This window comes from Xanthomonas sp. XNM01, from assembly GCF_014851915.1.
GTDB lineage: Bacteria > Pseudomonadota > Gammaproteobacteria > Xanthomonadales > Xanthomonadaceae > Pseudoxanthomonas.
The window spans coordinates 505187-562121 of record NZ_JACVAP010000002.1; the positions used below are offsets into that span (position 1 = coordinate 505187).

52 protein-coding genes (2 of these 52 cut by a window edge) are annotated in these 56935 nt (G+C 70.6%); 31 read left to right on the forward strand and 21 right to left on the reverse strand.

Annotated elements, in window-relative coordinates; translation table 11 throughout:
- The 15 genes from IB242_RS09935 to IB242_RS10005 all read left to right on the forward strand — a co-directional run.
- Positions 1 to 254, forward strand: the end of a protein-coding gene (locus IB242_RS09935; RefSeq protein WP_343237120.1) for an HD-GYP domain-containing protein. The gene continues 985 nt to the left of window position 1, outside the view; 254 of the gene's 1239 nt are visible here — the last part of the coding sequence; the start codon falls outside the window, past its left edge; its stop codon occupies positions 252 to 254.
- A gap of 217 nt (positions 255 to 471) precedes the next feature.
- Positions 472 to 2646, forward strand: a complete 2175-nt coding sequence (locus IB242_RS09940; protein WP_192278663.1) for a TonB-dependent siderophore receptor — start codon at positions 472 to 474, stop codon at positions 2644 to 2646.
- 38 nt (positions 2647 to 2684) lie between these two features.
- Entirely contained in the window at positions 2685 to 3014 is a 330-nt protein-coding gene (locus IB242_RS09945) for an iron uptake protein (RefSeq protein ID WP_192278665.1), read from the forward strand.
- Position 3015: 1 nt separating this feature from the next.
- Positions 3016 to 4716, forward strand: coding sequence for a PepSY-associated TM helix domain-containing protein (locus IB242_RS09950; RefSeq protein ID WP_192278667.1), 1701 nt, complete (start codon positions 3016 to 3018; stop codon positions 4714 to 4716).
- Positions 4709 to 5053 (forward strand): DUF3325 family protein, encoded by a 345-nt coding sequence (locus tag IB242_RS09955; protein WP_192278668.1) that lies wholly within the window; start codon positions 4709 to 4711, stop codon positions 5051 to 5053. The genes IB242_RS09950 and IB242_RS09955 overlap by 8 nt, the downstream gene beginning before the upstream one ends.
- A 201-nt stretch (positions 5054 to 5254) precedes the next feature.
- Entirely contained in the window at positions 5255 to 5740 is a 486-nt protein-coding gene (locus IB242_RS09960; protein ID WP_192278670.1) for a hypothetical protein, read from the forward strand.
- Positions 5741 to 5915: 175 nt separating this feature from the next.
- A complete protein-coding gene (locus IB242_RS09965) occupies positions 5916 to 6089 on the forward strand; it encodes a hypothetical protein (RefSeq protein WP_192278672.1) in 174 nt (57 codons plus the stop codon).
- Between the two features lie 277 nt (positions 6090 to 6366).
- On the forward strand, positions 6367 to 7947 hold the full coding sequence (locus tag IB242_RS09970; protein ID WP_343237121.1) for a hypothetical protein: 1581 nt from the start codon (positions 6367 to 6369) through the stop codon (positions 7945 to 7947).
- A gap of 1 nt (position 7948) precedes the next feature.
- Positions 7949 to 8974 (forward strand): hypothetical protein, encoded by a 1026-nt coding sequence (locus IB242_RS09975; protein WP_192278676.1) that lies wholly within the window; start codon positions 7949 to 7951, stop codon positions 8972 to 8974.
- Positions 8971 to 10773, forward strand: a complete 1803-nt coding sequence (locus IB242_RS09980) for a hypothetical protein (protein WP_225540377.1) — start codon at positions 8971 to 8973, stop codon at positions 10771 to 10773. Before IB242_RS09975 ends, IB242_RS09980 begins: the two co-directional genes overlap by 4 nt.
- Entirely contained in the window at positions 10770 to 11741 is a 972-nt protein-coding gene (locus IB242_RS09985) for a radical SAM protein (protein WP_192278678.1), read from the forward strand. Before IB242_RS09980 ends, IB242_RS09985 begins: the two co-directional genes overlap by 4 nt.
- Positions 11738 to 12319: a hypothetical protein gene (locus IB242_RS09990; protein ID WP_225540379.1), complete on the forward strand. Its 582-nt coding sequence runs from the start codon at positions 11738 to 11740 to the stop codon at positions 12317 to 12319. The genes IB242_RS09985 and IB242_RS09990 overlap by 4 nt, the downstream gene beginning before the upstream one ends.
- Entirely contained in the window at positions 12316 to 13704 is a 1389-nt protein-coding gene (locus tag IB242_RS20840) for an AMP-binding protein (RefSeq protein ID WP_343237122.1), read from the forward strand. Before IB242_RS09990 ends, IB242_RS20840 begins: the two co-directional genes overlap by 4 nt.
- Complete coding sequence (gene pnuC, locus IB242_RS10000) at positions 13701 to 14270, forward strand: nicotinamide riboside transporter PnuC (RefSeq protein WP_192278684.1); 570 nt, start codon at positions 13701 to 13703, stop codon at positions 14268 to 14270. The genes IB242_RS20840 and pnuC overlap by 4 nt, the downstream gene beginning before the upstream one ends.
- Entirely contained in the window at positions 14267 to 15364 is a 1098-nt protein-coding gene (locus IB242_RS10005; protein WP_192278685.1) for an AAA family ATPase, read from the forward strand. Before pnuC ends, IB242_RS10005 begins: the two co-directional genes overlap by 4 nt.
- A 192-nt stretch (positions 15365 to 15556) precedes the next feature.
- Here IB242_RS10005 and IB242_RS10010 read toward each other — a convergent pair whose 3' ends face one another.
- The gene (locus tag IB242_RS10010; protein WP_192278687.1) at positions 15557 to 15817 is read right to left on the reverse strand and encodes a hypothetical protein; all 261 of its coding nucleotides are present in this window, start codon (positions 15815 to 15817) and stop codon (positions 15557 to 15559) included.
- A 120-nt stretch (positions 15818 to 15937) separates the two neighbouring features.
- Between IB242_RS10010 and IB242_RS10015 the strand changes: the two genes are divergently transcribed.
- The 4 genes from IB242_RS10015 to IB242_RS10030 all read left to right on the forward strand — a co-directional run bounded on the left by IB242_RS10015 (position 15938) and on the right by IB242_RS10030 (position 19421).
- Positions 15938 to 16609: a class I SAM-dependent methyltransferase gene (locus IB242_RS10015; protein ID WP_192278689.1), complete on the forward strand. Its 672-nt coding sequence runs from the start codon at positions 15938 to 15940 to the stop codon at positions 16607 to 16609.
- Between the two features lie 56 nt (positions 16610 to 16665).
- On the forward strand, positions 16666 to 17220 hold the full coding sequence (locus tag IB242_RS10020) for a hypothetical protein (RefSeq protein ID WP_192278690.1): 555 nt from the start codon (positions 16666 to 16668) through the stop codon (positions 17218 to 17220).
- A gap of 137 nt (positions 17221 to 17357) precedes the next feature.
- Positions 17358 to 17711 (forward strand): VOC family protein, encoded by a 354-nt coding sequence (locus IB242_RS10025; protein ID WP_192278692.1) that lies wholly within the window; start codon positions 17358 to 17360, stop codon positions 17709 to 17711.
- 153 nt (positions 17712 to 17864) lie between these two features.
- A complete protein-coding gene (locus tag IB242_RS10030) occupies positions 17865 to 19421 on the forward strand; it encodes a phospholipase D family protein (protein WP_192278694.1) in 1557 nt (518 codons plus the stop codon).
- 24 nt (positions 19422 to 19445) lie between these two features.
- Here IB242_RS10030 and IB242_RS10035 read toward each other — a convergent pair whose 3' ends face one another.
- From IB242_RS10035 to IB242_RS10085, 11 genes are all read right to left on the reverse strand, one after another.
- Complete coding sequence (locus tag IB242_RS10035) at positions 19446 to 20513, reverse strand: chemotaxis response regulator protein-glutamate methylesterase (protein WP_192278696.1); 1068 nt, start codon at positions 20511 to 20513, stop codon at positions 19446 to 19448.
- A 37-nt stretch (positions 20514 to 20550) separates the two neighbouring features.
- Positions 20551 to 21360, reverse strand: a complete 810-nt coding sequence (locus IB242_RS10040) for a CheR family methyltransferase (protein ID WP_192278698.1) — start codon at positions 21358 to 21360, stop codon at positions 20551 to 20553.
- A 21-nt stretch (positions 21361 to 21381) separates the two neighbouring features.
- Positions 21382 to 21906, reverse strand: coding sequence for a chemotaxis protein CheW (locus tag IB242_RS10045; protein WP_192278700.1), 525 nt, complete (start codon positions 21904 to 21906; stop codon positions 21382 to 21384).
- A gap of 13 nt (positions 21907 to 21919) precedes the next feature.
- The gene (locus tag IB242_RS10050) at positions 21920 to 23584 is read right to left on the reverse strand and encodes a methyl-accepting chemotaxis protein (protein WP_192278702.1); all 1665 of its coding nucleotides are present in this window, start codon (positions 23582 to 23584) and stop codon (positions 21920 to 21922) included.
- Positions 23585 to 23621: 37 nt separating this feature from the next.
- The gene (locus tag IB242_RS10055) at positions 23622 to 25598 is read right to left on the reverse strand and encodes a chemotaxis protein CheA (RefSeq protein ID WP_192278704.1); all 1977 of its coding nucleotides are present in this window, start codon (positions 25596 to 25598) and stop codon (positions 23622 to 23624) included.
- On the reverse strand, positions 25595 to 25942 hold the full coding sequence (locus IB242_RS10060) for an STAS domain-containing protein (RefSeq protein WP_192278706.1): 348 nt from the start codon (positions 25940 to 25942) through the stop codon (positions 25595 to 25597). The genes IB242_RS10055 and IB242_RS10060 overlap by 4 nt, the downstream gene beginning before the upstream one ends.
- A 767-nt stretch (positions 25943 to 26709) precedes the next feature.
- A complete protein-coding gene (locus tag IB242_RS10065) occupies positions 26710 to 27315 on the reverse strand; it encodes an HD domain-containing phosphohydrolase (RefSeq protein ID WP_192278708.1) in 606 nt (201 codons plus the stop codon).
- 67 nt (positions 27316 to 27382) lie between these two features.
- Positions 27383 to 30880, reverse strand: a complete 3498-nt coding sequence (mfd, locus tag IB242_RS10070) for a transcription-repair coupling factor (RefSeq protein WP_192278710.1) — start codon at positions 30878 to 30880, stop codon at positions 27383 to 27385.
- Between the two features lie 74 nt (positions 30881 to 30954).
- Positions 30955 to 31500, reverse strand: a complete 546-nt coding sequence (locus IB242_RS10075; protein ID WP_192278711.1) for a GNAT family N-acetyltransferase — start codon at positions 31498 to 31500, stop codon at positions 30955 to 30957.
- A gap of 63 nt (positions 31501 to 31563) precedes the next feature.
- Complete coding sequence (rlmJ, locus tag IB242_RS10080) at positions 31564 to 32430, reverse strand: 23S rRNA (adenine(2030)-N(6))-methyltransferase RlmJ (RefSeq protein WP_192278713.1); 867 nt, start codon at positions 32428 to 32430, stop codon at positions 31564 to 31566.
- 48 nt (positions 32431 to 32478) lie between these two features.
- Positions 32479 to 33135 carry a response regulator gene (locus tag IB242_RS10085; RefSeq protein WP_225540381.1) on the reverse strand — a complete coding sequence of 219 codons (657 nt, stop codon included), beginning with the start codon at positions 33133 to 33135 and terminating at the stop codon, positions 32479 to 32481.
- A gap of 119 nt (positions 33136 to 33254) precedes the next feature.
- Here IB242_RS10085 and rlmD point away from each other — a divergent pair, with 119 nt between their 5' ends.
- Positions 33255 to 34601 carry a 23S rRNA (uracil(1939)-C(5))-methyltransferase RlmD gene (gene rlmD / locus IB242_RS10090; protein WP_192278718.1) on the forward strand — a complete coding sequence of 449 codons (1347 nt, stop codon included), beginning with the start codon at positions 33255 to 33257 and terminating at the stop codon, positions 34599 to 34601.
- Between the two features lie 480 nt (positions 34602 to 35081).
- Here rlmD and epmB read toward each other — a convergent pair whose 3' ends face one another.
- Positions 35082 to 36137: an EF-P beta-lysylation protein EpmB gene (epmB, locus tag IB242_RS10095; protein ID WP_192278719.1), complete on the reverse strand. Its 1056-nt coding sequence runs from the start codon at positions 36135 to 36137 to the stop codon at positions 35082 to 35084.
- 105 nt (positions 36138 to 36242) lie between these two features.
- On the opposite strand from epmB, the gene efp reads away from it, so the two are divergent.
- The 7 genes from efp (at position 36243) to folE2 (ending at position 42271) form a co-directional block, all read left to right on the forward strand.
- Positions 36243 to 36809: an elongation factor P gene (efp, locus tag IB242_RS10100; protein WP_192278721.1), complete on the forward strand. Its 567-nt coding sequence runs from the start codon at positions 36243 to 36245 to the stop codon at positions 36807 to 36809.
- A gap of 4 nt (positions 36810 to 36813) precedes the next feature.
- Entirely contained in the window at positions 36814 to 37653 is an 840-nt protein-coding gene (locus IB242_RS10105; protein WP_192278723.1) for a hypothetical protein, read from the forward strand.
- 3 nt (positions 37654 to 37656) lie between these two features.
- On the forward strand, positions 37657 to 38994 hold the full coding sequence (locus IB242_RS10110) for a TRZ/ATZ family hydrolase (RefSeq protein WP_192278725.1): 1338 nt from the start codon (positions 37657 to 37659) through the stop codon (positions 38992 to 38994).
- 25 nt (positions 38995 to 39019) lie between these two features.
- Positions 39020 to 39760, forward strand: coding sequence for a bifunctional 2-polyprenyl-6-hydroxyphenol methylase/3-demethylubiquinol 3-O-methyltransferase UbiG (ubiG, locus tag IB242_RS10115; protein ID WP_192278727.1), 741 nt, complete (start codon positions 39020 to 39022; stop codon positions 39758 to 39760).
- A 1-nt stretch (position 39761) separates the two neighbouring features.
- Positions 39762 to 40445 (forward strand): phosphoglycolate phosphatase, encoded by a 684-nt coding sequence (locus tag IB242_RS10120; RefSeq protein ID WP_343237123.1) that lies wholly within the window; start codon positions 39762 to 39764, stop codon positions 40443 to 40445.
- A gap of 60 nt (positions 40446 to 40505) precedes the next feature.
- On the forward strand, positions 40506 to 41225 hold the full coding sequence (locus tag IB242_RS10125; protein ID WP_192278729.1) for a phytoene/squalene synthase family protein: 720 nt from the start codon (positions 40506 to 40508) through the stop codon (positions 41223 to 41225).
- Between the two features lie 107 nt (positions 41226 to 41332).
- A complete protein-coding gene (gene folE2, locus IB242_RS10130; protein WP_192278731.1) occupies positions 41333 to 42271 on the forward strand; it encodes a GTP cyclohydrolase FolE2 in 939 nt (312 codons plus the stop codon).
- A 322-nt stretch (positions 42272 to 42593) separates the two neighbouring features.
- Here folE2 and IB242_RS10135 read toward each other — a convergent pair whose 3' ends face one another.
- The 5 genes from IB242_RS10135 to yidD all read right to left on the reverse strand — a co-directional run bounded on the left by IB242_RS10135 (position 42594) and on the right by yidD (position 49555).
- A complete protein-coding gene (locus IB242_RS10135) occupies positions 42594 to 45935 on the reverse strand; it encodes an autotransporter domain-containing protein (protein ID WP_192278733.1) in 3342 nt (1113 codons plus the stop codon).
- Positions 45936 to 46119: 184 nt separating this feature from the next.
- Positions 46120 to 46794: a hypothetical protein gene (locus IB242_RS10140; protein WP_192278735.1), complete on the reverse strand. Its 675-nt coding sequence runs from the start codon at positions 46792 to 46794 to the stop codon at positions 46120 to 46122.
- Positions 46795 to 47103: 309 nt separating this feature from the next.
- Positions 47104 to 47940: a M23 family metallopeptidase gene (locus IB242_RS10145; protein ID WP_192278737.1), complete on the reverse strand. Its 837-nt coding sequence runs from the start codon at positions 47938 to 47940 to the stop codon at positions 47104 to 47106.
- Positions 47940 to 49289 (reverse strand): dihydroorotase, encoded by a 1350-nt coding sequence (locus IB242_RS10150; RefSeq protein ID WP_192278739.1) that lies wholly within the window; start codon positions 49287 to 49289, stop codon positions 47940 to 47942. The genes IB242_RS10145 and IB242_RS10150 overlap by 1 nt, the downstream gene beginning before the upstream one ends.
- Positions 49289 to 49555, reverse strand: coding sequence for a membrane protein insertion efficiency factor YidD (yidD, locus tag IB242_RS10155; RefSeq protein ID WP_192279268.1), 267 nt, complete (start codon positions 49553 to 49555; stop codon positions 49289 to 49291). Before yidD ends, IB242_RS10150 begins: the two co-directional genes overlap by 1 nt.
- 173 nt (positions 49556 to 49728) lie before the next feature.
- Here yidD and dksA point away from each other — a divergent pair, with 173 nt between their 5' ends.
- Positions 49729 to 50901: an RNA polymerase-binding protein DksA gene (gene dksA / locus IB242_RS10160; protein ID WP_343237136.1), complete on the forward strand. Its 1173-nt coding sequence runs from the start codon at positions 49729 to 49731 to the stop codon at positions 50899 to 50901.
- A gap of 609 nt (positions 50902 to 51510) precedes the next feature.
- On the opposite strand, the gene IB242_RS10165 is transcribed toward dksA, so the two are convergent.
- From IB242_RS10165 to cysS, 3 genes are all read right to left on the reverse strand, one after another.
- The gene (locus IB242_RS10165; RefSeq protein WP_225540494.1) at positions 51511 to 52737 is read right to left on the reverse strand and encodes an MFS transporter; all 1227 of its coding nucleotides are present in this window, start codon (positions 52735 to 52737) and stop codon (positions 51511 to 51513) included.
- 17 nt (positions 52738 to 52754) lie between these two features.
- Positions 52755 to 53198: a SufE family protein gene (locus tag IB242_RS10170; protein ID WP_192278762.1), complete on the reverse strand. Its 444-nt coding sequence runs from the start codon at positions 53196 to 53198 to the stop codon at positions 52755 to 52757.
- 121 nt (positions 53199 to 53319) lie between these two features.
- Positions 53320 to 54687, reverse strand: coding sequence for a cysteine--tRNA ligase (cysS, locus tag IB242_RS10175; protein ID WP_192278764.1), 1368 nt, complete (start codon positions 54685 to 54687; stop codon positions 53320 to 53322).
- 171 nt (positions 54688 to 54858) lie between these two features.
- On the opposite strand from cysS, the gene IB242_RS10180 reads away from it, so the two are divergent.
- The 3 genes from IB242_RS10180 to IB242_RS10190 all read left to right on the forward strand — a co-directional run.
- Positions 54859 to 55377 (forward strand): hypothetical protein, encoded by a 519-nt coding sequence (locus tag IB242_RS10180; RefSeq protein WP_192278766.1) that lies wholly within the window; start codon positions 54859 to 54861, stop codon positions 55375 to 55377.
- Between the two features lie 323 nt (positions 55378 to 55700).
- Positions 55701 to 56711, forward strand: coding sequence for an N-acetylornithine carbamoyltransferase (locus IB242_RS10185; RefSeq protein WP_192278768.1), 1011 nt, complete (start codon positions 55701 to 55703; stop codon positions 56709 to 56711).
- 28 nt (positions 56712 to 56739) lie between these two features.
- On the forward strand, positions 56740 to 56935 hold the 5' portion of the coding sequence (locus tag IB242_RS10190; protein WP_192278770.1) for an argininosuccinate synthase. The gene runs 998 nt beyond the window's last position; the window shows 196 of its 1194 coding nt (coding positions 1-196); its start codon is at positions 56740 to 56742; its stop codon lies beyond the right edge, outside the window.

Below are 56935 nucleotides of genomic sequence, written 5' to 3' on the forward strand. Positions count from 1 at the left end.
CACTGGTACGGGTGCTCGGCATCTTTCCGGTGGGCTCGCTGGTCAGGCTGGAGTCCGGGCATCTGGCGGTTGTCACCGCGCCCGGCGCGCATCCGCTCGCCCCGCCTCACGTGCGCGTCTTCTATTCGACCAGGTCGCGACAGCAGGTGCTGCGGCGGGATCTGGACCTGGCCACGGGCGCGGACCGCATCGTCGGCATCGAATCCCCGCAGCGCTGGGGATTCCGCGATCTCGAGAAGCTCTGGCTGCCGTAGAGCGGTCGCCAGAGGGGCGCACGATCCGTCATCGCACCGGTGGCCCCGACGTCTTGAAAAACGGCCGCGGGAGACGGCCGGCCGGCGCCCGATGTCGACCTCGGACACATTCCTGAACGCGATGCCGCTGTGCCGCCGATGCGGACTGTGGTAAAAAATGAGAGGCATTCGCATTCGCGACTGATCATCTCAATCCCATCCCGAGGCTCACCGTTCCATGTCCGCGCCCGCCGCCCGCCCGCTGTCCGTCCCGTCGCATTCACGGGTCATCCTGCGTCACCTGCCGGGCGTGCTCGCCTCGGCGATCGGCCTGGCGCTTGCCGCGCCGGCCCTGGCGGCCACCCAGTCCGCGGACGGCAACGCGTCGACCACCGATCTGGACGCCATCCTGGTGGTGGCCCAGCGCGCCGAGCGCGTCAGCAACGGCGCGACCAACCTCGACCTGGCGATCAAGGACACGCCGCAGTCGATCAGCGTGGTCGGCAGCGAGCAGATGCGCCAGTTCGGCGCCGACAGCCTCAACGACGCGCTGCGCCTGGCGACCGGCATCCAGGTCGAGGAGTGGGAGACCAACCGCACCAACTTCACCGCGCGTGGCTTCGACATCGCCAATACCCAGATCGATGGCGTGGGCCTGCCCAACGGCTGGGGTATCGTCACCGGCGCGCAGGACACGTTCGGTTACGAGAAGCTGGAGGTGATCCGTGGCGCCAACGGCCTGCTGACCGGTGTGGGCAACGCCGCCGGCACCATCAACTACGTGCGCAAGCGTCCTACCAACGATGCCCAGGGCATGTTCGGGCTGAGTCACGGGTCATGGAACACCACGCGTGCGGAGGTCGACTATTCCACGCCGTTCACCGCTGATGGCACCTGGGCCGGGCGCATCGTCGCTGCCCATGAAGAGGGGGATTCCTATCTTCGCGGAAAGGATGACCGCCGCGACTTCCTCTATGGCGTCGTCGACGGTCAGATCGGTGAGAGCGGCACCCTGACCGTCGGCTACTCGTGGCAGGACGCCAGGACCAACGGCAACATGTGGGGTGCGCTCGGTTTCATGTACAGCGATGGCACCCAGGCCGAGTGGAGCCGTAGTGCGTCCACGACGCAGGACTGGACGTACTGGGATACCACCAGCAGGGCCGGTTTCCTGGAGTACACCCATCAACTTGGTGCGGACTGGTCGATGAAGGTCGCGTACAACCACCGCGACGTCCGTAACGATGACAAGCTGTTCTATGCAACCGATCTCCTCGGCAACGGGTTGGAGCCCGGGACCAATCTCGGGCTCCACGGGTATCCGTGGGGCGGGCACGACAAGCTCACCGCCGACCTCTGGTCGGCCACGGTCAATGGTCACTTCCAGATGCTCGGACGGGACCAGGAAGTGATGCTGGGGGTGAGCTGGTCCGAAAGCGAAAACACCAGCTCGCAGTTCGCGGAGGCGATGTGTGGAGATGGTGTCTGCGGCTATCTACCGATGCCGGGATTCCCGTGGGCCGGCGACGTGGTGCCCGAGCCGGTTTGGGGCGCAAGCTCGGTCTACGGCACGCTCGACGAGCGGCTGAGACGGGCCTACGGCGCGACCCGCCTGGCATTCACGAACCGTCTCAAGGCCGTGGTCGGCTTCAATTACGCGGAGTACCACCGGGAAGGAGTCAACTACGGTGTTTCGTTCAACCAGACCGAGAGCCAGACCAGTCCCTATGCCGGCGTGACCTTCGATTTCACCGACGGCGTGCTCGGCTACGTGAGCTACTCCGACATCTACCAGCCGCAAAGCCAGGCGGATGCAGAGGGCCGCTATCTCGACCCGACCAAGGGGTCGAACTACGAGGTCGGCGTCAAGGCCGAATGGCTCGATCGCCGCCTGCTGACGACGGTGGCGGTGTTCCGGGCCGAGCAGGACGGACTGGCGACGGGCGCCGGCTACAACGCGCAGGGGCAGTACTACTACGAGGGCGTCGACGTGGAGTCGAAGGGGATCGAGTTCGAGGCGACCGGCAAGGTCAACGAAAATCTCGATCTCGTGGTGGGCTACACCGCGTTGAAGCTGACAGGCCAGGATGGCGACGATACCTACCGCTGGGTTCCCCGGCGCACGGCCAATGTGCTGGTCAGCGCCCGTCTGCCTCAGTACAGAGCGATCTCCTACGGCGTCGGCGCGCGCTGGCAGAGCGACATTTCAAACGTGGAAAGCAACGGGTTCACCGTGCGTCAGGACAGCTACGCGGTCGTCAACGGCTTCATCGCATGGGATTTCGTGCCCAATGCCACGCTGCGCTTGAACGCCAACAACATCGGCGATGAGAAGTACATCAACACGCTGCGCTACAGCGGCTACTACGGTGCGCCTGCCAACTACACGCTCAGTCTGAACTGGCGCTTCTGAGTTGCCCTGACTCTTTGCCTACCGACACAGCCGCCGCCATGTCCAGAGCATCCGCCGTTTCCGTTCCCGTCCGCGCTCCCTGCCTTGCACCACGCCTGCGGCTCGCCGCGCGCGTGGGGGCCGCCATCGTCGGCGGCTACGCCTTCAGCTGGGGCTTCATCGCCGCCGGTGCGGCACTGCTGTTCAAGGCCGGCATGGATTTCCACGATGCCGAGTTCCTGTCCAGCGCGCTGGGGCTGATCGCGTTCCTGCTGGTGTTCCTGTGGACCTTCGCCGCCCGTCGCGTGTGGCTGGCCTGGGTGCTGCTGGCGGGCGGCGGCGCGTTGCTGGCGGCGGTCGCCTCGCTGGTCCAGGCGAGCATCGTCTGACATGGCCGGCCATTCCCACAACGTCGCGGGCCAGAGCTTCCGCCAGGCGATGGCCTGGCTGCACACCTGGTTCGGCCTGGTCCTTGGCTTCGTGCTGATGGCCGCGTTCTTCTTCGGTGCGCTGTCGGTGTTCGATCGCGAGTTCGACCGCTGGGCGATCCCGTCCACGCGCTTCGAGCCGCAGCCGATGCCGTCCTACGAGCGGATCCTGCGGCCGGCCTTCGAGCGGATGCAGCCGACCCGGCAGGCGGTCGATGCGATGCGCCCGCGCGTCGAGGGCGAGATGCCCGCGCGTTTCGACACCGTCGGCAGCTGGAGCGCCTACACCACGCACCGCGACCCGGTGCTGGCGTTGTTCGCCGGCTATCAGGTGCCCAATGCGAAGGACCCGGACGAACTGATCTGGGCCGACGCTACGATCGATCCGCGCGATGGCACGCCGCTGCCGGACGACAGCCTCAAGGTCGGCAGCGGCTTCTTCTACCCGATGCACTACAGCCTGACCCTGGACTGGAAGAACCTGGGCATCTGGATCGTCGGCCTGTCGGCGCTGGTGATGCTGGCTGCGCTGGTCAGCGGCGTGGTGATGCACCGCAAGCTCTTCCGCGAGATCTTCACCTTCCGCCCTGGCAAGGGCGGGCTGCGCAGCGTGCTCGATCTGCACAACCTGACCGGCGTGGTCGCGCTGCCGTTCCACTTCTTCTTCGCGTTCACCGGCCTGCTGATCTTCTCGGCGGCCTACTTCTTCCCGGTGGGCCATACCCAGCTGCACGACCTGCACGATCTGCACACCGAGGTGGAGGCGCGCGAGCTGGGACTGCCGCACAAGCGCGCGGGCGTGCCGGCCGGCCTGGCCGATGTCGACGCGATGGTGGCCGATGCGCAGCGGCGCTGGGAGGCGCGCGGCATGGCCGGCGATGTCGGCTTTCTGGTGTTGCAGCATGTCGGCGATGCCAACGGCTACGTCAGCGTCTATCGCGCCGGCACCGACCGCATCGCGCTGGTCGGGCAGGGCATCCACTACAAGGCCTCCAGTGGCGAGCTGATCCGCGAGGATCCGGTCGCCACGCCGGTCGGCAAGGTGGCCGAATTCCTGACCGGCCTGCACCTGCAGCACTTCCGTCACTGGCTGCTGCGCTGGCTGTACGTGCTCGGCGGCCTGCTCGGCGCGGTCTGCATCGCCACCGGGTTCGTGTTCTTCGTCGAGAAGCGCAAGCGCCAGCATGCGAAGCAGGGCAGCCAGGGCGCCCGCATCGTCGATGCGCTGGCGGTGACCACGGTGACCGGCATGGTCCTGGCGGCGCTGGGCATCCTGGTCGCCAACCGGCTGCTGCCGCTCGACCTGCCTGCGCGCGGCGACTGGGAGCGCTACGCGTTCTGGGCCGTGTGGGCGCTGGCGCTGGTGCATGCGGGCCTGCGCAGCGCGCCGGTCGCGCGCGGCCTGTCCAATCCGGCCTGGCGCGAGCAGTGCTGGGCGATCGTGGCGCTGGCGCTGGCCGCGGTCGCGCTGAACTGGATCACCACCGGCGACCATCTGCTGCGCACCATCGGTGCGGGTTACTGGCCCGTGGCCGGCGTCGACCTGGCGCTGCTGGCGACTGCGACGGTCGCGGGGGCGACGGCGACCGCGCTGCGGCGCCGTGCCACGGCGGCCCGGAACGCGCCGGTCGCGACGCGGCGCGGGGAGACCGCGCATGCATGACGGTGCGTACGCGGGATGGCTGCTGGCGGCCGCGCTGCTGACGAGCGTGGCCGGCATGGGCTGGCTGGCGCTGGCGATGCAGGTGCACGGCCGCCAGGTGTGGGGGCAGCCGGCGTCGGTGGGGGATGCACGCCTGCTGCGGCTGCTGGGCGCCAGTGCGCTGGCCACCGCGCTGCTGCTGTGCCTGCTGGTCGATCACGCGACCATGGCGGTGCTGGTCTGGGTGATGAGCCTGGCCGCTGCGGCCGTGCTGGTGGCCTTCACCTTGGCCTGGCGTGCGCACTGGCTCGGCGCGCTGGCGCCTTGGGTACGCGCACGGGCTGGCCGGGCCGGATAAGCCGGTGCTGCGGCGCGGCCGGCTGCCGGCGTGACGCGTGCCGCGAATCCGGCGTCGCCGTCGACAGTCGACGCCGTCGCAGGGAAGGGCGGGGGTAGACTCGGCCCCGCCGGCCTTCCCCGGCACCCGAGCCGCCGTGGTCCAGCGATGTGCCCGCGGCCCTGCAACGCCGGAGCGATCCGGCCTTCGAAGGATCGAACCATGCATGGGAATCCGGCAATCCGCGTGACGCGTGTCCTGGCCCTGGCGGCCGCCCTGGTCGTGCTGTTCCCGCTGGCCGCGGCCGAGCCTCCGCTGGAAGAAGAGCGCGTGCACCCCGGCGAGGTCACGTTCGAGCAGGGCGCGCCCTGGTACCAGGACGGTCCCAACCGCGTGCCGTTGCAGATGCGCGTCGAAGCCGGACAGACCGTCTATTACCGGCTGGTGCGCTACGACCCCGAGCATGGCTACCTGCGCGACGACACGGGCTTCGCCGGCGTCGATGCCGGCAGCCGCGGCGCCCGCCCGTCGGCGAGCGGTCCGGGCATCTACTACGGCAACGGGCTGTATGGTCCGGATCCGTTCCGCAGCCCCTACAACCGCGACGCGCGCCAGCGTTACGTCGGTCCCGGGTACATCGGCGCCTGCGACTGGCGCGGATGCAGGGAAATGCATCTCTATCCGTCGTACTACGGCGGGTGGCGCTGACCGGCCGCGCATGCCGGTGGATCCGAACACGCCTCTGCTTCGCTGATCGGCAGCCGGCCGTCGGACGGGCGCCTTCCCGCGCCCGCGGCGGTCGCATGGTGTAGATTCGCGGTGCCGGTCCCGACGCGATGCGTCGGCCACGTACCGGCATCCCATCACGAAAGGAGATCGTGCCATGGCTGTGCAGACCGACAACGACGTCATCACCCTCACCATCCGCCGTTCCAGCCTGCGGGTCCTGTGCCTGCTGGGCGCGCTGCTGTTCGTCTGGAGCGAGCGCGCCGCGTTCGCCGACATGGCCGACGGCTTCTACACCGGCTACGAGCAGGCCAACGCGGCGCATCGCTGACCGGGTCCGTGCGGCGTGCGGCGGCCTGCCGCACGCCGGCGGACGACAGTGGGGGACCGGCCGGCGCTCATCGACGTGACGGGCGCGGCCACGCTCCGGCGTCCGGTGCATCGGCCATGACCTGCACACGCCGGGGAGCCGGAGCAGGAGCGACGGGTCCATCGGCATGGCCGCCCGCCCGGCGCGGCGGAAGCGGGCCCGCGCGAACGGCGCGTCGACGGATCACGCCACGCCCGGCGTTCTACAATCGCCGCAGGTCCCGACCCGCAAGGTCCCTGTGACGCCATTCACCCTGTTCCAGCGCGTCTCCCGCGCGCCGACCAACCCGAAAGCGGAGCCCGCCCCACGCACCTTCGATGTGGCCGACCTCTACGAGGGGCCGGTGCAGGCCGGTGACGCCTCCGACGCCGCGGCGCTGCCGCTGGACGAGAAGCTGCGCCAGGCCTACTTCTGGATCGTCAACAACGCGATCATCAGTCCGCATTACGACATCGAGTACCACGACGGCCCGTCGGCCTCGTTCGCGGTCGGCGACACGCGCCGGCAGCTGACCCTGCCATCGGCGCAGAGTTACTCCAGCTACGTGCTGCTGCCGCTGCTGACCTTCGCCACGCGGCGCAAATGCCTGTTCATCGGTGGTCCCGGCCGCGGCAAGACCGCCAGCGCGATCCTGATGGGCGTGCTGGCCGGCTACCCGGTCCGCGACGTGCGCCGGGCGATGCAGCACGGCCATCCGCAGATGACCATCGCCGACCTGCTCGGCAATCCGCTGCCGGCCGATCTGGTCAACGCGCAGGACATGGACAGCATCCGCATCGCCTGGCGCAAGTGGCTGGGTATGCGGGTCAAGATCATCGACGAATACAACCGCATCCCGACCCGCACCCAGAGCGCGCTGCTGACAGTGATGGGCGACAACTACGCCGAGGTGCTCAACCAGGTCTACGAATGCCCGGACGCGGCCTGGTACCTGACCGCCAACGACGACCGGGGCGGCGGCACCTATCAGGTGATCGAGGCGCTGCGCGACCGCATCGACGTGGTCGTGCAGGCGCTGGCCTTCAATCCGCGCTTCCTCGAGGAGATGCTGCTGCGGATCGAGCAGGACGTGCGCCCGGAGGAACTGGTACCGCGCGAGATCATCTTCAGCCAGGACGAGGCCGACGCGCTGCAGCGGCAGATCCGCGCGGTCGAGGTGCCGCAGGACGTGCGCCGCCGGATCGAGTTCTTCTGCAGCCAGTTCGAGCTGATGGAGACCGCAGGCGCGCAGTTCGAATACCTGACCAAGGACACCGCGCGCCTGGCCGGCACCGACTGGGCGCTGCTGACCGCCGCCGACACCGGCCGCGACCGGATCAAGGACCTGGGCTGCCAGACCCGCAACGGCCTGTCGGTGCGCAACCTGATGACGCTGCTGGTGTTTGCCAAGGCGATGGCCTACTTCCGTGGCAACGCCGCTGTGTCGCTGGACGATGTGCGCCAGGTGCTGCCGTTCGTGCTCAACGACAAGCTGCAGCCCGATCTGGACGCGCCGTTCTTCGCGCTGCCCGAGAACGCCGCCTACCGCAGCGACCGCCTGAGCTGGCTGCGCTGGCTGCTGGATGCCTCCAATGCCGAGTACGACCGGCTGGACCTGGACCGCAACGATCCGGTCGGCGTGCTGTCGGCCGAGTTCGCGCGCGGGCTGGAAGGCGTGAGCGAACGCGAGACGCGGGCGCGGCTGGTCCGGATCGAGCGGCTGATCGAGGAGCGGGCGAAGAGCCGCAAGCTGTACGGCCATCTGTACGACGACCTGCTCAAGCTCAAGTACCTGCACCAGCGCTACACCAATTACCTGCACTGGCAGCAGGCGCGCTGAGATGGTGTCGGCGGTACTCGCGGAACTGCTGGCGGCACGCCGGCCGGTGCTGAACCAGCACGTGGCCCAGGCGCGTCGACGCTGGCCGTCGCTGGATACGGCCGCGTTCTCGGCCTTCGTCGCGCAGACGCTGGATCCGTTGTGCGTGGCCGTCGCGCGGGTCGATCCTGCCGCCGTGCAGCCGGTCGGCGAGCTGGCGTTCGAACTCGGCCTGGACCTGGTCGGGCAGGGGCTGGCCGGCCCGGCGGCGCGCCTGCCGTGGGTCGACCAGGCCTGGCAGCGGCTGGCGCCGGCCGCGGCAGCGCTGCTGGTGCAGGCGCCGCGCGAGACGCTGGGGGCGATCAGCAATGCCGTCCTGCGTCTTGCCGACGTGTCCGGCGCGCGTGTCGATGCGTGGATCGACGCGATGGCGGCGCTGGCGCCAGGCTGCCGCTCGGTCGCGCAGTTCCGTGCGGTCGGCGCGTTGTGCGCGTGGCGTGCCGGCATGGCCCAGCTGCGCCGCCCTGCGCTGGAGCAGGGTGATCGGCTGCCGGCTGCACTGGCCGTGGCCGCACTGGGCGGCGAAGGCGACGACTGGGGCATGCTGCGCGGCCGGTTCGAGGCCGACCGCTGGTGGCATCCCGGCATGACCGGTGCCGATCGCCGTGGCTGGACCGTCGGCGGTTTCACCGGTCTGGGCGGGCCGTTCGCGGTGCCGCCGCGGCTGCGTGCCGTCGCCGACGGGTTCGTGGCCGAAAGCGCCGGCCGCTGTTTCCTGCTGATGGCCGACGCCTTCGGCGCGGTGGTGCTGCCGGCCAGCGCCGAGGAGTTCGCTGCCGGCAGCGAGACGCCGGCGGAGGTGCCGGCCGGGGCAGCCGCGCTGCGCAGGGCGGACGGATCCGATGACGCTGGGCCCGCTGCTGCCGCTGCTGCCGCTGCGGTCGACTTCGCACCGCGCGGAAGCGTGCGCGCGGTGGCCGGAGGCGCCGGCGTCGCACTGTGCTCACCGCTCTCGCACCACGTGCGGCTGCTGCCGGGAATGCCGTGAGCGAAGAGGCCGTTTCCACGCTGATGGACGCATGGCGTGCGGCGTGGCCGCAGGCGCTGGCCGCGTGGAGCCGGTTCACCCGGCTGCAGGATCCGCGGTTGTGCGCGACCCGGGTCGAAGCGGCCGGAGAGGGCCTGAGCGGCAGCTTCGCGATGATCCGCCTGGTCGACCAGCGGGTGGTGATCGACCTGGCCGAGGTGACGCGCTTCGGGCTGCACGACCACGCGGTGGAGATCCTCGCCCACGAGATCGGCCACCACGTGCTGGCGCCGGCCACTGCCAGCGATCATGCCAGTCTGCTGGCGCGGATCCGGCGTGCGCTGCCGACGCTGGAAGCGCATGCGCCGATGGTCGCCAATCTCTATACCGACCTGTTGATCAACGACCGCCTGCAGCGCCAGTGCGGGCTGCGCATGGCGGAGATCTACCAGCGGCTCGCCGCCCATGCCGGGCCGTCCACGCCGGGCGCATCGCCGGTGTGGACCCTGTACATGGGCATCTACGAACAGCTCTGGCAGCAGGCAGCCGGAACGCTGGGCGGCCCTGTCGACGACGCGGAACTGCGCGGCGACGCCTGGCTCGGCGCGCGGGTGATCCGGGTCTATGCCGGCGAGTGGATGGACGGGGCGGGACGCTTCGCCGCATTGCTGCTGCCGCGCCTGCTGGAACAGGCCGGCGACGCGCGCGTGGACGCGCTGATGGACACCCGCCAGGCCGGGCAGGGCAGCCAGCCGGCCGGCCTGGACCGGCTGGAAGAAGACGAGCTGGCGCCGGTGCCGCATCCGTCGATGGATCCCCGCATCACCGGCGAGGCCGCCGACGTCGACCAGGCGGTGGTGCAAGGCGACGATGCGCCCGCGCGCGACGGCCAGCCGGGTGCGCAGGCGCGCGAGCCGTTCGAGTATGGCGAGATCCTGCGCGCCGCAGGGCTGGATCTGGACGACCATCAACTGGCGGTGCGCTACTACCGCGAGCGGGCGCTGCCGCATCTGGTGCGGTATCCGGTGCGCCCGCAGCCGCAGGCGCTGGAGCCCCAGATCGAAGGACTCGAGCCATGGGAACCCGGCGATCCGCTGGACGCGGTGGACTGGCTGCAGAGCGTGCTGCAGTCGCCGCGGGTGGTGCCCGGGCTGACGACCGTGCAGCGCGTGTACGGGCTGGCGCCGGGCCGCGAACCGGACGACGAGCCCATCGACCTGGACCTGTACGTGGACAGCTCGGGCTCGATGCCCGACCCGCAGCAGCGCACCTCGTGGCTGGCCTTGGCCGGTGCGGTCATCGCGCTGTCGGCGCTGCGCGTGGGCGCGCGCGTGCAGGCCACGCTGTGGAGCGGCAAGCACCAGTACCTGCACACCGACGGCTTCGTGCGCTCCGAAGACGAGGTGCTGAAGGTGCTGACCGGCTACTTCGGCGGCGCCACCGCCTTCCCGATCCACCGCCTGCGCGAGACCTACGCGCAGCGTCCGCCGCAGGCGCGTGCGGTGCACATCCTGCACCTGTCCGACGATGGCATCACCACGATGTTCGACGACGACGAGCGCGGGACCAGCGGCTGGGACGTGGCCGCCGGCGCGCTCGCTGCCGCACGCGGCGGCGGCACGATGGCGTTGAACCTCTACAGCCCGCTGCCGGACACGCTCGCCGACCGGTCGGCTGCCGGCTGGACAGCGGATCTGCTGCGCGCGCGCGATGCGGGCTGGGACATGCACGTGGTGCGTGACATGCCGGAGCTGCTCGGGTTCGCCCAGGCGTTCAGCCGTCGCCATTACCAGCAGGCGGGCACGGGAACGGGCCGATGATCGTGCTGTGGCGGATCACCACCGTCTGCAACCTTGCATGCGGTTCCTGCGCCTACGACCGGCGCGTCGTGCAGCCGCGCCGGCAGGTGGACGCCGACGAGGTGGAGCGCGTCGCCACGCTGCTGGGCCGCTACCAGGTGACCAGCGGCGAGCCGGTGATGCTGAGCTGGCTGGGCGGCGAACCCCTGCTGTGGCCTGGCGTGCTCGCCCTGTCGCGGCGGTTGCGGCAGCAGCATGGCCTGCGCCTGAGCGTGACCACCAACGGGACCACGCTGCGGCGTGCCGGCATGGTCGAGGCGCTGGCCGAAGCCTTCGACGAGATCACCGTCAGCATCGATGCGCCCGATGCCGTGCATGAACGACTGCGCGGCTGGCCGGGCGGCATGTCGCAGCTGGCAGACGGTATCCGCAGGCTGGCGCGGCTGCGCGATGCCGGCGCCGCACTGACGCTGCGGGCGAACGTGGTGCTGATGCAGGACACCCTGCCGTCGTTCGAGGCACTGTGTGCCTGCCTGGCCGACTGGGGCGTGGAGCAGATCACCTTCAACCAGCTGGGCGGACGCGACCGCCCGGAATTCCATCGGCAGCAGGCGCTGGCGCCTGCCGATGTCGACCGGCTGCGTGCGGCCATGCCGGCCCTGGTGGCAGCGTTGAAGGCGCGTGGCGTGCGCCTGCATGCCGAGGACGGCTACCTGGCCCGGCTGGAGGCCAGTGCACGCGGTCAGGCACTGGCGGTGCACGACTGCGAGTCGCGTCGTCCGACGCTGTTCATCGACGAGCATGCGCGGATCGCGCCCTGCAGCTTCACCGTCGACGACTTCGGGCTGCCGACCCGTGCGCTGCGCAGCGTGGCCGATGTGGCCGCGCTGCGGTCGCGACTCTCGGCGCGCCGACGTGCCGCACCCTCAGCGGTCTGCGGCGATTGCCCGTCCACCCAGGTGTTTTCCAAGTTCGGGGCATGCGCATGAACACCGGTCCCTCGCTCGATGCGTTGCTGCGGCGGCTGCTGGACACGCCGCCCGACTTCCTCGACCCGCCACGGCAGAACGGCGGCGGCCAGGTCCACGTCGCCGCCGTGGTCAACGATGTGCTGGCCGGCCACGGCGCGCAGCCCACGCCTGCGCTGCTGTCGACGCTGGGCGGCGAGCTGCGCGGCGTGTCCACGCAGCAGCTGACGCTGTCGGCGGTCACTGCCTGGCTGCTGGCGGACGAGGCGTGGCGGCACTGGCCGCTGCCCGGCGATGCGCTGTTGGCATTGTTCGCCGATGCGGTGCCCGCGCTGGCTGCCGAGGCGCCGGCCAGCCGCTATGTGCTGGAGCCGGAGCGGCGCGAGGAACTGGTGCGCACCACCGTCGCCAGGCTCGGCCTGCAGCCCGATGGCGAAACCGCCGCGCAGGCCGCCGATCGGCTGGCAAGCGTCAGTGGCGTCGAGCGCCGCCGTCTGCTGCAGGCCAGCCGCGCGGCCGAGGCACGGGCGCGGGCGATCCGCGAGGCGCTGGCGCGCAAGGCCGCCGAGGAGTCGGCCGACAAATGGACGCGCGAGTGAACACAGGTCCCGACGCGGAGCCCGACGATGCCGAGCGGTACCCGACGCTGGGCGAGGCCGGCCGGGCGATGCTGCAGCGCATGCGCGAACATCCATGCGCGCCGCTGTTCCGCAATGCCAGCGGCAATCGGCTGCTGGCGGCGGAAGTGGAAGAACTGCGGGCGTACGAGCGCGCCATCGCGGCGGCCCGGTTCGCCTGGTCGCCAGGCTGCCCGCCACCGTGGCTGGATGCGTTCGTCGCGCGCACCGTTGCGCAGGTGCCGCATTACCGCGCACAGGCCGGCGGTGCATCTGCCGACGTCGGGTTCGCTGACATCAGGTTCGCCGACATCGTGCCGGTCGACCGTGGCGACCTCGCCGCCGACATCGCCCGCTTCGTGCCCGACGACGTCGCGCTGGAGCGGATGATCAATTTCAGAACCACCGGCACCACCGGCCACCCGCTGGTGCTGCCGTCGCATCCGCGCGTCGCGGCCCGCTACCTGGCGTTCCACAAGCGCGCGCTGGCGCGGCTGGGCATCGTCCTGCGGCACGGCGCCGGGCAGATGGGGGTGATGCTGCTGGGCATGCAGCAGCGCTGTTTCACCTATGTGTCGGTGACCCCGACGATGGGCGAATCGGGCCTGGCCAAGATCAACCTGCATCCGGCCGACTGGCGCCACCCCGACGACCGCGCGCGCTACATCGACGCGATGGCGCCCGAGGTGATCGCCGGCGACCCGATCTCGTTCGCGACGCTGCTGGAGCTGCCGCTGGCGCATCGGCCGCGCGCGCTGCTGTCGGTGTCGATGGCGCTGTCGCCGGCGCTGCGCGAACGCCTGCAGCAGCGCTTCGGCTGCCCGGTGCTGGACATCTACTCGATGAACGAAGCGGGTCCGCTGGCGGTGTACGACGAGACGCTTGGCGGCCATCTGCTGCTGCAGCCGGGGATGTACGTGGAGATCCTGGATGCTGCCGGGCAGCCGTCGCCGGCGGGGCAGGACGGTGAGATCGTGCTGACCGGCGGCTTCAATTTCTGCCTGCCGCTGCTGCGCTACCGCAGCGGCGACCGCGGCCGGCTGGCGATGACGGACGAAGGGCCGATGATCGTCGGCCTGCAGGGCAGGCGGCCCGTGCGCTACCTGACCGCCACCGGTCAGTGGATCAACAACATCGACCTGAGCCATGCGCTGGCCCGGCTGCCGCTGTCGCGTTACAGCGTGCACCAGCACGCCGATGCCGGTGTCGTGCTGCGCCTTGCGGCCAGCGAAGCCGGCCATGCCGCCGAGGCCGCCGCGTTGCTGCAGGCGGCGCTGCTGGGGCGCCCGGTCGCCGTGGCCGTGCTGGACGCCGAGGACAAGGTGCTGCAGTACACGACCGAACTGGAAGAAGGGCTGGCCGCATGACGGCACTGGAAGTCGCCGCCAACGCGATGGTGAGCCTGTCGATCCTGCTGGCCGCGCGCAACAGCGTGCACACCTGGTGGACCGGCATCATCGGCTGCGCGCTGTTCGCGCGGCTGTTCTGGACGACCCAGCTGTACGCCGACGTCACCCTGCAGCTGTTCTTCATCGCCGCCAGTGCGGTCGGCTGGTGGCACTGGCGCGGCGGCCGCGCCGAGGGCGTGCTGCCGATCCGCCGCACGCCGCTGCGCAGCCTGGGGTGGATGCTGCTGGCCGCGGTGCTCGCAGCGGTCGGCTACGGAGCACTGCTGCATCGTTTCACCGATGCGTATGCGCCCTTCGCCGACTCTGCGGTGCTGTGCCTGTCGGTGCTGGCCCAGCTGCTGCTGATGCGGCGGCGGCTGGAGACCTGGCCGGTGTGGCTGCTGGTCAACAGCATCGCGGTGCCGCTGTACGCCTCGCGCGGGCTGAACCTCACCGCGGTGCTGTACGTGGCCTACTGGATCAACGCGCTGGTCGCGTGGCGGCACTGGCGCCGGTTGATGCGCGACCAGGCCAGAGCGGCATGAGCCGGTTCCGCACCGGCCTGGTGGTGGGCAAGTTCTGCCCATTGCATCGCGGGCACCAGTTCATCCTCGACCAGGCACAGGCCCGCTGTGGGCGGCTGATCGTGATCAGCTACACCCAGCCGGACTTCGTGGGCATGGACGCGGCGCGGCGCGAACGCTGGCTGGCCGCGCTGTATCCGCATGCGCAGCGGCTGGTACTGGACGATGCGCGGCTGGCCGCGCACTGCCGGCGGCTCGGCCTGGCGGTGCGGACCCTGCCGCACAACGACGCCGACGACGACACGCAGCGGCGTTTCGTCGCCTGGCTGCTGCGCGAGGTGCTCGACGCCCGCGTGGATGCGGTGTTCACCAGCGAGGCCTACGGCCCGGGGTTTGCCGAGGTGTTGTCGGAGGAGCAGCAGGCATGCGGCGGTCCAACGGTGGTGCATGTGGAGATCGACCGCGCGCGCCTGCAGGTGCCGGTCTCCGGCTCGCTGCTGCGCGAGGACCTGCATGCCCGGCGCGCACAGCTGGCGCCGCAGGTGTACCGCGACTTCGTCGCCCGCGTTGCCATCCTCGGCGGCGAGTCCACCGGAAAGTCGACGCTAGCCATGCAGCTGGCCGCGCAGCTGCGGACCCGCCACGCTGCCGAGTACGGGCGCGAGCTGTGGGAGGCGCAGGGCGGCGAACTGGCCGAGGCCGACCTGCTGCGCATCGCCCAAACCCAGATCGCCCGCGAGGAATCGCTGGCCGGCAGCGCCAACCGTGTGCTGGTCTGCGACACCTCGCCGCTGACCACGTTGCTGTACGCGCAGGCGATGTTCGGTCGCGCCGATCCGGCGCTGGAAGCGCTGGCCGCCCGCCGCTACGACCTGGTGCTGCTGTGCGCACCGGACGTGCCGTTCGTGCAGGACGGCACCCGGCGCGACGACGCCTTCCGGCAGTGGCAGCATGCCTGGTACCTGCGCGGGCTGGAGGCGCGTGGCATCGTGCCGGTCCACCTGCAGGGCGACTGGGACGCCCGGCGCGTGACGGCGCTGGCGGCGATCGCGGCGTTGCCGTCCACGTGCATCGATGCCGCTGGCCCGGCACCCGCGACGGTGCCGGCTGTCTGAGCAGTGTCGTCGTCCGCCGTGGACCGGCCGGCTGTGGCGGGGGCGCGCCGCGGGCGTTCCTCCCGCAGGCCGGAGCCCATCCCTGCGGGGTGTCCAGTCGGCTCTTCGACCTGTCGCCCATCCGGTGGGGACGCAGCGGATGCCGCGCGGACATGACCGCGGCTGGCCGCCCGACATGGACGCGTTGCGATGTCAGCCGGGCGGATAGCCGGCCAGCGGTTCCCCGTCGATGGCGACGATGCGGTCCAGCCGGATCCGTTCGCCGGAGTCGAGCAACATCCACTCGATGCCGTCCCGCGCGACCAGGTCGATGATGCGTGCGTGGCAGTGGCGTGGCGTCCCGTCATCGCCGATCAGTTCCAGTGCGGCGACACGACCGCGCGTGGCGGCCGCCTCGAGCAGGTCGTGGAACTCGCAGTTGATCGGGCGGTAGGGCGCAGATGCGTCGGGCATGGGATCGCTCCGGAATGCTGCGATCGTGCCGCAGCATCGCACCGGCATCCAGTGCCGGTGGTCTTGAAGACGCACCGCGGCGCCCACTAGCATCGGGCGTCCCGCGCAGGAGTGCCGCCGATGTCGTTCACCGATCCGCTGGCCGTGGCCCGCTACGCGCAGGGCCCGGTGCGTCAGGTGCCGGGCTTCCACGCGCTGCAGCTGATGACCGCACTGCTGCTGGAGGAGCGCGTGCCCGCGACCGGCCAGGTGCTGGTGCTCGGGGCCGGCGGTGGACTGGAGCTGAAGGTGTTCGCCGAACGGCAACCGCAGTGGCGTTTCGTCGGCGTCGATCCTTCCGCGGAGATGCTGGCGCTGGCGACCGCGACGCTGGGCCCGCTGGCGTCGCGGGCCGCACTGCATCACGGCTACGTCGACACGGCGCCGGAGGGGCCGTTCGATGCGGCGACCAGCCTGCTGACCCTGCATTTCGTGCCACGCGAAGGGCGCCTGCAGACGCTGCGTGCGCTGCACGCCCGGTTGAAGCCGGGCGCGCCGCTGGTGGTCGCGCACCACAGCTTTCCCCAGCATGAGCCGGCGAAAACGCGCTGGCTGCGGCGGTATGCCGCGTTTGCCGCCGCCTCGGGCGTGCCCGGCGTGGACGCGGCGAAGGCGATCGAAGCGATCGGCACGCGGTTGCCCGTCGTGGCGCCGGAGGCGGAGGAGGCGCTGCTGCGCGAGGCGGGATTCGACGGCGTGGAGCTGTTCTATGCCGCGTTCTCGTTCCGTGGCTGGATGGCGCATGCCGCGTGACCGGGCGCAACGCATCCCGCCGCTGCGGTGCGCGACGACCACTCAGCGGAGGATCGATGGCACACGTTGAAGGCGATATGGGCCGGGCGCAGCGGATCGCCGCGGAGTTTCAACCGGGCGTCCGGATGCCGGAGGCGATGCGCCGGCTGTGCGATCACCTCGACCGCACGGGCTACCCGATCAGCGGCTGCATGCGGCTGCGGCCGGAGGGCGAGGCACTGAAGCACTGGTTCGGCGCCGGTTCGACCGCCTGGTGCCAGCTGGCCGGGTTCGGTGCCGGCCCGGACGGGTCGACGCTGGCCGCATGGATGCCCGACGGGCAGGACGTGATGGACGCGCCGGTGGTGCTGCTGGGCTCGGAGGGCGAACTGCGGGTGCTGGCCGATGGCTTTCTCGACTTCCTCGCCCTGTTCGGCATCGGCTACGACGATCCGACCCGGCCACCGACCGACCCGGCATCGGCCGCAGGCCTGCGCGACTGGCTGGAGGCCGAATTCGGCATCGTCTGCCCGCCGACCGGCGCGGCCCTGGTCGGTCGCGCGCAGGCCCGCCATCCCGGCTTCGCCGAGTGGGTCGCGGCCGCCCAGGCCCTGCGCGACGGCAACGGCTGAGCGCATCCGGCTCGCGCATTGCGGGCGGCGGGCAAGCGGTAGCACGGTGCGCAGCGGTCGTCCGCCGGCCGGCACGGGGCGCATCCGCGGATACACTTCGCGGCCTCCAATACCGCGATATCCGCAGGGTCGACACGATGTTCCATCACCTGTCCCTGGGCGTGCGCGACCTGCAGGTCGCCGCGACCTTCTACGATGCGGTTCTGGCCGCGATCGGGCAACGGCGGGTGTTCGAGGACGACACCGCGGTCGGGTATGGCCTGGAAGACGACGAAGACCTGCTGTGCCTGAAGCTGCATGGCGATGCCGCCGCGCCGGGTCCTGGATTCCATCTGGCCTTCGCCGCGCCGTCGCGCGCCGCGGTCGACGCCTTCCATCGTGCCGCGCTGGCCGCTGGTGGCCGCGACAACGGCGCGCCCGGACTGCGTCCGGATTACGGGCCGGGCTATTACGCGGCGTTCGTCGTCGATCCGGACGGGCATCGGATCTAGGCCACGTTCAAGGGGCGGGACGCAGACGCATCCGCGCAGTTGCCGGGCGGCTGATCGCGCGGGGTGAACGGGCGGCGGCGCGGGCAGGGCGCCACACACGCCTCCGTCGCGCGCGCGCCCTACAATCGGCGGGACCGTCACCCGGGGCCAGGGATGAAGAAGAGGGCGTTGAAATGGATCGGCATCGCGCTGCTGGCGTTCGCGCTGGCCTCGCTGCTGTCGCTGTACGCCTATGGACGCTTCGCCGAGAGCGCCCGCGGACCGCAGGTGCATGCGCTGCCGCTGGCGCTGCAGACGCCGATCGACCGCGCGATCGCGCCGCTGACCGACGCCCGGCCCGACGAGACCGGCATGGTGATCCTGGGCGACAACATCGATGCGTTCGCGGTGCGCGCGACCACCGCCCGTGCGGCCGGTCGCAGCCTGGACCTGCAGTACTACATCTGGCACGCCGACTTCACCGGCAACCTGATCCACAACGAAGTCCTGCGCGCGGCCGACCGTGGGGTGCGCGTGCGCCTGCTGCTGGACGACATGAACGTGCACGGCAGCCATTCGGTGCTGGCCGCGATGGACCAGCACCCGCTGATCGAGGTGCGCCTGTTCAATCCGACCCGCGCGCGCGAGGGCACCGTCGCACGCGGGATGGAGCTGCTGCTGCGTTTCTTCAGCCTCAACCGGCGCATGCACAACAAGACCTGGATCGCCGACGGGCGCATCGCGGTGGTCGGTGGGCGCAACATCGGCGACGAGTACTTCGACGCCGCCACCGACGTGAACTTCATGGATACCGACGTCGCCGTGGTCGGCCCGGCGGTGGCGCAGGCGGAGGTCATCTTCGACGCGTACTGGAACAGCGCCTCGGCGATCCCGCTGTCGGCCCTGGTGCAGGCCGACGCGGGGGCGCTGGACACGCTGCGCGGCAGCATCGATGCGGGCCTGGCATCCGAGCGCGCGCATCCGTACGTGCAACGGCTGGAGGCGTCGCCGCGCGTGCGCGACCTGCTCGAAGGCCGCCGCCAGGTGCACTGGACCGCCGATGCCGACCTGGTCTCCGATCCGCCGGAAAAGGCCGAGGGCGCCGAGCCCGGGCCCGACTGGATGACGCCGCTGCTGGTCGAGCGGATCTCGCGGGTCGAGCGGGACGTGAAGCTGATCTCCCCGTACTTCGTGCCGGGCACCGATGGCGTGGAGTGGATCGCCGGCATGCGCCGGCGCGGTATCGAGGTGAGCATCCTCACCAACTCGCTGGCGGCCAACGACGTGCTGGCGGTGCATGGCGGATACGCGGGCTACCGGGTGCCGCTGTTGGAGAGCGGGGTGGTGCTGCACGAGCTCAAGCCGCAGGGGCGCACCGACGGCAGCCTGTTCGGCTCCAGCGGCGCCAGCCTGCACACCAAGGCCTTCGTGTTCGATGGCCGGCATGGCTTCATCGGCTCGTTCAACCTCGACCCGCGCTCGATGAACCTCAACACCGAGATGGGGTTGCTGTTCGAATGCCCCGATGCGGCGGCCGAGCTCGAGGCGCTGTACGCGGCCAAGACCTCCGCCAGGATCAGCTACCGGCTGGAGCTGGTCGACGGCGCGTTGCGCTGGCACGACGACGCGCAGGATCCTGCGAAGGTCTGGCGCCACGAACCCGATGCCAGCCTGTGGCAGCGCGGGGCGGCGTGGACGATCGGCTGGCTGCCAATCGAGTCGCAGCTGTAGCGGTGTCGCGCGCCGCCCGGCCGGTCACTGGTAGGCGGCGATCTCACGGGCCATCACCCCCAGCGGCAGCACGCGGTCGACGCCGCCGCGCTTGATCGCCTCCCGCGGCATGCCGAACACCACGCTGCTCTGCTCGTCCTGGGCGATGGTACGTGCGCCGTTCTCGTGCATTTCCAGCAGGCCGGCGGCGCCGTCGTCGCCCATGCCGGTCAGGATGATGCCCAGCGCATTGCCGCCCGCGGCGCCGGCGACCGAGCGGAACAGCACGTCCACGGACGGGCAGTGGCGGTTGACCGGCGGGCCGCTGACGACCTCGACGAAGTACTGGGCGCCGCTGCGGCGCAGCAGCATGTGCCTGCCGCCGGGTGCGATCAGGGCGCGTCCGGGCACCACGCGGTCGCCGTGCGCCGCTTCCTTCACCGCGATCCTGCACAGCTTGTCCAGGCGCGCGGCGAAGGCCGCGGTGAATTTCTCCGGCATGTGCTGGACGATCACGATGCCGGCGCAGACGCGCGGCAGTTCGGTGAGCACCTGTTCCAGCGCCTGGGTGCCGCCGGTGGAGGTGCCGATCGCCACGATGCGCTCGGTGGTCCGGTCCAGGGCGCGGGCGCCCTGCGGCGGCAGGATGACATCGGCCGAGTGGCGGACCTCCACCGCGGGCAGTGGCGCGCGCACGACCGGCTTCCTGACGTTGGCGCGCGCGGCGGTGCGCACGGTGGCGACCAGCTCGTCGGCCGATTCGGTCAGGAACTGCTTCAGGCCGAGCCGGGGCTTGGTGACCACCGCGACCGCGCCGGCGGCCAGCGCATCGATGGTCACCTGCGCGCCCTTCTCGGTCAGGGTCGAGCAGATCACCACCGGGGTCGGGCGCTCGGCCATGATCCTGCGCAGGAAGGTGATGCCGTCCATCTTCGGCATCTCCACGTCGAGCACGATCACGTCCGGCCACTGCAGGCGCATCTTCTCCATCGCCAGCAGCGGATCGGCGGCGGCCGCGATCACCTCGATGCCGGTCGCGGCATCGAGGATGCCCACCAGCACCTGGCGGACCACGGCCGAATCGTCCACCACCAGCGCCTTGATCTTGTTCATGCACCACCCTGCGTGATCATCCGGGCCGGGCCGGCCGCTACGGCCTTCGATAGACGGCCGGCGCGATCTGGACCAGGTCGAGATCGAATTCGTTGAGGCTCTCCGAGTGTCCCACGCACAGATGCCCGCCGGGCCGGAGCTGGGACAGCAGGCGCTTGACCAGCGCGTACTTGGTCGGGCCGTCGAAGTAGATCATGACATTGCGCAGGAACACCACGTCGAACATGCCCAGGGCCGTGCCCGGCAGCGGCGCGTTGAGGTTGAGCTGCAGGAACCTGACGTGCTCGCGCAGGCCGCGCTCGATCAGCATGTAGCCCTCGTAGCGGCCGTTGCCCTTGCGGCAGAAGCGCTTCAGGTAGCCCGGCGGCATGTGGTCCAGGCGCTGCATCGGATACAGCCCCGAACGCGCGCGCTCCAGCACCCGCGAACTGATGTCGCTGCCGACCACCTCGTACGGCCTTCCGCCCAGCGCGTCCTCCAGCACCATCGCCATGCTGAAGGCCTCCTCGCCGCTGGACGAGGCTGCGCTCCAGCAGCGGAACGGCGCGCTGCCGTGCGCCTGGCGCGCCAGCCGGGCCAGCAGGTCGAAGTGCTTGGGTTCGCGGAAGAAGTAGGTCTCGTTGGTGGTCAGCAGGTCGATCGCGATCTGGACTTCCGGCGTGTCGACGTCCTCCTCCAGCAGCCGCAGGTACTGGCTGTAGCTGGTCATCTGGTTGGCGCGCAGGCGCTTGCCCAGGCGCCCGCACAGCATCGCCTTCTTGCTGTCGGCCAGGGTGATGCCGGCGCGTTCGGAGATGAAGCGCTGGAATCTGCTGAACTCCAGCGCCGTGATGGGAGCATCGCTCATCGGTCGATCCGTGACGGGCGGTCAGGCCACGGCTTCGGCCGGCTCGCGCGCCGCGCCGGACAGCGCCGCCAGCTCGTCGGCCGCGAGTACCGCATCGGTGTCGAGCAGGATCACGAAGCGCTCGCCGACCTTGCCCATGCCGTGCATGAAATCGCGGCGGATGCCGGCGCCGAAGCTCGGCGGCGGGGCGATGTCGGCCGCCGGGATCTCCAGTACCTCGCTGACCGCATCGACCAGCAGGCCCAGCACGTGCCGCTCCTCGCCCTGGTTCACCTCCAGGATGACGATGCAGCTGCGCTTGCTGATCTCGCTGGCGCCGCGGCCGAAGCGCTGTGCCAAGTCCACCACCGGCACCACCGCGCCGCGCAGGTTGATCACGCCGCGCAGGGCGGGCGGCATCATCGGCACCTCGGTGGGGACGCGGTACTCGATGATCTCCATGATCGGCAGGATGTCGACGCCGAACATCTCCTTGCCCAGCAGGAAGGTGAGGAACTGTTCCGGCGTCTCCGCCGTGTCGACGGCGGATGCTGCGTGCTCGTTCATGTCGCGACTCCGGTCAGAACTGGCTGAACTGGCTTTCGTCGATGCTCTCCGCGCGCCCGTGGCTCCTGCCGGCGCCGTGCAGCGACCTTGCGTTCCTGCGCGAGGCGACGGGCGCGTGGTGCGCGGTGCGATGCCGCGCGGCCAGCGGGGTGCCCTGATCGGACTGCCCGAGCTTGAAGAACGACATCAGCTGCTGCAGCGTCTCGGCCTGCGCGCTCATCTCCTCCGCCGTGGCGGCCAGTTCCTCCGAGTGCGACGCGGCCTGCTGGGTGGTCTGGTTGAGCTGGCTGACGGCCGAGTTGATCTGGCTGACGCCGGAGGCCTGCTCGTCGGATGCGGCGGTGATCTCCTGGACCAGGTCCGAGGTGCGTCGGATCGAAGGCACCATCTCGTCCAGGAGCTTGCCGGCGTTCTCCGCCAGTTCCACGCTGGAGCTGGCGACATCGCCGATTTCCTGCGCGGCCACCTGGCTGCGCTCGGCCAGCTTGCGCACTTCGGCAGCGACCACCGCGAAGCCCTTGCCGTGCTCGCCGGCGCGCGCCGCCTCGATGGCCGCGTTCAGCGCGAGCAGATTGGTCTGGTAGGCGATGTCGTCGATGATGCCGATCTTCTGCGCGATCTGCTTCATCGCCACCACGGTGGAACGCACTGCCTCGCCGCCCTCGGCCGCCTCGCGCGAGGCCTTGGCCGCCATGCCGTCGGTGACCTTGGAGTTCTCGGTGTTCTGCGCGATCGAGGAGGTCATCTGCTCCAGCGATGCGCTGGTTTCCTCCACGCCGGCCGCCTGTTCGCTGGCGGCCTGGCTCAGCGCCTGCGCGGTCGCGCTGACTTCCTCGGAGGCGCCCGCCAGCGACTCGGCGCTGCTGTTCACCTCGCCCACCACCTGGGCCAGGCGTTCCACCATCGCCTTGAAGGCCGCCAGCAGGCTGGTCTTGTCGCCCTCGCGTGTGACGATGGACACGGCCAGGTCGCCGTCGGCCACGCGCTGGGCCACCTCCATCGCGTAGGCCGGCTCGCCGCCGAGCTGGCGGGTCAGGCTGCGGGTGATGAAGATGCTGAGCAGGATGGCGATCGCCAGCGAGGCGGCGCCGATCGCGATCATGACCTTGTTCGCCTGGTCGAACGCGGCCTTCGACTCCTCGACGCTGCGCTGCATCAACGTGTGCTGGAACTCGGACAGCTCCTTCAGGCTGGCGATGTACGCATCGTTGGCCGGCTTGAAGCTCTCGCTCAGCAGTGCCTTGGCCTGCGCCTGGCTCTCTTCGTCCGAACGCTCGACCAGACGGAAGTAGTCGTCGTAGATAGGCGCCAGCGCTTCGCGCCGCGACACGATCTGGCTCATCAGGCGCGTGCCTTCCGGGGTGTTGATCACGGCCTGCAGGCGCGCGACCCGCTCGCTGCTGTCCTCGCGGTTCTTCTGGATGGTGGCGATGATCGGCTGGTGACGCTCCGGGCCGGTCAGCATCAGGTCGCGCATGAGCCTGGCGATGTCCAGCGTGTTGACGATCATCTCGCCGAGGGCCTGCGTCTTCGGGAAGCGGTCCTCGGTGATGTTGGTGGTGGCGGCGTCCATCTTCCTCATGTTGAGGGTGGACACGACGGCCATCAGCACGAGCATGACGCTCAGCAGGCCAAAGCCCAGGCCGAGCCTGTGGGCGACGCGAAGATTCTTGATCATGGGATCTACCTGGTGATGTCGGATGCTGGAAGGAGGGTCAGGCGGCGAGGGGTGCGTCGGGTTCGTCGGAGCGCAGCAGGCTGCCGACGTCGAGGATCAGGGCCACCTCGCCGCTGCCGAGGATGCTCGAGCCGCTGATGCCCCTGACCCCGGAAAACACGCTGGAAAGCGGCTTGATGACGGTCTGCCATTCGCCGAGCAGCTGGTCGACCACGATCCCGCAGCGTTGGGGGCCGTGCTTGACGACCACGATGCTTTCGCGCGGCGGCGGCGTACCGTCGATGCCGAACGCGCTGCGCAGACGCAGATAGGGCAGCACGCCGCCGCGCAGGTCGGTGTACTCGGCCTGGTAGCCGGACGAGAACTCGATGCATTCCTCGACCACGTCCAGCGGCAGGATGAACACCGACTTGCCGACACCGACCTGGAAGCCGTTGATGATCGCCAGGGTCAGCGGCAGCCGCACCGAGATCGTGGTGCCGATGCCCGGGCGGCTGGCGATGTCGACGCTGCCGCGCAGCGCACTGATGTTGCGTCGGACCACGTCCATGCCCACGCCGCGGCCGGACAGGTTGGTGACCTTCTCCGCGGTGGAGAAGCCGGGCTCGAACACCAGCGCGAACACCTCGGCATCGGTCAGCGTCCGGGCCGGGTCGATCAGCCCGCGTTCGACCGCCTTGGCCAGGATCCGCTCCCGGTCCAGGCCGCCGCCGTCGTCGCTGATCTCGATGACGATGCTGCCCGAGTCGTGGAAGGCGTTCAGGCGGACCGTGCCGCGCTCGGGCTTGCCGCAGGCGCGGCGCACCGCGGCCGGCTCGATGCCGTGGTCCATCGCGTTGCGCACCAGATGGGTCAGCGGGTCGGCGATCTTTTCCACCACCGACTTGTCCAGCTCGGTGTCCTCGCCGCTGACCACCAGCGCGATGTCCTTGCCCAGTTCGCGGGCCACGTCGTGGACCACCCGGTGGAAGCGGCTGAAGGTGCCGCCGATCTTGACCATCCGCAGCTGCAGCGCGCTCTCGCGCACCTGCTCGACCAGTTCGGCGACCATCGACGTCGACTCCTGCAGCGCCGCGTCGCCGCTGCGCTGCGCGCTGGCGTTGCTGCCGGCCACGGCGATGATCAGCTCGCCGACCAGGTCGATCATGCGGTCCAGGCGATCGGCATCGACCCGGATCGAGCGGCTCTCCTGGCGTGCGCCGCGCGCGCTCGCCTGGACGCCCGTACCGCTTTCTCCGGCAGCAGCCGGCGGCTCGCCATCGTCGATGGCCGGCGGCGGCAGCGGCGTCGCTGCAGCGGCGGTGGCACCCTCGACGACGGGCGCGATCAGCAGCTCGCACTCGTCGCGGACGAACTCGAAGACCTCCTCGATCCGTGCGCGCCCCGCGTCCGTGCGCAGCTCGATCTCGAAGCCCAGGTAACAGGCTTCCGGCTCCAGCAGCTCCAGCGGCGGCACGCCGTCGGTGCGGGTCCGGACCTGCTCCAGCGTGCCCAGCGCCTTGAGGCAGCGCAGCACGCGCAGCGGCGAGTTGCCGAAGCGCAGCGCAGTGGGGTGAGGATGGTAGGAAATGCGCCACAGGCCGCTGTCCGCCATGGGCGCGTCGGCGCTGGCGACGCCATCGGGAGCGTGCGTCGCGTGCAGGTGGACCTCCAGACGCGCCAGCAGGGGGGCGGCCTGCGCCGGATCCGGCGCGGGCGCACCGGCAGCCGCTTCCACCAGCAGGTGGATGTGGTCGCAGCACGCGAGCAGCAGCGCGACCAGATCGTGGTCCAGCGCCAGGGAGCCATCGCGGACCAGGTCCAGCACGCTTTCCACCACGTGGGTGAACTGCACCAGCTCGGTCAGATCGAACAGGCCTCCCGAGCCCTTGATGGTATGGGCGGCGCGGAAGATGGCGTTGACCGCATCGTCGCCGCACTGCCCTGCACGGATGTCCAGCAGGTGGCGCTCCATCTCCTCGAGCAGATCGCGGCTCTCGCCGAGGAAGGTCTGCAGCAGCTGTTCCATGTTCATCGGGGGCTGCCTGCTTCGGCGACGTTCGGAGCGGGGCTGGACACGACGTCGAGATCGATGCCCAGCAAGGCGAATGCGTGTTCGACCGCCGGCGGCACGCCATGCAGCGTGACCGGCCAGGCATGCGACGCCAGGCTGCGCGTCGTCGCCAGCAGCAGCTGGACGCCGGTGACGTCGATCGCGATCACCTCGCCCAGGTCCAGTTGGACCGGCCCGGAATGGGTGAGGGCTGCGCGCAGGCGCCTGGCCTGATCGGCGGCGTGCTCGATGGTCATGCCGCCGGAGAGTGCGATCTCCAGCGGCGGCGCGTCGTCCGCGCTGCGTGTCCTTGCCGGGCAGTTCATCGCTGCACCTGTCCTCAGTGGCGTGGAGGCGAGGGGCCGCGTCCACGTTCTGGGATAACGACGCAGCCGGGTGATTCTTTAAGCTGGCGTGAAAATCTCAAAGAAAGTTGTGAAATGCGTTGTGAAGAAAGCCCGCGACCTGTCGCGTTTTCGACAATGCATCGGATTTTTCCGCGACACCTTCGCTATAGCGAATCGATGTGTGGGTGTGCCGGCCGTCGATATGCCGGCCGCGATTTCAAGGGGTTTTCTGAAGACGGCGACGACAGCCCGTGGTCGCGATCGAGCGCGCGATGACGCGCAGCTGCGTCCGTATCGCCACCGCATCGACGCGTGCGGCTCTCCTGCATCTCATTCGCGGCTGACGTCGATTCCTGCCGCCGCGCATGCGACTGCCGTAGATGCATGCGCCGACGTGCCTCTCATTCGCAAAATGACGTGTCGCCGGGAGGGGAAGGTGCTTCCGTCTCGTCCGGAGGCTTGCGCGGGGCGGTGACATGCAACGCGTTGAGTGTGCGGACACCGATGCGTTGCGCCGCCGCCTGCCGGCGAAACGGGCAGGTCTTCGCGAGCCACGGCATTGCGCCGGCGGTGTGCGGCGCCTCTGCACCGTCCGGGTCGCCCGAAGCCGGCGTCGTGGTGCGCAGGGCGTTGCCCGGGCACGCCGCCGTGCGCCAGCAGCGAGACGGTGGCGCACGCCGCTCCGTGTCCGCAGCGCGCACGGCGCGTCGGGCCACAGCCCACCGGCTGCGCCATTCGAACCGTGCTCAGCGCTCGCGCAGCGCCCGGTCGCGCATCAGGCGCTCGAACTCCGCATACACCTGCGGATCGATCCTGCAGTGCTGCTCGTCGTGCAGGATGCGCATCGCTTCGTCGTGGCTGCGCTCGGGGCTGTACGGGCGCCGGGTGGTCATCGCGTCGTAGCTGTCGGCCACGCGCAGGATGCGTGCCGACAGCGGGATGCGTTCGCCGGCCAGGCCATCCGGATAGCCGCTGCCATCCATCGCCTCATGGTGATGACGGATGATCCGGCCGACCTCGGCCGCATGCCGGTGACGGCTGGCCAGGAAGATCCGTTCGCCGATCTCCGAGTGCGCCTGCATCGCCACCCAGTCGTCGTCGTTGATCCTGCCCGGATGCAGCAGCACCTGGTCGGGTACGCCGATCTTGCCGACATCGTGGAAATGCGCACCCAGTTCGAGCTGCTCGAGCGCGTCGGCATCGAGGTCGAAGCGGCGGCCGAGCGCCACCGCGATGCGGCCGGTGCGGTCGCAGTGGCTGCGGGTATAGCTGTCGCGTACCTCGATCGCCAGCGCCAGGGTTTCCAGCGAGCAGGCGACATCGCCGAAGTCCGGCGCCTCGTCGAAGCTCATGCGCGGTGACCGGACGGGGCAGGGTGCGCGCAGGGGCAGCCGGCGGCCCGGGCGTGGCGGGCGGCCATCATCCGGGCCCCAGCGTGGTCAGCAGGGCGCGCGCCGCATTGAAGCGGTCGGCCGGCTCGGGCAGCGGGTGGCGGATGCGCAGCTTGTCCGGGCCATCCATCGCGTACAGCTTGGGCTGCTGCTGGATCATCCGGATCACCGACATCGGGTCCACGCGCGGTTTTGCCTCGAACACGATGCGGCCGCCGTTCTCGCCCAGTTCCAGCTTGCGGATGCCCAGTCCGCTGGCCTGCAGTTTCAGTTCGGCGATCGCGAACAGATGCTTCACCGGATCCGGCAGCAGGCCGAAGCGGTCGATCATCTCCACCTGCAGCTCGCGCAGCGCATCGCTGTCGCGGGCGCTGGAAATGCGCTTGTACAGGGTCAGGCGGGTGTGCACGTCGGGCAGGTAGTCGTCCGGGATCAGCGACGGCACGTGCAGCTCGACCTCGGCGCCACGCGCTTCCTCGCCGGCGTCCAGGTCCGGCAGCTTGCCCTGGCGGATCGAGCGCACTGCGCGTTCCAGCAGCTCGGTGTACAGGCTGAAGCCGACCTCGGCCATCTGTCCGCTCTGGTCCTCGCCCAGCAGCTCGCCGGCGCCGCGGATTTCCAGGTCGTGCGTGGCCAGGGTGAAGCCGGCGCCGAGCTCGTCCATCGAGGCGATCGCTTCCAGCCGCTTCTCCGCATCGGGCGTGATCGCGCGCCGGTCCGGCACGACCAGATACGCGTAGGCGCGGTGGTGCGAGCGGCCGACGCGGCCGCGCAGCTGGTGCAGCTGGGCCAGGCCGAAGCGGTCGGCGCGGTTGATGACGATGGTGTTGGCGTTGGGGATGTCGATGCCCGATTCGATGATCGTGGTCGACAGCAGCACGTTGAAGCGCTGCTTCTGGAAATCCAGCATGACCCGTTCCAGCTCGCGCTCGGGCATCTGCCCGTGGGCGACGCCGATGCGCGCCTCCGGCACCAGCTCCTGCAGCTGGCGCTGCATGCGGCCGATGCTCTCGACGTCGTTGTGCAGGAAGTACAGCTGGCCGCCGCGTGCCAGTTCGCGCTGGAAGGCCTCGCGCAGCTGCGCGTCGTCCCAGGGCACGACGAAGGTCTGCACCGCCAGCCGGTTCGGCGGCGGGGTCGCGATGATCGACAGGTCGCGCAGCCCGGCCATCGCCATGTTCAGCGTGCGCGGGATCGGGGTCGCGGTCAGGGTCAACAGGTGCACGTTCGCGCGCAGCGCCTTCAGCGCCTCCTTCTGGCGCACGCCGAAGCGCTGTTCCTCGTCGACGATGACCAGACCCAGGTCCTTGAACTTCACGTCCGGTTGCAGCAGGCGGTGGGTGCCGACGATCACGTCGATTTCGCCACGCGTCACCTTCTCCAGCTCGGCCTCGATTTCCTTCTTGGTCTTGAAGCGCGACAGCACCTCGACCTTCAGCGGCCAGTCGGCGAAGCGGTCGCGGAAGTTGCGGTAGTGCTGCTCGGCCAGCAGCGTAGTCGGCACCAGCACGGCCACCTGGCGGCCACCGCTGGCCGCGGCGAACGCGGCGCGCACCGCGACCTCGGTCTTGCCGAAGCCGACGTCGCCGCAGACCACGCGGTCCATCGGCTGGCTGGACTGCAGGTCGCGCAGCACCGCCTCGATGGCGCTGTGCTGGTCGGGCGTCTCCTCGAACGGGAAACCGGCCGCGAACGGTTCGTACATCGAACGGTCCACGTCCAGCGCCAGGCCGGCGCGCGCCTGCCGGCGGGCCTGGATCTCCAGCAGTTCGGCGGCGACGTCGCGGACCTTCTCCTGCGCCTTGCGCTTGGCCTTGCTCCACTGCTCGCCACCGAGCGAATGCAGCGGCGCAGTCTCGGGCGATGCGCCGGAGTAGCGGCTGACCAGGTGCAGCTGCGACACCGGCACGTACAGGCGGTCGCCCTTGGCGTACTCGATGTCGAGGAACTCGCCGGGCATGCCGCCGATGTCCATCGCGATCAGACCACGGTAGCGGCCGACGCCATGGTCCTCGTGCACGATCGGCGCGCCTTCCGACAGCTCGCCGAGGTCGCGGATGATCGCCTCGGGCTCGCGCCCGGCGCGGCGGCTGCGCCGCGGCTGGGTCGCGCGCTCGGGGAACAGCTGGCGCTCGGTCAGCACCGCCAGCGGCGGCGCGTCCAGTGCGAAACCGTCTTCCAGCGGGGCCACCGCGATCGCCAGGCGCGCATCGCCGGCGAAGAACGCCGGCGCATCGGCCAGCACCTGCGGCTGGATCCCGGCCGGCGCCAGCACCTCGATCAGCGCCTCGCGGCGGCCGGGCGAATCGGCGGCGATCAGGACCCGGCCCGGATAGCTGCCGAGAAAGGTCTTCAGCGCCTCGCCCGGCGCGTGGTCGCGCACCGCCAGCGGCAGGCTCGGCGCCGGCTGGTCGCCGAGCGCGGCCGCGTCCTCGCGGCGGGCGTGTTCCGGCCCGCACAGCTCCACGCGCGCGCCCTGGTTGAGCCGCTCGCGCAGCGCATCCGGCGACAGGTACAGCGCCTCCGGTGCCAGTACGGGGCGTTCGACGTCGTGGCGGCGCTGCTCGTGGCGGCTGCGAGTCTGTTCCCAGAACGCATCGGCCGCGGCATTGGCGCCGTCGGCCAGCACCGGCAGAGCGGTAGCGCCCAGGTAGTCGAACAGGGTGGCGGTGCTCGGTTCGTCGCGCCCGGCGCGCTGCGGCTGCTCGAAGAACAGCGGCAGGTAGTACTCGATGCCGGCCGGGGCGATGCCGGCCTTCAGGTCCTGGTACAGCGCGCTGCGGCGGGTGTCGACGTCGAAGCGGTCGCGCAGCAGTTCCAGCACGCGGCCGATGCTGGCCTCGTCCATCGGCAGCTCGCGGCCGGGCAGCATGTGCACCGCGTCGATCCGCTCCAGCGAGCGCTGCGACTCGGGGTCGAACTGGCGGATCGTGTCGATCTCGTCGTCCAGCATCTCCACCCGCAGCGGCGCCTCGGCGCCCATCGGGTAGACGTCGAGCAGGCCGCCGCGGACGGCGAAGTCGCCCGGGTCCAGCACCTGCGGCACGTTGCGGTAGCCGGCCGATTCCAGCCGCCGTTTCTCGGCGTCCAGGTCCAGGCGCTGGCCGGTCTTCAGGTCGAAACTGCCGCCGGCGATGTAGCGCAGCGGCGGCAGCCGCTGCATCAGCGTCTGCACCGGCACCACGACCAGGCCGCGCGTGAGCGTCGGCAGCCGCTGCAGCGCCGACAGGCGCTGGCTGATGATGTCCGGATGCGGGCTGAACTGGTCGTAGGGCAGGGTTTCCCAGTCCGGGAACGGCACCACCGGCAGCGATGGATCCTGGCCCAGCAGGGTCAGCAGGTCGGCTTCGAGCTGGTGCGCGCCCTGGTTGTCGCGGGCGACGACCAGCAGTGGCCCGTCGTGCGCACGGGCGGCGGCAGCGAGGTGCCAGGCCAGCGCGGACGGTGAGGTGGGTGTACGCCACCAGGCGCGGGACTGGCCGCGCCGCGGCAGCGGCGGAATGAGGAGGGAGTTGGGCGACGGCATTGACCGACTATTGTAGGTGCAGCGCCGTCAGCGGGCGATGCACGCCGGTCGCCATCCTGCCGAAGGGCGAGGGCTCACTCCTCGCCGAGGTCGAGCACCAGCCGGACGAAGCCCTCCGCCGGGCGGCCCTGCGCATCGGGTCGGAAGCCCATCGATTCGGCCAGTTCCAGCATCGGACGGTTGCGTGCCGGGGTGTCGCCGTACAGCCGGTCCAGGTAGCGGCCGCGCGACCACTTGACCAGCTTCTGCAGCAGATGGCGGCCCAAGCCCAGGCCGACGATGAAGCCGCTGAGCAGGATCGTGTACTCGGCGTCGCGCGTGCCCGGCACGACCCGTGCGCGGGCCAGGCCGGCGATCAGCGCTTCACCCGGCGGCAGCGGCTCGGTGCCGACCAGGATCAGTTCGTTCTTCGGATCGGGCCGGGCCAGGCGTCGGGCACCGGCCTCGTCGAGACCGCCGTCCGCGGCGCCGAAGCGGCTGCGCAGCTCGACCGGATCGAACAGGTCGAACACGCCGAGCAGCGGTTCGGCGTCCTCGGGCCGGATCGGGCGGATCAGGATCGGCCGCCGGTTGGGCAGGACGAACTCTTCGTGCCAGGGAGGGAGCCGGTTGCGGGGCATGTCCCGGATGTTCCCATGTTTTGGCAACGACGTGCACTGCGCGCGCGTCGCCACGCGCGGCGGTCAGGCCTGGCCCTCGCGGTGCAGCCACTCCAGCCGGGTGCCGGCGCCGGCATCCTCGCCCAGCGCACGCTCCAGGACCGGCAGTGCATCGGCCAGCTGCTGATCCAGTTTCCACGGCGGGTTGAGCACGGCCATGCCGCTGCCGTTCAGGCGCAGCGGCGAGTCGTCGGGCCGCACCAGCAGTTCGGCCAGCAGCAGGCCGCGCGCGGGCAGCGCGGCCAGGTCGCGGAAGAACGGCCGCAGCGTGCGCCGCTGCTTGATCGGGTACCAGATCGCCACCGCCGCCTGTGGCCAGCGCGCCAGGCATTCGGCCACCGCCTCGACGATGCGCGGATACTCGGCGTCCTGCGCTTCGTAGGGCGGGTCGATCAGCAGCAGGCCGCGCGCGTAGCGCACGCCGTCCGCCCGCGGCGGCAGCAGCGCCCGGATCGCGCCGTAGCCGTCACGCGCATGTACCGCGACGCGGCGGTCGCCGGCGAACAGCGACTTCAGCGCCTCGGCTTCCTCGGGCTGCAGCTCGCAGGCGGCCAGGCGATCCTGGCTGCGCATGGCCTGTGCGGTCAGCAGTGGCGAGCCGGGATAGGCGATCAGGGTGTCGACCGGATTGGCCGCGGCCACGGCCTGCAGGTAGCGGACGATGGCTGCCGGCGGTGTCTGCAGGCCGGCCAGGCGCAGCACCCCGCTGGCGGCCTCGGCGGTCTTGCCGGCGGCCTCGGACTGCAGCAGGTAGCGGCCGCGGCCGGCGTGGGTGTCGAGCACGAAGAACGGGGCGTCCTTCTGCTGCAGCAGATCGAGCATCGCCAGCAGCGTCACGTGCTTGAGCACGTCCGCATGATTGCCGGCATGGAAGGCGTGGCGGTAATTCATCCGCGCAGTGTAGGGATGCGGCCGTGACGCGGGTAGCGCCCGCGCCGTTCAGCCGAGCAGGGCGCGGGCGGCGCTGTCGAAGCGGTCCAGCGCGATCGCCGAGTCGGGGCTGCGCCGCAGCGACTCCACCGCCTCGGCCAGGCGCGAGGCGCCGACCAGGCCGCAGCTGGCCTGCAGGCGGTGCAGGCGCGCGCGCAGGCGTTCGTTGTCGCCGGCACGCGCGCTGGACAGCACGTCGGCGCGCGCCCCGGGCAGCTCATCCAGGAACAGGCCGCGCAGCGCCTGCACGTTGGCCATGTTGTGGTTCATCGCGCTGGCGGCTGCGGCGTTGTCCCAGTCGGGCCTGTCGCTGGTCAGCGCGCTGCGCACCGCGGAGGTCAGCGCCACGGCCTGGATCGGCTTGACCAGCAGGTCGCGGAACCCGGCCGCGAGCAGGGGCTGGCGCAGGGCAGGATCGGCATCGGCGGTATGGGCTAGCGCGGGGACCTGCGGCCGCTGGCGGCGCAGCCGTGCGAGCAGCTCCTGGCCCTGGCCGTCGGGCAGGGACAGGTCGATCAGCCACAGGTCGTAATCGGCGCGCTCGATGGCGGCCAGCGCGCCGGCCTGCGAGGCGACCACGTCGACCTGGGCGGGCAGCGATTCGAGGACCGCGCGGAAATACGTCTGGCTGATCGCATCGTCCTCGACCAGCAGCAGGCGTGGCATGCGGAGCGGATGTTGTTGTCCCATCTGGCTGACTCCCTGTCGGCTCAGGCGCATCTTACCGCCGGGCCCTGCACGCGCAAGCGACCTGGATTCCGGTTTCGTCGTCGCGATCTGAGACAATGGCCGGCCCTTTGCCCCGCAGCCTGCGCCACGTGGCCCGACTCGACCGTACTCCGTTCCAGCTCCAGATCCTCGACCTCAGCCACGATGGCCGTGGCGTCGCCCGCCGCGACGACGGCAAGGCCGTGTTCGTCTCCGGCGCCCTGCCGGGTGAAACCGTGATGGTCGAACAGACCGCGCGCAGCCGCAGTTTCGACGAGGCCCGCACCCTGGAGGTGCTGCAGGCCTCGCCGGACCGGGTCGCGCCACGCTGCCCGCATTTCGGTACCTGCGCCGGCTGCGTGCTGCAGCACCTGGCCGAGGACAAGCAGATCCTGGCCAAGCAGCGCGTGTTGCTGGACAACCTGGAGCGGATCGGCAAGGTCGCGCCGGGCACGGTGCTGCCGCCGCTGACCGACGCCAGCTGGGGGTATCGGCGCAAGGGCCGGTTCTCGGTGCGCCGGGTCAACAAGAAGGACAAGACCCTGGTCGGCTTCCGCGAGCTGGACCCGCGCTTCGTCGCCGACCTGCAGGTCTGCCATACGGTGATCCCGGAGATCGGCCTGAAGGTCGCCGCGCTGTCGGCGCTGGTCGACGGGCTGGCCGCGCGCGAGAGCATTCCGCAGATCGAATTCATCGCCGGCGACGATGCCATCGCGCTGACCGTGCGCCATCTGGTGCCGCTGTCGGATGACGACAAGGCCGCGCTGGCCGCGTTCGGGCGCGAGCATGGCTTCGCGATCTTCCTGCAGCCCAAGGGCATCGACACGGTGCATCCGCTGGAGGGACAGGCGCCGTCGCTGGCATTCCGGCTGCCGGCCTGGGACGTGGAACTGGCGTTCCAGCCGCTGGATTTCATCCAGGTCAATGCGCGCCTGAACGACAGGATGATCGCGCGGGCGCTGGAGATGCTCGGCGCCGGCCCGGACGAGCGCGTGCTCGACCTGTTCTGCGGGCTGGGCAACTTCACCCTGCCGCTGGCCCGGCAGGTGCGCGAGGTGGTCGGCGTGGAAGGCGATGCCGGCCTGGTCGCCCGCGCCCGCGCCAATGCCGAGCGCAACGGCCTGACCAACGCCCAGTTCTTCAGCGCCGACCTGACCCAGGACCAGCGCGGCACCCCATGGATGCGCCAGGGCTTCGACAAGCTGCTGCTGGACCCGCCGCGCTCGGGCGCCGACCAGGTGCTGCGCCAGTTGCCGCTGAACGCGATCAACCGGATCGTCTACGTCAGCTGCCACCCGGGCTCGCTGGCCCGCGACGCCGGCTACCTGGTCAACGAGCGCGGCTTCAAGCTGGTCTCGGCCGGCGTGATGGACATGTTCCCGCACACCGCGCACGTCGAGAGCATCGCGCTGTTCGAGCGCTGAGCTGGCCGGCGGACCGACGCCCGGTCGACGGGCGTGAAGGTCCTGCCGCCATCGGGAGGACGGGCTGGTGCCGTCGCGACGCATGGTCGCTGCGGCACGATGCTCCGCGCTGGCGGTCGCCCGCAGCAGGCCCGCTGCGGATGCCGGGCGCTGTCCCGGCGTCGACACCGTCGCCAGGGCCGATGCGGAGCTGCAACCGGCCTGCATCGGTGCAGGGAGGGGTGGCGCAGGTCGGCCGGGGCCCAGGCGTGACCCCTGATCGCGCGATGGCCTCTACCAGCGACTGTGGCGTGCGAGTCGCTCGGCCGCGGTTCACCTGGTCTGGTGGCCGGGTGGGCCATGGCCTGCCGTCTGTGCGGCCGCGCTGCCACCGGCCTGGCATCCGTGCGCGCTGACTGCGGGTGCCGGTACGGCACGACAGGCGGGATCCCCCTCAGCGGGCCAGGGCCCACGCTGCAGGCATCAAGGAAGAACGCCCGATCAGAGCGGGCGCTTGCCGGTGTCGCCCTGGATCTCGCGGACCAGCTTCGGCACCAGGTAGCCGGACAGGCGCGCGGCCAGTGCCGCATGCAGCGCCCGCGCCTCTTCGTCCGGCACCTCGAAGTGGGCGACGCCGGCGACCCGGTCGATCTGGTGCAGGTAGTACGGCAGCACGCCGGCGGCGAAGCTGCGTTCGCTGAGCGCGGCCAGCGCCTCGACGCTGTCGTTGACCCCGCGCAGCAGCACCGCCTGGTTCAGCAACTGCGCGCCGGTGGCGCGGATCCGTGCCATCGCCGCGTCGACGTCGGCGTCGAATTCATTGGCGTGGTTGGCGTGGATCACGAACGCGAACGGCCAGGGCAGGGTGCGCAGCCACTGCACGAACTCGGTGTCGATGCGCTCGGGCAGCACCACCGGCAGACGGCTATGGATGCGCAGGCGGCGGAGGTGCGGGATCGCGGCCAGCTGCGCGCTCAGTTCGGCCAGCTTGGGCGTGGCCAGCGACAGCGGGTCGCCGCCGGACAGGATCACCTCGTCGATGTCCGGATCGGCGGCGATCGCGGCCACCGCCCCCTGCCAGCCGTCGCGGGCGGCGGTCTCGTCGGCGTACGGGAAGTGCCTGCGGAAGCAGTAGCGGCAGTTGATCGCGCAGCTGCCGGTGGCCACCAGCAGGGCGCGGCCACGGTACTTCTGGATCACGCCGGTGGCCTTCTTCGCCGCCCCGTCGCCGACCGCGTCCAGGCCGAAACCGGGCACGATCCGCTCCTCGTCGGCGACCGGCAGCACCTGGCGCAGCAGCGGGTCGTGCAGGTCGCCGTGGCGCATCCGGGCGATGAACCCGCGCGGCACGCGCAGGGCGAACCCGGCGGCCGCCGCGTCCGACAGGCCGGCCGCGGCGGCATCCAGGCCGAGCAGGGCCAGCAGGTCGCGCGGGTCGCGCACGGCCTCGCGCCACAGGCGCTGCCAGCGGACGGGCGTGGCGCCCGGCTGGGGCGGGGTGTCGGACGCCGGCAGGACGGGCGCCGGCTGCATCGTCAGGGGGGCTGCGGGTATCATGTGCGGTCTGGAAGACAGGCCCCGGCGCGGTGCGGCGGGGTTGCCCATTCTAATCTGCCCGGCCGCCGTCTTCCGCGGCGGCCCAGCCATACCCAAGGAGTTCCCATGGCCTCTTACGGCATGAACGACGTCAAGAACGGGATGAAGATCCTGGTCAACAACGAGCCCTCGATCATCAGCGACACCGAGTACGTCAAGCCGGGCAAGGGCCAGGCCTTCACCCGCGTGAAGTACCGCCAGATCCGCACCGGCCGCGTGCAGGAAATCACGATGAAGTCGACCGACTCGGTCGAGGCCGCCGACGTCGTCGATACCGACATGCAGTACCTGTACTCCGATGGCGAGTACTGGCACTTCATGCAGCAGGAAACCTTCGAGCAGGTCCAGGCCGACAAGGCCGGCATGGGCGACGCGGCCAAGTGGCTCAAGGGCGAGGAAGCCTGCGTGGTGACCCTGTTCAACGGCAATCCGATCCAGGTCACCCCGCCGAACTTCGTCGAACTGAAGATCGTCGAGACCGACCCGGGCGTGAAGGGCGACACCGCCGGCACCGGCGGCAAGCCGGCCACCCTGGAGACCGGCGCGGTGGTCCGCGTGCCGCTGTTCGTCGCCCAGGAAGAAATCATCAAGGTCGATACCCGCTCCGGCGAGTACGTCAGCCGCGTCAAGTAAGCCGATGCCGGTTGTGTCCAGCGCCCCGTGGCCGGTGTTCCGCAAGGAGCGCCGGTGGCGGGGCGCGGTCGTATCCGGCGCCGTGCTGGCGCTGGCGTTGTCGCTGGTCCAGCCGGTGCAGGCCCGGGACGCGGCCCAGCGCTGCGATGCCGCCAGCCTGGCCCTGCTCGGCGCGGCGGCAGGGGCGGAACCCGTCGCCGCGGCCTGCCGCGACTGGCCGTACGATCCGGCGATCCGCCTGGTCGCCGCGGCCTGGCCGGACGTCGGCGCGGATGGATCGGACGACGACCCGCTGCTGCTGGTCAGCGCGATGCTCGATCCCGCCGGGGGCAGGGTACTGGCCCGCCACGAGCGCCCGCTCGAACAGGACGCGGCCTTCGCCCTGCGCGAAGGCGGAATCCGCCTGGACACTGCCCGCTACGACCTCGCCCCAGGCGTGCGCGCGTTCGGCGTGGTGCTGACCAGTTCGGCGCGCGGCCCCAGCTGCCCGGACCGGGGCTTCGAGCGCGAGCTGACCCTGCTGGTCCGCGACGGCCAGGCGCTGCGCCCGGTGTTCGCCACCTGGCTCGACACCTGGGAGATGGTCGAGGGCTCGCCGTGTTCCTGGTCGCCGCAGCGCTCGGTCTCCGACCATGCGCAGGTGACGCTCGGGGTGGAGCGGACCTCCAGCCATGGCTTCGCCGACCTGACGCTGACCGCCTCGGTCGAGCGGCATGCCAGCGACGAGGACGGCGCACTGCAGGTCGAGACGCGCCGTGCCCGCCGCACGTTGCGCTACGACGGCAACGCCTATGCCACCGATCCGTTCGATAATCTCTTCTTCTGGTCTTCCAACCCGTGGTGATGCATGACTGAGGCAGTCCTGGAATCCGTCGACCTCCTGATCGAGGCCGGCCATGTGGTGCCGATCGAACCGCACGCGGTGGTGCTGGAGCGGCACGCGGTGGCGGTGCGCGAGGGCAGGATCGTCGCGGTGCTGCCGATCGATCAGGCCCGCGCGCGGTTCCGCGCCACCGAGGTCGTGTCGCGTCCGGACGGCGTGCTGATGCCCGGCCTGGTCAACGCGCACACCCACAACCCGATGACCCTGCTGCGCGGCGTCGCCGACGACCTGCCGCTGATGACCTGGCTGCAGGACCACATCTGGCCGGTCGAAGCCGCGGTGATCGGGCCGGAGTTCGTCGCCGACGGCACCACGCTGTCGGTGGCCGAGATGCTGCGCGGCGGCACCACCTGCGCCAACGAGAACTACTTCTTCCCCGACGTGCAGGCCGCGGTCTACAAGCGCCACGGCTTCCGCGCGCTGGTCGGCCTGCCGGTGATCAACTTCCCCACCGCCTGGGCCAGGTCCGACGACGAGTACTTCGACAAGGCCGGCGAAGTGCATGACGCCTGGCGCCACGACGCGCTGATCGGCACCGCGTTCGCGCCGCATGCGCCCTACACGGTCAGCGATGCGAACTTCGAACGCGTGCGCATGCTGGCCGACCAGCTCGACATGCCGGTGCACCTGCACACGCACGAGACCGCGCAGGAGATCGAGGACTCGATCAGGCAGTACGGCCAGCGCCCGCTGGCGCGGCTGGACCGGCTGGGCCTGGTCAACGACCGGCTGATCGCCGTGCACATGACCCAGCTGACCGAAGCGGAGATCCATCTGTGCGCCGAACGCGGCGTGTCGGTGGTGCACTGCGCCGAATCCAACCTCAAGCTGGCCTCGGGCTTCTGCCCGGCCTGCGCCCTGCAGCGCGCAGGCGTGAACCTGGCGATCGGCACCGACGGCTGCGCCAGCAACAACGACCTGGACATGTTCGGCGAGCTGCGCACCGCCGCCATCCTGGCCAAGGCCGTGGCCAACGACGCCACCGCCCTGGACGCGGCGACCACGCTGCGGGCGGCGACCCTGGGCGGCGCACGTGCGCTGGGCCTGGGCGATCGGATCGGCTCGCTGGAGCCGGGCAAGGAAGCCGACCTGGTCTGCGTGGACATGTCCGCGCTGGAGACCCAGCCGCTGCACCACGTGCTGTCGCAGCTGGTCTACGCGACCGGACGCCAGCAGGTCAGCGACGTGTGGATCGCCGGCCACCGCAAGCTCGACCGGCGCGTGCTGGTCGACATCGACATCGAAGCGCTGCTGGCCAACGCCCGCCAGTGGCGCGACCGCATCGCCGCGCTGGGCCGCTGAGCCCGCGCCGCACAGGAGAACACCGATGAGCCTGCCCGTTCCCAGCGCTTCGGCGCATGCCCCCAACTACCGCCAGGACGAGCTGGACAAGTTCGGCGCGCTGGCCAGCCGCTGGTGGGATCCGGACGGCCCGCAGCAGGCGCTGCACGTGCTCAATCCGGTGCGCCTGGACTACGTGCGCCAGCGCATGCGGCTCGAGGGCGCCGCGGTGCTGGACGTCGGCTGTGGCGGCGGCCTGCTGAGCGAGGCGCTGGCCCGCGCCGGTGCCCGCACCACCGCGATCGACCTGTCGCCCGAGCTGGTGAAGATGGCCAGGCTGCACATGCTCGAATCAGGCGTGCAGGTCGACTACCAGGTGATCGCGGTGGAAGCGCTGGCCGCCGAACGGCCGGGCAGCTTCGATGCGATCACCTGCATGGAAATGCTCGAGCACGTGCCCGATCCGGGCGCGATCATCGCGGCCTGCATGGCGCTGCTGCGTCCGGGTGGACGCCTGTTCCTGTCCACGCTGAACCGCACTCCGGCCGCGTTCGCGCTGGCGATCGTCGGCGCCGAGTACGTCGCCCGGCTGCTGCCGCGCGGCACGCACCACTACAAGGACTTCATCAAGCCCTCCGAGCTGGCGGCCTGGCTGCGCGACAGCGGCATGCAGATCGAGGATGTCAGCGGCCTGGCCTACGATCCGCTGCGCAAGCGCGCCTCGTTGTCCCGGCGCACCGACGTGAACTACCTGGCCTGCGCAGTGAAGCCGGACGGGCAGGGCTGAAGTGAGCACTGTCGCCAACGCCGTGCGCTTCCCGCGTGTGGTCCTGTTCGATCTGGATGGCACGCTGCTGGACAGCGCACCGGACATGCTGGCCACCGCCAACCGGATGCTGGCTGCGCGGGGCCGGGCGCCGACCACGCTGGCGGCGCTGCGTCCGCATGTGTCGAAGGGCTCGCGCGCGATGATCGGCGCCAGCTTTCCGGACCTGGATGCCGTCGCGCGTGACGCGCTGGTGCCGGAATTTCTCGCGATCTATGCCGAGGAGCTGGGCCGGCACAGCGTGCTGTTCGATGGTGTGGCCGCGCTGCTGGATGCGTTGGAACGCGACGGCGCGCGCTGGGGCATTGTCACCAACAAGCCTGAAGGCCTGGCCCGCGACGTGGTCGCCGGGCTGGGTTGGCAGGACCGCTGCGCGCTGCTGATCGGCGGCGACACGCTGGCCGAACGCAAGCCGCATCCGCTGCCGCTGACCACCGCGGCCGCGCGGCTGGGCGTTGCTCCTGCCGACTGCGCCTACGTCGGTGACGACGAACGCGACATCGTGTCCGCGCGCGCGGCCGGGATGCCGGCCATCGCCGCGCTGTGGGGCTACCGGCTCGACGGCGACGACCCCGAAACCTGGCAGGCGCAGCGCATCGCCGCCGACGTGGCCGACCTGCACGATCCGGCCTTCTGGCCGCGCTGAGCCGTCATTCCCGCGATGCCGTCGCGCATCGCGATTTCCCCGTACCGCAGCCCCGTTCCGATGACCGACACCACCGCCCTCGACAGCTTCCTCGACAAATGGCGCGCGCGCTGGCCGGAGTGGAGCGTGGCCGAGGTGTTCGTGCCACTGGAGCAGCGCGAGCGCACGGTGGCCTGGTTCTCGCTGTTGCAGGAGTTCGACGACGTGCTCAACGTCGCCGGCGACCCGCTGCCGGCCGACGCCAAGCTCGGCTGGTGGATCAACGAACTGCGCGACTGGGCCGGGCACCGTTCGCGGCATCCGCTCGGGCGCCTGCTGGAACCGGTGCCGGCGCCGTGGGCGCAGCTGTCGGCGGCGCTGAACGGGCTGGTCGCCGCGCGTGCGCGGCCGGCCAACGGCGAAGCGGCGCTGCTGGCGCTGCATGCCTACGCGGTCGCGGTGGCGGCCGTCGATGACGCGATGTTCCCCGGTGGCCGTCCGCTGGCGCCGGAGGCGATCTCGACGCAGGTGCTGGCCACGCGCCTGGCCGAGGCCGGCATCGGTGCCGTGCCCGATGCCTTCCTCGCCGACAGCGGCACGGCCGCGCAGGAACGCGCCCAGCGCGACTGGGCCGGCTGGCTGCTGAAGGCCTGGCCGCGTCGCGGCGGCGGACGCCAGCGCAGGATCCTGTCCGCGCTGGCGCGCCGGCGTCTGCAGGCGTATGCCGATGGCCAGGTGCCGCGCACCGCGCAGCAGCCGCTGCGCATCCTGTGGGCGGCGTGGCGTGCCGCACGCGATTGAGCGGATCGATCGGAATGCACCGCGACAGTCCGTTCCAGCCCCGTTCGGCGGCCCGCGCCGGCCGGCCGCTACAATTCGTCCCTGTTCGGTCCTGATTCGACGTCCCCATGTCCGCCATTCCCACGATCGTCCCGTCCGCCGCGCCGCTGCCCGACGTCGCCCACCAGCAGGTGGCGCTGGCGCGTCCGCTGGACTGGGTCGGCATGGAAGGAATCGCGCTCCCGGTACGCGTGCCCGATGGCGCCGGCGCCTACGTGCAGGTCGCCGCGCAGGTGGACCTGTCGGTGGACCTGGTCAAGGCCGGCGAGCGTGGCATCCACATGTCGCGGCTGTACCTGAGGCTGCAGCAGGAATTGGCCCGGCACGAGGTCACCCCGGCCGGCCTGCGGCAGATCCTGCGCAGCAGCATCGATTCGCAGTCGGGCATCTCGACCAGCGCCCGCCTGCGCCTGCGCTACGAGGCGCTGCTGCTGCGTGCCGCCCTGCGCAGCGACAACGCCGGCTGGAAGCGCTATCCGGTCGAGATCGACGCGGTGCTCGGCCCGGACGGCCTGCATCTGGTGCTGGGCGTGGGCGTCGAGTACTCCAGTACCTGTCCGGCCTCGGCCGCGCTGTCGCGGCAGGCCAATGCCGAACGTTTCAGCGCCGACTTCGGCGCCGGCGATGTCGGCGCCGGCGAGGTCCACGACTGGCTGCGTTCCGAGCGTGGCATGGCCGCCACGCCGCACGCGCAGCGCAGCCTGGCCCAGGTCCGCGTGACCCTGCGCGACGATGCCGCGGCGCTGCCGCTGGTCGAGCTGATCGATGCGCTGGAAGCGGTGCTGGCCACGCCGGTGCAGACCGCGGTCAAGCGCGAGGACGAGCAGGCCTTCGCGATGCTCAATGCGGCCAACCTGATGTTCTGCGAGGACGCCGCGCGGCGCGTGGCCTCGGTGCTCGCGGCCGACCCGCGCGTGCTGCGCTACGAGGCCGTGGTCTCGCACTACGAGAGCCTGCATCCGCACGATGCGGTGGCCAGGGTGAGCGGCGCCGGCCCGACCGGCTGAGCCGTCCGCATCGGGAACCGGAAGGCGGGCGGACGCCCGCTGCGGCACGACGCGATCGTGAGCTGACCGGGTGGCCGGGCATTCAAGCCCAATGCACCAGCCAGGCAAGGATCAGGAATACGCGCCGCGACGCCGGCCACCAGCGCCGCCCGTGTCACCCTGACCCGGGCCCTGCGGCGTGGTGCGCATGATGTGCCGGATGTGAGCGGTCCAGGCATCCCGCGGGCGCCTCGCCACGCGGGCGAGACCCGCCGGCCCGTCATCCGTGCCGATGCACGAAGGGCGCGGCCGAAGCCGCGCCCTTCGTGGTGTCACCGGGTCCTCAGAAACGGACCGAGAAGCGCGCGTTGACGCCGTGGTCGCGTGCCTCGTCGGCATCGACGCTGGTATAGCCCAGTTCCAGCACGCTGTTGCTCGACGTGCGTGCGGCCAGGCCGATCTCGGCCAGCAGCGCGCTCGAGCCGATCACCGGGCTGGAGACGCCGAACCAGTTGCTGCCGTCCAGCGAGAGCTGGGCGGTGCGGCGCTGGTCGCCACCGGCGTGGCGGTAACCGAGGTTGCCGCGCAGGCTCAGCCAGGTCTGCTCCTGCCCGCTGCCACGCAGGTTGGCACCGAAGCGCAGGCCGGCGGTCGCCAGTTCCGCACGTGCCTCGCCGGCGCGGCCCTGCAGGGCGGCGATGCTGCCCTGTTCGCGGAAGCCGTCGCTGTCGAGTTCGACATGGGCGTACTGCAGGTAGGGTTCCAGCTCCCAGGCCTCGTTGCCGAAGCGGTAGCCCGCGTCGACGAAGGCCTGCTTGCTGTCGGCGTCGTAACGCGTGCCCACCGTGCCGGCGAAGCCGGGGAAGGCGAGCGTGCGGTCGACATCGACCCGGTTCCAGCTCTGCGCGTAGCCGGCGCGGACGCCGAAGCCGCCCCAGGCCTGGCCCACGTAGACGCCGGCGTGGCGGCTGCTGGTTTCGCCCTTGGAGGCGCGGCCGCGCAGGTTGAAGTCGGTCTCGCCGGTGCCGCCGTAGGCACCCACGCGCCAGCCACCCTCGAACTGGTGGTCGACACCGACCAGGGCACCGTTGCCGCTGTACTGCACGCGCGTGGCGTTGCCGTCGCCGGCGATGCTGCCGCCCTGGTGCTGGACCTGCACCCACGCGCCGGTCGCCGCGTCCGCGTCGTGCTGGGCGAGGAAGCCGCCGTGTCCGGCGGAAGCGCGCGCGAGCGCGGCGTCGCGGACCAGGCGGCTGCCTTCCAGCAGCACCTGGCGGGCGCTGGCGTGCGCTTCGCCGGACAGCTGGTCGAAAGCACCCCGTGCCTGGGCGACGTCGAGTCGGGTCAGCGGCTGCAGCAGTACCTGCGACAGCGGCAGCGCGTCCAGCGCCGCGGCGGTGGCGAACTGGTTGCCGCTGGTCGCGGCGCTGGCCAGCGCCGCGCCGCGGATCACGTCGACGTCGACCGCGTTGGCCGACTGCAGCAGCGACAGCGCCAGGAACGGTGAGAGCCCGCTGCTGTCGATGGAGGAGAACCCGCCGGTGATGCCGCCTTCGGCCGACAGGATCCGGTACTGCTGGCCGATGGTGTAGCCATCGCCCAGGCTGCTGGCCACCAGGGTGCCGCCGAGCAGGTTGGCGCTGCCGGTCACGCGCAGCAGGTCGGCCTGGTCGGGCGGCAGGATCTCGGCGACCAGGCGTGCGCTGGCGGCCTGGGTGTAGTCGCCGTCGATGGTGAGGGTACCGATCGAACTGCCCGGGGCGATGGTGCCGGCCACCCAGGTGTCGCCCAGGGTGCCGCTGCCGCCGAGGGTGCCACCGGCCTCGACGCGGGTGGCCGCGCCGGCGACGGTGCCGTTGATCACCGCCAGGCCGCCAGCGACGGTCAGCGCGCTGCCGTCGAGGCGGCCGTTGACCAGCAGGGTGCCGCCGTCGACGCGCACGTCGCCGGTCAGTGCGTTGTCGCCGTCGAACTCGAGCAGACCCTGCGCCACGGTGGCGCCGGCGAAACTGTTGTCGCCGGACAGGCGCAGCCAGCCCGCACCGGACTTGGTCAGCCGGCCGGGGCCGCCGATGTCGTTGGTCCAGTCGTCCCAGGCATTGCCTTCCCACACCTTGCGGCCGCCGGCGGCGACCGACATGTCGACGGTGGTGTCCACGCGCAGCTGGCCGTAGCCCTCGATCGCCTTTTCCAGGTTGAGCAGGCCCCAGCCGTAGATCTCGTCCACGCCTTCTTCGCCGAGGTCGGTGGCGGTGGTCAGCATCACGTCGCGGACCTGGGCACCGGTCAGGTACGGGAAGCGCTCGAACAGCAGGCCGAGCGCGCCGGTGACGTGCGGGGCGGCCATCGAGGTGCCGGACATGTCGGCGTAGGCCGGGATGCCGGTGCGGTCCTCGAACTCGTAGCGCAGGTTGCCGGCATCGTCGATCACCCAGCCGCCGACCAGCTCATCGCCGCCGTCGAGCACGGTGGAGGTGATCACGCTGCCGGGCGCGGCGATGCACCACTGCGCGCTGATCCCGCACTTCATCGAGCGGTTGCTCAGCTCCAGCTGGTCGTTGAGGTTGACCACGCTGACCCAGTACTGCTCGATGTCCGGGAAGATCGACGGCAGCGTCGCCGGGGCGGTCGGTTCCGGGCTCTGCTCGGGCGTGGCGATGACGACATTGGTATTGCCGGCCGACAGCACCTGGATCATGCCGGACTGGCGCGAGGCCTCCGCCATGGTGGTCAGGATGCCCGCGATCCGCGGGTTGTCCATCAGCGCCTCGTGGTAGAGCTCGGCCACCTCCGGCGTGTAGGCGTAGTAGGTGTAGCCCCAGCTGTGGTTCATCGCCTTGACGCCCTGGGCGATGGCCTGGTCGTACATGCCGACGAAGGCGCTGGCATCGGCCGAGGTGCCGATCGTGCTGCACTCGTTGAACAGGATGCAGGCGATGTCGACGATGGCGAGGCTGTCGTTGAACAGGCGCGCCGAGCTCAGGTCCGCACCGAACGCCACGCCATGCATGCCGCTGCCGTCGCGGTTGGCCGCGATGGTGCCGGCCACGTGGGTGCCATGGTTGCTGAAGGTGTAGAAGGTGTTGCCCCACAGGTAATCATTGGCCGGGTTGGGGAACAGCGCTGCCAGCTCGGGGTCCCAGTACTCGCCATCGATCGAGGACTGGTCGCCGACCGAGTAGAAGCAGGCGTCGGGGCCGCCGAGGATGGTGCCGTCGCTGCACAGCGAACCATCGGCCAGCACCTGCGCCATGGTCAGGCCGCGGTGGTCCTTGCCCGCGAATTCCGGGTGGTCGAACGCGGTGCCGGAGTCGAGCAGGCCCAGGCGCACGCCGGCGCCGGTGAGGCCGCGCGCGTAGGCGTGGTGCGCGTTGATGACCTCCAGGCCCCAGTCGGCCTGGAACTCCTCGTCGATCCAGGCGGAGGCATCGGTGGCATCGGCCGGCACGGAGGCGGTCGTGCTGGCCGCCGGTGCGGCGGCGGGGGCGGCGGTCGTGGCCGGACGCTGCGTCCAGTGCTGGCTGAAGAGGGCGCGCGGCAGCGTCGGCTGCAGCGTGGTCGTGTCGACGCTGGACGCGGCGAACGCGGAGGAGATCGCGTGGGCGACAGGATCGGCCCGTTCGTCGGCGAAGGCCAGCGGCGCGGTGATCAGGGCGGCGAGGCCGCCGGCGATGGCCAGTGCCATCGTCGAACGGGAAAGACGGGTGCCGGGGGAGATGGAACGTGAAGCGCGGTACTTCGACATGCAGGATCCTTTGCTGGAACGTGGGACACCGCGGCACGGCCACGGTGATTCCTGAACGTATCCGTACCGCATGTGAAGTGGCAAGTGATGCACGTCACGGCACGCGGCGCCCGTCGCGACGCTGTCAGTCGGCTGTCACCTCGATGCGCAGCAGCATCGGGGCGCGCGTGCCGCCGCGCAGGATCCGGACCGGATAGACACCTGGCTGGTCCGGCATCCGCAGGGTGATGGCGCCGTCGGCGGAAGGCACCAGCCGACGGCCGAACGCCTCCACGGCACTGCCGATGGGCACGCGACCCTGGACCAGGCTGCCGGCCTTCGCCCGCGACGGCAGGCGCAGCAGGCTGCCCGGTTCGCGCTCGCCGGGCCGGCCTGGATGCACGGCCGTCCGCGCCTCTGAAGCTGTCGACGTGCCGACCGGCACCGTGGCGACGGAGGGTGCCGTCGGCGTCGCGCAGGCGCCGCTGACGAGGGCGAGCATGGCCAGGCCACAGGCCTGCAGGCTGCCCGGGACCGCCAGGTGCCGTTCCCGCTGCGGTTCCTGCACTTTCATCGGCCACATCCCTGGACCGTCGTCCGGAACCTGCCGCGCACGGACGTCGCCGGAAGCAGGCGCAGGAGCGAGCGTGGGCTCATCCGAGCTTGGGGCATCGGCAGCGGGCCGACCCGCACCGGCGCGAGCATCCAGCGCTGCGGTGTCCGCTGTGCTCCCGCGCTGCGTGGAGCGGATGCCACGGTGGCGTTCAACCTCGTCGTCCGAGAATGCGCAATGGACGATACGCACGTCGAACCGCGCCACGGTGGAACTTCGATGTCCGCAATGGCCGGCGTGCCGCCGCGCGTGGAGGGCGTGACGTCGCAGCGGCGTTCAGCTGCCACGTTCGAGCACGAGCAGCGGGTCGATCCGCACGTCGAACCGCGCCACGCTGGAACTTCGATGTCCGCCATGGCCGGCGCGCCGCCGCGCGTGGAGAGCGTGACGACGCAGCGGCGTTCAGCTGCCACGTTCAAGTACGAGCAGCGGGTCGAACCGCGCCAAGCTGGAACTTCGATGGTCGCCATGGCCGGCGCGCCGCCGCGCGTGGAGGACGCGACGGCGCAGCGGCGTTCAGCTGCCACGTTCGAGTACGAGCAGCGGGTCGATTCGCACGTCGAACCAGTTCATGCCCCAGTGCAGATGCGGGCCGGTCGCGCGCCCGGTCGCACCGACCGCGCCGATCACCTGACCCTGTTCCACCCGGTCGCCGACCTTCACGTCCAGACGCGACAGGTGCAGGAAGTTCGAGCTGATGCCGTGTCCATGATCGAGCAGCAGGGTGCCGCCGGTCAGGTACAGGTCGGCGCCGGCGAAGGTGACGATGCCGGCCGCCGGCGCCTTGATCGCGGTCCCCGTCGGCGCGGCGATGTCCATGCCCGAATGCGGCGATCCGGGCTTGCCGTTGTAGACGCGCTGGTTGCCGAAGCGGCCGCTGATGCGGCCCTGCACCGGCCAGATGAAGCGCTGGGCGAAATCGGCGCGGGCATCGTCGCGCACGCGTGCGGCGGTGACCTGGGCCTGCTCGCGCCTGATCCGTTCGGCGATCGCCGGCGGCGGATCGACCGTCTTCGGCGGCACGCCGTCGACCCGCTGCACCGGGAAGTCGCGTGCGCTCACCGCGATGGTCGCGGCGCTGCGGCTGCCGTCCGGGCGGATCACCTCGACCGTCACCGGCGCCGCCTGGTCGCGGCCGACGCCGAACACCACGCTGCCGTAGCCGGTGGTGCGCAGGCTGCGGCCGGCGTACTCGACCCGGCTGCCCGGCGGGACCTTGCCGATCACCATCGCGCCCTGCTGCACGCTGGCCGGAAACACCACGCGCGCGTCCGCATCGGACTGCGCGTGGGCGATGCCGGCCTGCAGGCCGAGGCAGGCCAGCAGCACGCCGGCCAGGCGACCACCCCGCATCAGCGGTCGAACTCCAGGCGCTGGCCGTTCGGGTTGCCGACCAGCTCGCGTCCGTTCCAGACCAGGCGACCGTTGACCCAGGTCGCGCCGATCCGGGAACGGAAGGTGGTGCCCTCGAACGGCGACCAGCCGCACTTGGACAGCACGTCCTCGCGGCGCACGGTCAGCGGCTCATCGTCGACCAGGACCAGATCGGCCCAGTAGCCCTCGCGCAGGAAGCCACGTTCCTTGACGTCGAACAGCTGCGCCGGCGCGTGCGCGGTCTTCTGCACGATCCGCGCGATGTCGGCGCGTTTCTCGTGGGCCAGTTCGATCGCCGCCAGCAGCGCGTACTGCACCAGCGGCAGGCCGCCCGGCGCGCGGCCGTAGTGGGTCTGCGCCTTCTCTTCCAGCGTGTGCGGGGCATGGTCGGTGGCCAGCACGTCGATCACGTCCTCGGCCAGCGCCCGGATCAGCGCCTCGCGATCGGCTGGATCCTTGATCGCCGGGTTGCACTTGATCTGGTTGCCCAGGCGCGCGTAGTCGCGGCGGTCGAAGCGCAGGAAGTGGATGCAGGTCTCGGCGGTGATCCGCTTGCGCCTGCCGTCGGCGACCAGCGGACCGCGCTGGAACAGCGCCAGCTCGTCGGCGGTGGAGATGTGCAGCACGTGCAGCCGGGTGTCGTGGCGACGGGCCAGTTCCAGCGCCAGCCGGGTCGACTTGATGCAGGCCTCGCGCGAGCGGATGTCCGGGTGGAATTCGACCGGAATCTCGTCGCCGTACCGGGCGCGGTAGCGCTCCATGTTGGCCTGGATGGTCGGAGTGTCCTCGCAGTGGGTGATGATCGGCACCGGCGTGTCGCGGAAGATCGCGTCCAGCGTCTCCGGATTGTCGACCAGCATGTTGCCGGTGGACGCGCCCATGAACACCTTCACGCCCGGCGTCGCCTTCGGGTCGGTGCGCTGGATCGCCTCCAGGTTGTCGTTGCTGGCGCCCATGTAGAAGCCGTGGTTGCCCCAGGCGCGGCCCTTCGCGGCGGCGTACTTCTCTTCCAGCCGCTCGGCATCGAGGGTCGGCGGATTGGTGTTGGGCATGTCCATGAAGCTGGTCAGCCCGCCGGCAACGGCCGCGGCCGACTCGGTCGCGATGTCGCCCTTGTGGGTCAGGCCCGGCTCGCGGAAATGGACCTGGTCGTCGATCATGCCGGGCAGCAGCCAGCGTCCCGCCGCGTCGACCACGCGCTCGCCGCTCTGTGCCTTCAGGCCGCTGCCGATCTGCGCGATCCGGCCGTTCTCGATCCGCAGGTCGCCATCGAAGGTGCGTCCTTCGTTGACCAGACGGGCGTTGACGATCAGGGTAGTGCCGGGCATCAGTGGTTTCCTGTGCAGGAGCAAGAACGGGGGGAGTCGGGCACCGGGTCGTGGCCACCGGGATGGAACGGGTGGCAGCGCCCGAGACGGCGCAGGGTCAGCCAGCTGCCGCGTGCCGGGCCATGCCGGCCGATCGCTTCCATCGCATATTCCGAGCAGCTGGGGACGAACCGGCAGCGGGGACCGAGCAGGGGGCTGATGAAGCGCTTGTAGGCGCGCAGCGCCAGGATGAGCAGGCGGGCGATCACGTCCGCATCATACGCCAGCCCCCGCGCGCCGCGTCACGCCGCGGGCATGCGCACCGGGATAGCATGCGCCGGCGATGACACCGTCAGGGCCCGTCCATCGCGGCGGTCCGTCCCAGGTTGCCGCATCGGATGGGGTGAGCTATAAAGGCCCGCTTTCCCGGGGACGGGAAAATTACGAGGAACCCTTGTACGTGGCTGCCAAGAAACCCGTAAAGAAGGCCGCCAAGGCCGCAAGCAAGACCACCGCCGCCAGGAAGCCGGCCAAGCCGGTCGCCAAGAAGGCCGTGGCCAAACCCGCCACCAAGAAGGTCGTCGCCAAGAAGGCGGCGCCCGCCAAGAAGACCGTCAAGCCGGCCAAGCCGGTCGCCAAGAAGCCTGCCGCCAAGAAGGCCGTCGCCAGGACGCCGGCGAAGCCGGTTGCGACCAAGGCCGTCAAGAAGGCCGCTGCGGTGCCGAAAAAGCCCGTAGCGCAGAAAAGCGTGAAAGCCGCACCGGCGCCCGTGAAAAAGACGGCCGCCAAGCCCGCGCCGGTGAAGAAGGCCGCTCCGGCCACGCCGTCCAAGGGCAAGCCGGCGGTCACGCCGACCAGTTCCAGCAAGAAGGCCGCGCCGGCCGCCACTCCGGCAAAGCCGGTCGCAAGGAAAGCGACCACTCCCACCGTACCGGCGTCGGCCACCAGGCCTGCGCCGGTCCAGTCCGCACCCGCGAAGACCGTGACGGCCTCCGCCAAGAAGGCGACCGCAGCGGTTTCCGCTCCTTCGCAAGAAAAGTCCGTGCCCGCATCGAAATCCCCCAGTTCCACCAAGCCCACCGCCTCCGCCACGCCGGCCACCGCCTCGCGTCCGGCCGTCCAGGGCAAGGTCGCCGTCGCCGTCGTCTCCAAGAAGGCCGACGCCCCGGCGCCGCGCAGTGCGCAGAAGTCCGTCGACTACAAGATCGACGACGCCACCGGCCGTCCGCTCCTGCCGCAGGGCTACAAGCCCAGCGCCGGCGAGGAGTACATGAGCCCGCTGCAGCTGGAGTATTTCCGCCAGCGCCTGCTCGGCTGGCGCGCCGACCTGGTCGAAGAGTCCAAGCAGACCATCGAGAACCTGAAGGACGAGGTCCGCGACATCGGCGACGAGGCCGAGCGTGCGACCCGCGAAACCGAAAACTCGCTGGAACTGCGGACCCGCGACCGCTACCGCAAGCTGATCGGCAAGATCGACAGCACGCTCAAGCGTCTGGAAGCCGGCGACTACGGCTACTGCGTCGATACCGGCGAGGAAATCGGCCTGGAGCGTCTCGAGGCGCGCCTGACCGCCGAGCGTACCATCGACGCCCAGGAGCGCTGGGAGCACATGCAGAAGCAGCAGGGCGAGTAACGCTTCCGGCTGCATCGCGGTGCCACCATGACGAACCCCGCTCCGGCGGGGTTCGTCGTTTCTGCGTCCGGCTGCGCCTGTCGTCATCGCCGCCCTGCGTGGCGGGCAGGACGAGCGCCTGCGCGCAAGGTGCGGCGACGCTGTTGCCTGTCGTGACGCGGAATGGATGACACGCGTGGCCGAAGTGTGCCAAGGCGAGGGTGGGCCTGTGCTGGAAGACTCCGGGCGCGGGGCGCATAGCGCATAGCGCATGGCGGATGCGACCAATGGGTGCAGGCGATCCTGCCCTGTGTCTCCGGTGTCTCCTGTGCCTCACGTGTCGCGGAGCTGCGCGGCGCTCCGGCATCCGCGTCCTGCGACGCAGTGGAATGGGCCCGTGCCCGAAGAGGTCACGGCACATCCGGTGTAGCCAGCGAGAGGGCGTCGGCCGGCCGCCAAGGCGCTTGCGGAACATGTCGGGCGAAATGGATTGGTGACGTGGTCACCCGTGGACGGGTCCGCGCGGGCCTGCTCCGGCCTCAAGGGCAGGGTGGCGAACGGTGCATTCCCGCCCGCGGCACGCCATCCGGTGGCCGATGTCGCCACAACGGTGGCGGCTGCATGCACGCGTTACTGCAGGTCCTTCAGGTCCAGCCGGCGTAAGCGTGGTGCCTTCGCCGCCGTGGTGGCGACCACGCCCAGGGTCACGCAGCCGCCCAACACCACGGCCGGCACCAGTCCGAGCAGGCGCGCCATCGAGCCGGCGTAGAACGCACCCAGCTCGTTGGACGAGCCGATGAAGATGCCGTTGATCGAGGCCACACGCCCGCGCATCTGGTCCGGGGTGACCAGCTGCATGATGGTCGAGCGCAGCACCACCGACACGCCGTCGCAGACGCCCGACAGCAGCAGGAAGAACGCCGACAGCCAGAACGCGCGCGACAGGCCGAAGCCGATGATGCACAGGCCGAACCCGGCGACCGCGTACAGCAGCAGACGGCCGGCGTGGCGCCCGGGTGGGCGCCGCGCCAGGACGATGCCCGCGGCCACCGCGCCCAGTGCCGGCGCCCCGCGCAGGATGCCCAGGCCTTCCGGGCCGTAATGCAGGATGTCGTGGATGAAGGCCGGCGCCAGCGAGATCGCGCCGCCGAACAGCACCGCGAACAGGTCCAGCGCCTGCGCGCCCAGCATGATCTGGTTGCCGAACACGAAGCGCAGGCCCTGGCCGATGCTGGCGAACACCGGTGGGCGTGGCCCGTCCACGCGTGGCTCGACGATCCGCAGCGACAGCAGCACCACGCCGGCGACCAGGGCCAGTGCGGCGGCCAGGCCGTAGGCGGCGGTCTTGCCGGCCACGCCGACCAGCACACCGCCAAGCGCCGGCCCGCAGACCATCGCGCTCTGGAAGAAGATGCTGCCCAGGCTGGCGCCGCGGGCGAACTGCTCGCGGCGCAGCACCCGTGCGAACAGCGCGGTGTAGACCGGGGTCAGAAACGCGCGGACCAGGCCGGTGAGGACGATCGCCGCGTAGATCGGCCAGGTGGCGGCCGCACCGAGCCGGCCCGCGGCGATGAAGGTCAGCAGCAGCGCGGTGCCGCACAGCCCTGCGCAGGCCGCCGCGCCGAGCATGCGCTTGGGCAGGTGGTCGACCAGATAACCGGCGAACAGCGCCATGCCGATGAAGGGCACGACTTCGGCCAGGCCGATCAGGCCGAGCGAGAAGGGGTTGCGGGTCAGTTCGTAGACGTGCCAGCCGACGGTGACCGCGACGATCTGATAGGACAGGATCGCGCAGACCCGGTAACACAGCAGGATCCGGAACGGCACGCTGCCCAGCGGCGAGGCCGGGCCTGGCAGCGCGGCCTCGGCCGTGTTCACTGGCGTTGCTGGCTGGCGGCGGTGTCGCGGATGAAGGCCAGCAGCGAGGCCAGGCCATTGCTGCGGGTGGGCGAGAGGTGTTTGGCCAGGCCGATGTCGGCGATGTAGTTCGGATCGGTGGCCAGGATTTCTTCCGCCGGGCGCCCGGAGTAGACGCGCAGCGCCAGGAAGATCAGGCCGGAGACGATGGCCGAGTCGCTCACGGCATGGAAATCCAGGCGCCCGCCGTTGCCCTGCGGCACGATCCAGACCATGGACTGGCAGCCATGCAGGCGGTGCTCCTCGGTCTTCCATTCGTCCGGAAAGGGCGGCAGCTTGCGGCCGAGGTCGATCAGGTACTGGTAGCGCTCGGACCAGTCGCCGAAGAAGGCGAACTCGTCCTTGATCGCGGCCTGGGCGTCTGCGGCGGTGGGCTCGAGCGGGAAGGGGGAGTCGGTCACGGTGTTCTCGTCGGTCTGTGGTGGCTGCCATCCCTGGCGCGGCGCTGCCGGCCCGGTCTCGTCAGGCCCGGCCAGCGCGTGGCAGGGCGCTACCGACACGCAGCGGGCGCGGATGCATCCGTCAGGCGCGCTTCCAGCGCACGCCCTGCGGCGTGTCCTCGAGCAGGATGCCCTCGGCGGCCAGCTGGTCGCGGATGGCGTCGGAGCGGGCAAAGTCGCGGGCCTGCTTGGCCGCGCCGCGCTCGTCGATCAGAGCCTGGATGCGGGCGTCGTCGCCATCGCCGGCGCCGCGGTTGAACCAGTCGGCCGGCGCCTGCTGCAGCAGGCCCAGGGCCAGGCCGGCGCCGAGCAGGTCGGCCTTCAGGCGCGCCTTGGCGTCGGCGTCGACGGCCCTGCGCGCTTCGCCGGCGAGACGGGCGACTTCGGCCAGCGCCAACGGCGTGTTGAGGTCATCGTCCAGCGCATTCTCGATACCGGCGGGAATCGAGGCGCTCGCTTCGACGTCGGCCAGGTCGCGCAGCGTGCCGTACAACCGGTCCAGCGTGCGCACCGACTGCTCGATCAGCGCATCCGACCAGTCCAGCGGCTGCCGGTAATGCGCCGACAGCAGCGCGTAGCGCAGCGCCTCGGGCGGATGCCGGCGGACCAGGTCGTGGACGCGTTCGATGTTGCCGACCGACTTGCTCATCTTGGCGCCGCCGAAGTTGAGCATGCCGTTGTGCAGCCAGAACCGGGCGAAGGTCTGGCCGCCGTGGGCGCATTCGCTCTGCGCGATCTCGTTCTCGTGGTGCGGGAACTGCAGGTCGACGCCGCCGGCGTGGATGTCGATGGTCGGGCCCAGGTGGGCGGCGGCCATCGCCGAGCATTCGATGTGCCAGCCCGGACGGCCGCGGCCCCAGGGCGACTCCCAGCCGGGCAGGTCGTCGCTGGACGGCTTCCACAGCACGAAGTCGCCGGCGTCCCGCTTGTAGGGCGCCACCTCGACCCTGGCGCCGGCCAGCATCTCGTCCGGATCGCGGCGCGAAAGCTTGCCGTAGCCGTCGAAGCTGGCGACCGCGAACAGTACGTGGCCTTCGGCGGCATAGGCATGGCCGCTCTCGATCAGGCGCTCGATCATCGCGATCATCTGCGGGACGTGCGCGGTGGCATCGGGCTGGATGTTCTGGGGCGTGACGCCCAGCGCGGCCATGTCCTCGCGGTAGGCGGCGGCGAAGCGCTCGGTGATGGCCGAGATCGGCACGCCCTGGTCCTTCGCCGCGGCGTTGATCTTGTCGTCGACGTCGGTGATGTTGCGCGCGTAGCGCAGCGCGCCATGGCGGCGCTGCAGCAGGTCGGCCAGCACGCCGAAGACCACCGGGCCGCGCGCATTGCCGATGTGCACGTAGTTGTAGACGGTCGGCCCGCACAGGTACATGGTCGGGCAGGCCGGATCCTGCGGTGCGAAATCCTCGGACTGGCGGGTCAGGCTGTTGTAGAGGCGCAGGGGCATCGGTGGCGGACGCAAGGACGTGGGTGGTCGGCGATTCTACTCCCAGCAGCCATCCGGCACCGCCGCGGGGCACCGGAGCGCCGTGGCAACACCTGGCCTCACTGCCGGTTCAGCGCGGTGCAAGGCGCGATGCCTACACTGTCGGTTCCAGTGCGCCGACTTCCGGGACCGATGCGACCTTCCCCGATACCGCTGTTCCTCTGCCTGCTCGTGCTCCCGGCGCTGCCGGCGGCAGCCCAGGATCCGGCGGCGGTCAGAGTGGTCCCTGCGGAGAACGTCAAGCTCGATTACGCACAGGTCCTGCGCGTGGAGCCGGTCTACCAGACGCTGCGCGCCAGCCGCATGGAGGAGCGCTGCGACCCGCCGCCGCAATCCCCGCAGCCGGAGCCCGAGGCCAGGGAGCAGGGGGCGTTCTCGCGCATGCTCGATTCGGTCAAGGGCGTGTTCTCGCGCGACGACGCGCCGCCGCCGCCGGCCGAACAGCCCAGGGCGCCGGCCCAGCGCAACTGCCGGATGGTGCAAGTGGACCGCGAGTTCCAGCGGCCCATCGCCTACGACGTCGACTACGTCTACAAGGGCACCAAGTTCCGTTCGCGCCTGGCCGAGGATCCGGGCAACCGCCTGCGCGTCCGTGTCTCGGTCACGCCGTACGCGGCCGAGGCGCCGGCGCGCCCAGCCTCCGGTCCCTGAGCCGCGGGGCATGCTTGCGTGCCCGCGCCGCGCGTGCGAGGATGCCGCCCCTATGAAGAATCACCCGCACACGCACGCCGCAAGCGCCGCCCGGATGGCCTCCGGGATGACCTCGCGTGCGCGTCGACCGGAACCCCACATCTTCGCTGGGTAACCGGAGCGTGTCGCGCTGCAATTCCGAAAACCCAGCCTGAGGCTGGGTTTTTTCGTTTTCGGCCCGGCAGAAGTTTCAACTGAAATAGGTTCGACCGTCTAACTCCGCACAGCGCACCCGCGCACAGGCATGCCGGCAACGGGGCCTCCACGCAGCAAGGGATCGATCGATGTCACTGAAGCATTTCCTCAACACCCAGGACTGGACCCGCCCCGAACTGGACGCGCTGCTGACCCAGGCGGCCCTGTTCAAGCGCAACCGGCTGGGCAGCGAACTGAAGGGCAAGTCGATCGCGCTGGTGTTCTTCAATCCCTCGATGCGGACCCGGACCAGTTTCGAGCTGGGCGCCTTCCAGCTGGGCGGGCACGCCATCGTGCTGCAGCCGGGCAAGGACGCGTGGCCGATCGAGTTCGATTTCGGCACCGTGATGGATGGCGACACCGAGGAGCACATCGCCGAGGTGGCCCAGGTGCTGGGCCGCTACGTCGACCTGATCGGCGTGCGCGCGTTCCCGAAGTTCGTCGACTGGCAGTACGACCGCCAGGACATCGTGCTGAAGTCGTTCGCGAAGTATTCGCCGGTGCCGGTCATCAACATGGAGACCATCACCCATCCCTGCCAGGAGCTGGCGCATGCGCTGGCCCTGCAGGAGCACTTCGGCACCTCCGACCTGCGCGGCAAGAAGTACGTGCTGACCTGGACCTACCACCCCAAGCCGCTGAACACCGCGGTGGCCAACTCGGCGCTGACCATCGCCACCCGCATGGGCATGGACGTGACCCTGCTGTGCCCGACCCCGGACTACATCCTGGACGAGCGCTACATGGGCTGGGCCGAGCAGAACGTCGCCGAGAGCGGCGGCTCGCTGCGGGTCAGCCACGACATCGAAAGCGCCTACAGCGGCGCCGACGTGGTCTACGCCAAGAGCTGGGGCGCGCTGCCGTTCTTCGGCAACTGGGCGCCGGAAAAGCCGATCCGCGACCAGCACCAGCACTTCATCGTCGACGAAGCCAAGATGGCCCTGACCAACAACGGCGTGTTCTCGCACTGCCTGCCGCTGCGCCGGAACGTGAAGGCGACCGACGGGGTGATGGACTCGCCCAACTGCATCGCGATCAACGAGGCCGAGAACCGTCTGCACGTGCAGAAGGCGATCATGGCCGCGCTGGCCTCCCAGTAACCCAACCCACGCAACGCGGAACTCCCCCATGAGCAAGAAAGACATCGTCCTGGCCTTCTCCGGCGGCCTCGATACCAGCTTCTGCATTCCGTACCTGCAGGAGCGCGGCTACGCCGTGCACACCGTGTTCGCCGATACCGGCGGCGTGGACGACGAGGAACGCGACTTCATCGAGAAGCGCGCCGCCGAACTGGGCGCGGCCAGCCACGTCACCGTCGATGGCG

What these genes read in the sequence shown, in the direction of transcription:
- IB242_RS09940 (WP_192278663.1), top strand. Translation starts at nt 472, where the DNA reads ATGTCCGCGCCCGCCGCCCGCCCGCTGTCCGTCCCGTCGCATTCACGG.
- IB242_RS09945 (WP_192278665.1), top strand. Translation starts at nt 2,685, where the DNA reads ATGTCCAGAGCATCCGCCGTTTCCGTTCCCGTCCGCGCTCCCTGCCTT.
- IB242_RS09950 (WP_192278667.1), top strand. Translation starts at nt 3,016, where the DNA reads ATGGCCGGCCATTCCCACAACGTCGCGGGCCAGAGCTTCCGCCAGGCG.
- IB242_RS09955 (WP_192278668.1), top strand. Translation starts at nt 4,709, where the DNA reads ATGCATGACGGTGCGTACGCGGGATGGCTGCTGGCGGCCGCGCTGCTG.
- IB242_RS09960 (WP_192278670.1), top strand. Translation starts at nt 5,255, where the DNA reads ATGCATGGGAATCCGGCAATCCGCGTGACGCGTGTCCTGGCCCTGGCG.
- IB242_RS09965 (WP_192278672.1), top strand. Translation starts at nt 5,916, where the DNA reads ATGGCTGTGCAGACCGACAACGACGTCATCACCCTCACCATCCGCCGT.
- IB242_RS09975 (WP_192278676.1), top strand. Translation starts at nt 7,949, where the DNA reads ATGGTGTCGGCGGTACTCGCGGAACTGCTGGCGGCACGCCGGCCGGTG.
- IB242_RS09985 (WP_192278678.1), top strand. Translation starts at nt 10,770, where the DNA reads ATGATCGTGCTGTGGCGGATCACCACCGTCTGCAACCTTGCATGCGGT.
- IB242_RS09990 (WP_225540379.1), top strand. Translation starts at nt 11,738, where the DNA reads ATGAACACCGGTCCCTCGCTCGATGCGTTGCTGCGGCGGCTGCTGGAC.
- pnuC (WP_192278684.1), top strand. Translation starts at nt 13,701, where the DNA reads ATGACGGCACTGGAAGTCGCCGCCAACGCGATGGTGAGCCTGTCGATC.
- IB242_RS10005 (WP_192278685.1), top strand. Translation starts at nt 14,267, where the DNA reads ATGAGCCGGTTCCGCACCGGCCTGGTGGTGGGCAAGTTCTGCCCATTG.
- IB242_RS10010 (WP_192278687.1), bottom strand. Translation starts at nt 15,817, where the DNA reads ATGCCCGACGCATCTGCGCCCTACCGCCCGATCAACTGCGAGTTCCAC.
- IB242_RS10015 (WP_192278689.1), top strand. Translation starts at nt 15,938, where the DNA reads ATGTCGTTCACCGATCCGCTGGCCGTGGCCCGCTACGCGCAGGGCCCG.
- IB242_RS10020 (WP_192278690.1), top strand. Translation starts at nt 16,666, where the DNA reads ATGGCACACGTTGAAGGCGATATGGGCCGGGCGCAGCGGATCGCCGCG.
- IB242_RS10025 (WP_192278692.1), top strand. Translation starts at nt 17,358, where the DNA reads ATGTTCCATCACCTGTCCCTGGGCGTGCGCGACCTGCAGGTCGCCGCG.
- IB242_RS10030 (WP_192278694.1), top strand. Translation starts at nt 17,865, where the DNA reads ATGAAGAAGAGGGCGTTGAAATGGATCGGCATCGCGCTGCTGGCGTTC.
- IB242_RS10035 (WP_192278696.1), bottom strand. Translation starts at nt 20,513, where the DNA reads ATGAACAAGATCAAGGCGCTGGTGGTGGACGATTCGGCCGTGGTCCGC.
- IB242_RS10040 (WP_192278698.1), bottom strand. Translation starts at nt 21,360, where the DNA reads ATGAGCGATGCTCCCATCACGGCGCTGGAGTTCAGCAGATTCCAGCGC.
- IB242_RS10045 (WP_192278700.1), bottom strand. Translation starts at nt 21,906, where the DNA reads ATGAACGAGCACGCAGCATCCGCCGTCGACACGGCGGAGACGCCGGAA.
- IB242_RS10050 (WP_192278702.1), bottom strand. Translation starts at nt 23,584, where the DNA reads ATGATCAAGAATCTTCGCGTCGCCCACAGGCTCGGCCTGGGCTTTGGC.
- IB242_RS10055 (WP_192278704.1), bottom strand. Translation starts at nt 25,598, where the DNA reads ATGAACATGGAACAGCTGCTGCAGACCTTCCTCGGCGAGAGCCGCGAT.
- IB242_RS10060 (WP_192278706.1), bottom strand. Translation starts at nt 25,942, where the DNA reads ATGAACTGCCCGGCAAGGACACGCAGCGCGGACGACGCGCCGCCGCTG.
- IB242_RS10065 (WP_192278708.1), bottom strand. Translation starts at nt 27,315, where the DNA reads ATGAGCTTCGACGAGGCGCCGGACTTCGGCGATGTCGCCTGCTCGCTG.
- mfd (WP_192278710.1), bottom strand. Translation starts at nt 30,880, where the DNA reads ATGCCGTCGCCCAACTCCCTCCTCATTCCGCCGCTGCCGCGGCGCGGC.
- IB242_RS10075 (WP_192278711.1), bottom strand. Translation starts at nt 31,500, where the DNA reads ATGCCCCGCAACCGGCTCCCTCCCTGGCACGAAGAGTTCGTCCTGCCC.
- rlmJ (WP_192278713.1), bottom strand. Translation starts at nt 32,430, where the DNA reads ATGAATTACCGCCACGCCTTCCATGCCGGCAATCATGCGGACGTGCTC.
- IB242_RS10085 (WP_225540381.1), bottom strand. Translation starts at nt 33,135, where the DNA reads ATGCCACGCCTGCTGCTGGTCGAGGACGATGCGATCAGCCAGACGTAT.
- rlmD (WP_192278718.1), top strand. Translation starts at nt 33,255, where the DNA reads ATGGCCGGCCCTTTGCCCCGCAGCCTGCGCCACGTGGCCCGACTCGAC.
- epmB (WP_192278719.1), bottom strand. Translation starts at nt 36,137, where the DNA reads ATGATACCCGCAGCCCCCCTGACGATGCAGCCGGCGCCCGTCCTGCCG.
- efp (WP_192278721.1), top strand. Translation starts at nt 36,243, where the DNA reads ATGGCCTCTTACGGCATGAACGACGTCAAGAACGGGATGAAGATCCTG.
- IB242_RS10105 (WP_192278723.1), top strand. Translation starts at nt 36,814, where the DNA reads ATGCCGGTTGTGTCCAGCGCCCCGTGGCCGGTGTTCCGCAAGGAGCGC.
- IB242_RS10110 (WP_192278725.1), top strand. Translation starts at nt 37,657, where the DNA reads ATGACTGAGGCAGTCCTGGAATCCGTCGACCTCCTGATCGAGGCCGGC.
- ubiG (WP_192278727.1), top strand. Translation starts at nt 39,020, where the DNA reads ATGAGCCTGCCCGTTCCCAGCGCTTCGGCGCATGCCCCCAACTACCGC.
- IB242_RS10125 (WP_192278729.1), top strand. Translation starts at nt 40,506, where the DNA reads ATGACCGACACCACCGCCCTCGACAGCTTCCTCGACAAATGGCGCGCG.
- folE2 (WP_192278731.1), top strand. Translation starts at nt 41,333, where the DNA reads ATGTCCGCCATTCCCACGATCGTCCCGTCCGCCGCGCCGCTGCCCGAC.
- IB242_RS10135 (WP_192278733.1), bottom strand. Translation starts at nt 45,935, where the DNA reads ATGGCACTGGCCATCGCCGGCGGCCTCGCCGCCCTGATCACCGCGCCG.
- IB242_RS10145 (WP_192278737.1), bottom strand. Translation starts at nt 47,940, where the DNA reads ATGCGGGGTGGTCGCCTGGCCGGCGTGCTGCTGGCCTGCCTCGGCCTG.
- IB242_RS10150 (WP_192278739.1), bottom strand. Translation starts at nt 49,289, where the DNA reads ATGCCCGGCACTACCCTGATCGTCAACGCCCGTCTGGTCAACGAAGGA.
- cysS (WP_192278764.1), bottom strand. Translation starts at nt 54,687, where the DNA reads ATGCCCCTGCGCCTCTACAACAGCCTGACCCGCCAGTCCGAGGATTTC.
- IB242_RS10180 (WP_192278766.1), top strand. Translation starts at nt 54,859, where the DNA reads ATGCGACCTTCCCCGATACCGCTGTTCCTCTGCCTGCTCGTGCTCCCG.
- IB242_RS10185 (WP_192278768.1), top strand. Translation starts at nt 55,701, where the DNA reads ATGTCACTGAAGCATTTCCTCAACACCCAGGACTGGACCCGCCCCGAA.